A 55,081-nucleotide genomic window follows, 5' to 3' on the forward strand; every position below is an offset into this window, starting at 1 on the left:
CCGATGAGCGCGATCGGTGGCTGAACTTCCCCTGGACCTCCAGGACACCGACAGCATCGAGGTGACGATCCGCTACTTCGCCGCCGCACGGGCGGCCTCCGGAGCCGAATCGGAAACGGTGGTGCTGCGCGCGGGCGCCACGGTGGCCGAGTTGGTTGAAAAGCTCGCCGCTACGGGTACCCGCCTTGCAACCGTGTTGGATCGCTGCTCGTACCTCTGCGATGGCATCGCGGTCCGCGACGAAACCAAACCGTTGCGCTCGGGTAACACGATCGACGTGTTACCCCCCTTCGCCGGCGGCTAATTTTGTGAGATAGCTCACGTAACGGAATGATAACGGCCCGGACACGGCCCGATATCGGGTTGTGGTGAGCTGGGCAAATCCCAGGTGCTCCTGCGTCTTTCGAAGATGTCCGTGCGGGAAACGCCGAGTTTCGCAGAAAGTGACGGAGTCGACAGAACCCGCTACCGTCTCCGAAGGCTCGCCAAGATCAACCGAGCGGCGGTCCTCCCTCACCCGTAGCGCCGAGCTCCATCCAATGGGCGGGGGACACCGAAATCTGGATGGAGACGGGGGACCCACCGGTCCGCCGGACTGGGGTCGCGTGCGACTCCTTGGGGTGAAGCCGACGTCGGCTCTCGCGAGACGACGGAAGCCGGGTGACCTCTTGAACCCGAACCCGACAGCTGACCTCGCAGGCGCGTCACGAGAGGAAATATTCGGCGCGTATGAGTGGACGTCACCGCAAGCCCTCGACATCCAACATCAGCGTCGCCAAGATCGCCTTCACGGGGGCGGTACTTGGTGGCGGCAGCATTGCCATGGCTGGTCAAGCAGCCGCGGCAACGGATGGCGAATGGGATCAGGTAGCCCGTTGCGAATCGGGTGGCAACTGGGGAATCAACACCGGCAACGGCTACTACGGCGGCGTGCAGTTCAACGCCGGCACGTGGGCCTCGCACGGCGGGGGCGAATACGCCCCGTCGGCCCAGCTGGCCACCAAGGAGCAGCAGATCGCCGTCGCCGAGCGAGTTCTCGCGACGCAGGGCCGCGGTGCATGGCCCGTGTGCGGCACCGGGCTGTCGGCCCCGACCCCGCGCGAGGTCCTTCCGGCTCCGGCGGGCTTGGACCTGCCCGGGCTGAACGGCCCGCTGGCCCCGCCGCCGGCCGACGCGCCACCGCCGGACGCTCCCCCGCCGCCGCCCGCGCCGGTGCAGCTGGCGTCCTTCGATCAACCGGCACCGCCCCCCGCGGATCTGCCAGCGCCGCCTCCGGCGGATCTGCCGGCGCCTCCGGCTGACGCGCTGCCACCGGCACCGCCCGCCGACGCACCGCCTCCTGCCGACGCGCCGCCTCCCGCGGACGCGCTGCCACCGGCGCCGCCCGCCGACGCACCGCCTCCGGCTGACGCACCGCCGCCCGCCGACGCACCGCCGCCCGCCGACGCCGTGCAACAGGCCACGAAGGTCGGCTACACGCAGAAACTGTGGGAAGCGATCCGCGGCGAGGACGTCAACGGCAACGACGCCCTGGACTCGCTGGCGCAGCCTGCCCCCGTCAACTGACGCGGGCGGGCCGGCGCTGAACAGACGGCGCTAGGCCGAACCCACCCATTCGTCGGTTCCGTCGTCGAAAAACTGGTGCTTCCAGACCGGTAGCCGCGCCTTAATGGTGTCGACCAGCTGGGCGCAGGTGGCGAACGCTTCCTGTCGATGATCGGCGGCAACCGCGGCAACCAATGCCGCCTCGCCGATGTGCAGCACACCGATCCGATGGCTGGCCGCGACGGCGCGCACGCCGTGGGAAGCCTCGCTGATCTCGGCCACCACCTCCGCCATCACCTGCGCGGCCGACGGATGCTCGGAGTACTCGAGCCGCACCACCCGGCGCCCTTCGTCGTGGTCACGGATCATGCCGACGAACCCGACGATGGCCCCAGCGGAGCGATGGCCTACCAGTTCTTCATGCTCGGCCAGAGAGATCGGACGGTCGGTCATCGCCGCACGCAGGACGACCGTCATCGCTCGTGGTCTTTGCCCGCGATCTGGTCGAGGGCGTGGTCGAGCACGTCGGCAAGCACTCCCAGGCCGTCACGTACGCCGCCGGGCGAGCCGGGCAGGTTGACGATCAGCGTCCGATCGGCCACGCCGCACACGCCGCGCGACAGCACCGAAGTCGGCACGTTGGGCAACCCGGATTGGCGGATCGCCTCGGCCAGGCCGGGAATCATGTAGTCGACCACCGCGACGGTCTGGTCCGGGGTGCTGTCGGTCGGCGAGATCCCGGTACCACCCGTGGTGAGAATGACGTCGACGTCGTCATCGAGTGCGTTGCGCAGCGCCTCTCCGACCGGGTTCCCGTCGGCGACCACTTCAGGTTCTGTGGCCGAAAATCCGTGCTGCTCAAGCCATTCAGCGATGATCGGGCCGCATTTGTCGGTGTACACACCGTCCGAGGCCCGAGTCGACGCGACAATGATCCGTGCGGACCGCTCGCCCATCAGCGCACCCAACTTCCGGTCTTGCCACCCTCCTTGCGGAGCACGCGCACATCGTCGATACGGGCCGCCGGGTCAACCGCCTTGATCATGTCGTAAAGCGTAAGCGCGGCCACGCTGACAGAGGTCAGCGCCTCCATCTCCACGCCGGTGCGGTCGGTGCTGCGCACCGTTGCGACGATCTCGATGTCCGACTCCCCCACGGTGAAATCGACGTCCACTCCGGTGAGCGCGAGTTGGTGGCACAGCGGGATCAGGTCGCTGGTGCGCTTGGCTGCCAGAATGCCTGCCACCCGAGCGGTCGCCAGCGCATCGCCCTTGGGCAGACCACCGCTGGAGATCAGCGCGACGACGTGCGCGGTGGTGCGCAACGCGCCCGCGGCAACGGCGGTGCGCTTGGTGACTCCCTTTTCGCTGACATCGACCATGTGTGCCGCGCCGCGCTCATCGAGGTGCGACAGTGCGTCCGAGCGGGATTGCTGCGCTTGCCAGACCTGTTCAGGTCTGGAAGCAGCCCCGGAGGCCCCAGCCATCGGAGGGATGCCTACCGGTTGATGACCGTAACCGGGTGAACGTAGGGCAGGTGATCGGATTCCACCGGGAACACCAGGTCGCCGAATGGCGACAGCGCACCCGTGCGATCGGTCACCAGCTCGCTTACCGCATGGTCGTCGGGGTCCGTCGTCGGCCAGCCGTTGTCGACGTACCTGGTTTTGCCCGCCTTGCCCTCAGCAATGTCAGCCACGCCGTACATTCTGACAGGTCCTGCCCGCGCGCGTGGCGCTAGTCGGCCTCGGAGATTTCTTCCCCACAGCCGCCAGCAGGCCCTGGTGCACAGTCGTCGTCGCCGGACCACCCGCAAGCTGCTTTACGCTGGTCAGCAATGACCGACAACACCCCGGATATCCCGCTGGGGTCCTGGCTGGCCGACTTGCCCGACGAGCGGCTGATCCAACTGCTGGAACTACGGCCGGACCTTGCCCAGCCGCCACCCGGCAACATCGCGGCCCTGGCCGCGCGCGCCGGGGCGCGGCAGTCGGTCAAGGCTGCCACCGACGAGCTCGACTTCCTTCGGCTGGCGGTGCTCGACGCCCTGCTGGTGCTGCATGCGGACAGCACGCCGGTGCCGACCGCCAAGCTGCTGGCGCTCATCGACGACCGCGCTCCCGAGGCCGACGTGATCGACGCGCTGGACGACCTGCGGCGGCGGGCCCTGGTGTGGGGCGACGTCGCGACGCGGATGGCCGCCGACGCCGGCATGGCGTTGCCCTGGCATCCGGGGCAGGTGACGCTCGAGGACGCCTCACGCACCGGCGAGCAGATTGCGGAGCTGATCAACGGGCTCAACCAGGCGCAGCAGGAGGTGCTGGACAAGCTGCTCGAAGGCTCTCCGATGGGACGCACCCGTGACGCCGCGCCCGGCGCCCCGGCGGATCGGCCGGTGCCCCAGCTGCTGGCGATGGGGCTGCTGCGCCGGGTCGACGCTGAGACGGTCATCCTGCCCCGCCACGTCGCACAGGTGCTGCGCGGCGAACAGCCCGGCCCGATGCAGCTGACTCAACCCGACCCGGTGGTATCCACGACGACATCCGATGATGTCGATGCTTCGGCCGCCGGCGCCGTCATCGACCTGCTGCGTGAGTTCGACGTGCTGCTGGAAAGCCTTGGCACCACACCGGTTTCCGAGCTGCGCAGCGGTGGTTTGGGAATACGCGAGGTCAAGCGACTGGCCAAGGCAACCGGCATCGACGAGCCGCGGCTGGGCCTGGTGCTCGAGGTGGCGGCCGCGGCCGGGCTGATCGCCAATGGCACGCCCGATCCGGAGCCGGAGAACGCCGACGGCTTGTACTGGGCGCCGACGGTGGCCGCCGACCGCTTCGCCGCGATGTCCGCCGCCGAGCGGTGGCACTTGCTGGCCAGCGCCTGGCTCGATCTTCCGGGCCGACCGGCGCTGATCGGCGGCCGCGGCCCGGACGGCAAACCCTATGCGGCCCTGTCAGATTCGCTGTACTCCACGGCGGCTCCACTGGACCGGCGGCTGCTGCTGGGCATGCTCGCCGACCTGCCCGCGGGCGCCGGCGTCGATGCGTCCACGGCGTCGGCGTCGCTGATCTGGCGGCGCCCACGCTGGACCCGGCGGCTGCAGCCCGGGCCGCTGGCCGATCTGCTGGCCGAGAGCCACGCGCTGGGCCTGGTGGGCCGCGGGGCGATCAGCACACCCGGCCGCGCGCTGCTGGCCGAAACCATCGACTTCTCCGCCACGGTCGACGCGATGGCGCGTGCCCTGCCCAAACCGATCGACCACTTCCTGATGCAGGCCGACCTGACCGTCGTGGTGCCCGGGCCGCTGCAACGCGACCTCGCCGAGGAACTGGCGACCGTGGCCAACGTCGAATCGGCCGGGGCGGCGATGGTGTACCGCATCAGCGAGCAGTCGATCCGCCATGCGCTCGACGTCGGCAAGACCCGCGACTGGATGCACGCATTTTTCGCCGAACACTCTAAAACACCGGTACCGCAAGGACTTACGTATCTCATCGATGACGTTGCGCGGCGCCACGGCCAGCTTCGCATCGGCATGGCCGCCTCGTTCGTGCGTTGCGAAGACCCGGCGCTGCTGGCCCAGGCGGTCGCGGCGGGCGAGGACCTGCAACTGCGGGCACTGGCCCCGACGGTGGCCGTCTCTCCCGCGCCGATCGCCGAGATGCTGGCCACCTTGCGGGCCGCCGGCTTCGCGCCGGCCGCCGAAGATTCCACCGGTGCCATCGTCGACGTCCGTCCGCTGCGGGCACGGGTGCCCACGCCGCAGCAGCGCCGGCCCTACCGCCCGGCACCGCGGCCGAACACCGAGACGCTGAACGCGGTGGTCTCGGTGCTGCGTAAGGTGACCACCGCGCCGTTCGGCAGCAGCCGCGTCGACCCGGCAGCCGCGATTTCGCTGCTGGCGGATGCGGCGAAGAATCAGGACACGCTGGTGATCGGCTACCTCGATGCCGCGGGCGTGGCCAGCCAGCGGATGGTGTCGCCGATCGCCGTCCGGGGCGGGCAGCTGGTGGCGTTCGATTCGGCGTTGGGAAGGTTGCGCGACTTCGCGATCCACCGCATCACGTCGGTGGTGTCGGCGGACAACGGATAATGGACAGATGACCCGCACCGACAACGGGCGCGGAGCACCCCCTGCCGCGCGGCGGCCAGGGACCCGGAGCGCGACGAGGAGGAGCGGCGCCATTGACTGACGGACCATTGATCGTGCAGTCCGACAAGACGGTGCTGCTGGAAGTGGACCACGAGCTGGCCGACGCGGCGCGTGCCGCCATCGCGCCGTTCGCCGAGCTCGAGCGCGCCCCCGAACACGTGCACACCTATCGCATCACGCCCCTGGCGCTGTGGAACGCCCGCGCCGCTGGGCATGACGCCGAGCAGGTCGTCGACGCGCTGGTCAGTTTCTCGCGCTACGCGGTGCCGCAGCCGCTGCTGGTCGACATCGTCGACACGATGGCCCGCTACGGCCGGCTGCAACTGGTCAAGAACCCGGCGCATGGGCTGACCCTGGTGAGCCTGGACCGCGCGGTGCTCGAAGAGGTGCTGCGCAACAAGAAGATCGCGCCGATGCTGGGTGCCCGCATCGACGACGACACCGTCATCGTCCACGGCAGCGAACGCGGCCGGGTCAAGCAGATGCTGCTCAAGATCGGTTGGCCCGCAGAGGACCTGGCCGGGTATGTCGACGGCGAGGCACATCCGATCACCCTGGACCAGGAGGGCTGGGAGCTACGCGATTACCAGCGGCTGGCCACGGACTCGTTCTGGGCCGGCGGCTCCGGGGTGGTGGTGCTTCCGTGCGGCGCCGGCAAGACGCTGGTCGGCGCGGCCGCGATGGCCAAGGCCAGTGCGACGACGCTGATCCTGGTCACCAACATCGTCGCGGCCCGGCAATGGAAACGCGAACTCATCGCGCGCACCTCGCTCACCGAGGACGAGATCGGCGAATACTCGGGCGAGCGCAAGGAAATCCGGCCGGTCACCATCTCGACCTACCAGATGATCACCCGCCGCAGTAAAGGCGAATACACGCATCTGGAACTCTTCGACAGCCGCGACTGGGGACTGATCGTCTACGACGAGGTCCACCTGTTGCCCGCGCCCGTGTTCCGGATGACCGCCGACCTGCAGTCCAAACGACGCCTCGGCCTGACGGCCACGCTGATCCGCGAAGACGGCCGCGAGGGTGACGTGTTCTCGCTGATCGGCCCGAAGCGCTACGACGCCCCGTGGAAGGACATCGAGGCGCAGGGCTGGATCGCGCCGGCGGAGTGCGTCGAAGTCCGGGTCACGATGACCGACAGCGAGCGCATGAACTATGCCACCGCCGAACCCGAAGAGCGTTACAAGTTGTGCTCGACGGTGCACACCAAAATCGCTGTGGTCAATTCGATTCTGGCGAAACACCCCAACGAGCAGACACTGGTGATCGGCGCCTACCTCGACCAACTCGACGAGCTCGGCGCCGAGCTGAACGCCCCGGTGATCCAGGGCTCCACCAAGACCAAGGAGCGCGAGGCGTTGTTCGACGCCTTTCGCACCGGCGAAATTTCGACGCTAGTGGTGTCCAAGGTGGCCAACTTCTCTATTGACCTACCGGAAGCCTCAGTGGCGGTACAGGTTTCGGGAACGTTCGGCTCGCGACAGGAGGAGGCCCAACGGCTGGGCCGGCTACTGCGCCCCAAGGCCGACGGCGGCGGCGCCATCTTCTACTCCGTGGTCGCCCGCGACAGCCTGGACGCCGAATACGCCGCGCACCGGCAGCGTTTCCTGGCCGAGCAGGGCTACGGTTACATCATCCGCGACGCGGATGACCTTCTGGGACCGGCGATCTGACGGCGACTTCAGCGCCCTTGGCGCCGAACGTGTTCTGACTGTGCGATTTTCGGCGATTTTTCGCAGTGGCTGCACGCTCGGCGGAAAAACGTGTTCGCGCTCCAATTTGTATCTGTATGCAACTATTGCATAGTGCTATAGTAGACACTACTACTCATCCGCTACCGAGGTGGGCGCATGAAGATCGCCGTTGTCGGTGCCGGCATCGCCGGCCCAACGCTCGCGTACTGGCTGTCGCGTTACGGCCACGAACCAACCCTTATCGAGAAGGCTCCGCGACTGCGCACCGGTGGCTATGCCGTCGACTTCTGGGGCGGCGGATACGCCGTTGCCGAGCGCATGGGGCTCACCGCCGAATTGCATGCCGCCGGTTATGCGGTGCGCGAAATGCGGCTCGTGGACCAAAATTCGCGACGCGTGGGGGGATTTTCGGCCGAGCTGTTCCGGCAAAACCTCGACGGCAGGTTCGTCACCATTCCCCGTGGTGATCTGGCGACCATGATCTACCGCTCTATCGACCACCGCACCGAAACCCTTTTCGGTGAAAGCATCTCGGCCATCGTGCAACATGACTCGGGCGTACGGGTCACACTCGAGCGGGGCGGATCCCGGCAGTTCGAACTGCTCATCGGCGCGGGTGGCGTCCATTCACCGGTGCGGCACTTGGTGTTTGGGCCGGAGGCGAGATTTGCGACCGATCTCGGCTACCGAGTCGCGGCATTCGAAGTCGAGGGCTATCAGCCGCGTGACGAACTCGTCTACCTCGCCTACACCATGCCCGGGCGCATGGTCGCTCGATTCGCGATGCGCGGCGAGAAGACGATGTTTTTATTCGTCTTCACGACCGATCGCATGAGCGGCCCGGACCCGCAGGATGTGTCACAGGCGAAGACAACCCTGCACCAGGTTTTCGGCGACGCGGGCTGGGAGTGCCCGGAGATCCTGCGCAAGCTCGACGAAGCCTCCGAGGTGTACTTCGACCGGGTCAGCCAAATCATCATGGATCGCTGGTCGCACGGACGGGTCGCGCTTATCGGCGACGCCGCGGCCGCCGTCTCCCTGTTAGCGGGTGAGGGAGCCGGTCTGGCGATGGTGCAGGCCTACATCTTGGCGGGCGAACTGAATCGCGCGGGGGTCGATCACCAGGATGCGTTTCGCAGCTATGAAAGGCAGCTGCGCCCGATCGTCGAGGCCAGACAGCGGTCGGCGCGCGGATTCGCCACGACCTTCGCACCAAAGACGGCGCTGGGTGTGTGGACCCGCAATCTGGCGTCCAGACTGCTCAACATTCCGCGGCTGGCCGAGTGGGTGGTTCGAAGCGAATTCCGCGACAGCATCGCTACCTGAATATGTTGGCTAGCCGGAGCTGCGATTTGGTCGTCGTCCCTGGCGCCGAACGTGCTCTGACTGCGCGATTTTCGGCGATTTCTCGCAGTGGCTGCACGCTCGGCGAAGGATATTAGAGCGACAGGATCGTCGCTGACGCGGTTCCGGGAGCGCCGTACACCTGCGCCAGGCCGACCCGGGGGTTGCCCGGCACCTGACGGTCGCCGGCCTCGCCGCGCAGCTGACGCACCAGCTCATGCACCTGCCGCAGCCCCGACGCACCGATCGGCTCGCCGTTGGCGATCAGCCCGCCATCGGTGTTCACCGGCATCGAGCCGTGAATTTCGGTGGCACCGTCGGCCAGCAGCTTCTCCTGCTCACCGTCGGCGCACAAGCCCGTCTCGGCCATGTGGATGACCTCGTTGCCGGCATCGGTGTCCTGAAGCTGGGCGACGTCGACGTCCTCGGGCCCGACGCCCGCGGCTTCGTAGGCCGCCTTGGACGCGTACACCGTCGGCGAGACGTCCTCATCCAAGGGCGCGAACGTGGCGTGCACCTCGTAAGCACCGAACGTGCGGGTGCGGATTTCGCAGGCGCGTACGTATACCGGCTTGTCGGTGTACTTGTGCGCGATGTCGGCGCGACACATGATGACCGCCGCCGCCCCCTCGTCGGGCGCGCAGAACATGTACTGGGTCAACGGGTAGTTGAGCACGTTCGAGTTGAGGATCTCGTCGACCGAGATCTCCTTGCGCCGAAAGGCATTCGGATTCAATGCGCCATTGCGGAAGTTCTTGTTGGCCACCCGCGCCAGGGTTTCCTGCGAGATGTTGTGGTCGTGCAGGTACTTGTTGGCCTTCATGCCGAAGAACTTGGTGGTGACGAACTGTCCGTTCTGCGCGTACCACTGCGGCAGCGCCAGCTTCGCCGGGTCGTCGGTGAACGCCCCGCGCGGGTGCTTGTCCAAGCCGATGGCGATGCCGATGTCGTACTTGCCCAGCCGAATGGTGTCGGCGGTCTGCTGGATGGCGCTGGCCGCGGTGGCACACGCGTTGAAGACATTGGTGAAGGTGATGCCGGTCAGCCCGACCAGGCGGGTCACCGCGTCGGGGTTGGACACCTCGTGGCTGCCGCCGAATCCGAACTGGATGTCCTTCCACGCCACACCCGCGTCGGTGAGCGCGGCTTGGATGGCCTCGGCGCCCATCTGCATTGCGGTCTTCTCGAACCGGCCGAAGGGGTGCAAGCCCACGCCGATGATGGCGACGTCGTTAGTCATCTCGGATTCTCCTGATCTAGACCGGCTGGAAGGCGAACGTGATGATCTCGTTGCCGTCGGCGTCGGTGGTGAACGGCACCATCGTGAGTTCGACCTCCTGGCCGAACTGCAGTTTGGCCGGGTCGTTCTCGGTCAGCCGCCCCTCGACCCGGATCACGTCGCCGAGCTGCACCAGACCGACGCCGAACGGCACGAAGTCCTTGCCGGTCGGACCGGCGTAGGGGGCCCCGGGCGGGAAACCCTGGGTCGTCCAGGCGACCACGGTTCCGGTCCGCGGCAACAGCACGTCGCTCATCGAGCCGCCGCTGCAGCGCGGGCACCGCTGCTGCACCGGGAAGGTGGTGGCACTGCAATCACCGCATCGACTGCCGATCAGCTGCGGGTTCTCGTCGGGCCAGGTCGAGATCTCGGGAGCGAGTGCCTTCTGCATTGAGGGGTCCTCCAGGAACGTGCGCGGGTGCACCAAAAGAACAATTCTGACTGAACCGTATAACAGCCTTCCGAAAAGTGGAAACCTCATTCTCATATGATGCGGCGGCGAGGGTGGGGCGACTGCCCGTCCCCCTCGACGACAAGGTGGTGGCCGCCGAACAACGCCTGGCCGATCTTTTCGCGGCCTCCGACCAGATTCCGGAGGCGCCCGACTTCGGCAAGTGGGTCGACCGTAGGTTCAACGGTGTGCTCGCGGCGAGCGGCACACAGTGACGATGCGAGGAGACGACGATGACGGTCATAGTGCTGCTGGAACTGAAGTTCAAGCCCGACGAGGTCGGTGCCGGGCGTGAACTGATGGGGCGCACGCTGGAAACCACTCGGGCATTCGAGGGAAATCTCCGTACTGACGTCTGGGTCGATGAGGCCGACGAAGCCCACTGGATCATCTACGAAGAGTGGGAGTCGGTCGACGCCGACGAGGCCTACCGCGCGTTTCGCGCCGGCGAAGGCAAGGTGACCCAGCTGCCGCCGCTGCTGGCCGCACCTCCGGTCAAGACGAGGTACACCACCAGCGACGTCTGAGCGGGCTAGCCCAGGGCGGGGATGACTTCCCGCTCGAACAACTCGATGCCGGATCGGTCGTAGGCGGCCTCGGGGAAATAGACGATCGCGTATTCGCAGCCGAGATCGCGGATCTTGGCCAGCCGCTCGATCACCTGTTCCGTGGTGCCCATCGCCGAGTCGGGCAGGCTACTGGTCATCGAATCCGCCAGGGACTCAGGCACATAGTCGACCAACCGGTCGCGCACCCGCTGCTGGCGGTCTTTGACCTCGGCCTCGGAGGTGCCGACGATGGCGGTGAAGTTGGCCGAACGCACGATCGCGTCGAAGTCGGTGCCCACGTCGCGGCAATGCCCGGCGAGCACCTCCGACTTCTGGGCAAACGCCTCGGGCTCCGCCGTGAAGTTGGTGTACTGCGCGTACTGCGCCGCGATGCGCAGCGTCACCTTCTCGCCCCCACCGGCGATCCACAGCGGAATACCATTGTCCTGCAACGGCTTCGGCTCGACGATCGCACCGTCGACCTGGTAGTGCTTGCCGTCGAAGCTGACTTTGCCATCACGCCAGGCGTCGCGCATGATCTGCACGCCTTCGTCGAGGCGGCCCAATCGCACGCCGGCCGATGGGAACCCGTAACCGTAAGCGCGCCACTCGTGTTCGTACCAGCCGCCGCCGATGCCCATCTGGATGCGACCGCCGGAGATGATGTCGGCGGTGGCCGCCACCTTGGCGAGGTAGACCGGATTGCGGTAGCTCATGGCCGTGCACATTTGGCCGAGCTTGACCCGTGACGTGGTCGCGGCGTAGGCCGACATCAACGACCAAGCCTCGTGCGTCGCTTCGGCGCTCGGCATCGGGACGGTGTGGAAGTGGTCGTAGACCCACACCGAGTCCCAGGCGCTGCCGTCGGCGTAGGAGGCCAAGTCCCGCATCACCGCCCAGTGTTTCGCCGGGTCGATGCCTACCAGATCCATCCGCCAGCCCTGCGGAATGAAGAAACCAAAGCGCATGGTTAGCGACTCTAGCTCTCGTCGGGGCGAGCCGGAATGGGTTGGGATGCCACGTTCGCTCACAGCAGATCCCTACCAGCGCCCCAGCCGGTGTCGGCAGGACAGCGCTCAATGAATGCGTTGCAAACAAGGGCGATACGAGTGATGGACGACTGATGGAGCACAGGGAATACGCGGACGTTCGACACAATGAGCCACCGCGAAAAGCCCCCGAAACCACGCTGTTTCGAGGGCTTTCGCGAAATGCTCGAACGGAACTCAGGCCAGCGAATCCGGCGGCAGGAAGCGGTCGCCATACTTGGCGGCCAGCTCACGGGCCCGCGCCACGAAGGCTTCCTTGCCCGTACCGCCCGCACCGGAGTAGCCGACGATGAACTGCGCGCTACCACCGGTGTACGGCGGGAACCCGATACCCATGATCGATCCGATGTTGGCGTCGGCAGTCGACGTCAACACGTTCTCGTCAAGGCACTTCTGGGTTTCCAGCGCCTCGGCGAACAGCATCCGATCGATCATGTCCTGCAACGGAATCTCCGCGCTGCCCGACTTGAACGTCTCCCGCAGGCCCGGCCACAGGCGGGTCCGCTTGCCGTCGACGTACTCGTAGAAGCCCGCGCCCTTCAACCGAGACGGACGGCCGAGCTCGATCATCTTCTCGACGACGGCCTCGGCCGGGTGCGGCTCGTAGGTGCCGCCCGCGTCCTCGACACCCTTGCGGGTGGCGGTGGCGATCTTGTGCATCAGCTCCAGGTTGAGCTCGTCGGACAGCTGCAGCGGCGGCGCCGGGTAGCCGGCCTGCGAACCAGCATGCTCGACACTGGCGGGCTCCACACCCTCGCCCAGCATCGCCAGCGCCTCGTTCACGAACGTGCCGATCACCCGGCTGGTGAAGAAGCCGCGACTGTCGTTGACGACGATCGGGGTCTTGCCGATCGCCAGCGTGTAGTCGAACACCCGAGCCAGCGCTTCGTCAGAAGTCTTCTCGCCCTTGATGATTTCGACCAGTGGCATCTTGTCGACCGGTGAGAAGAAGTGGATCCCGATGAAGTCCTCTTGGCGCTTCACGCCGGTCGCCAGACCGGTGATCGGCAGCGTCGAGGTGTTCGATCCCAGCAGTGCGTTGGGCTCGACGATGTCCTCGATCTCCTGGAACACTTTGTGCTTGAGGTCCTGGTTCTCGAACACGGCCTCGATCACGAAGTCGACACCCTTGAAGTCGGCGGGGTCGGCCGACGGCGTGATGCGGCCCAGCAGCGCCTTGCTCTTCTCCTCGGTGGTCTTGCCACGCTCAAGTGCTTTGGCCTCAAGCTTTTCCGAGTAGTTCTTGCCCTTCTCGGCGGCCTCGATGCTGACGTCCTTGAGCACCACGTCGTAACCAGCCTTGGCCGAAACGTAGGCGATACCGGCGCCCATCATGCCCGCGCCCAGCACACCGATCTTGTTGATCTTCACCGGCTCGATCCCGTCGGGACGCGATCCACCGGAGTTGATGTACTGCAGATCGAAGAAGAACGCCTGGATCATGTTCTTCGCGACCTGACCCGTGACCAGCTGGGTGAAGTAGCGGCTCTCGATGCGGCTGGCGGTGTCGAAGTCCACCTGCGCGCCCTCGACGGCCGCGTCCAGAATTGCTCGCGGCGCCGGCATCGGCGCACCCTTGAGCTGCTTCTTGAGCAGCGCCGGGAAGGACGGCAGGATGCCGGCCAGCGCGGGGCTGGACGGGGTGCCGCCGGGCATCTTGTAACCCTTTTTGTCCCAAGGCTGTTCGTGCGAGTCGGGGTTGGCCTTGATCCACGCCTTGGCGGCGGGGACGAGTTCGTCGACCGAGCCGACCAGCTCGTCGACCAGTCCGATCTCCTTGGCCTTCGCCGGCTTGAAGCGGGTGCCCTGCGACAGGATGTTCATGAACGCATTCTGGATGCCGAACATCCGCACGGTGCGGGTCACCCCGCCGCCGCCGGGCAGCAGGCCCAGCGTTACCTCGGGCAGCCCGAGTTGACTCCCCTTGACATCGGCCGCGATTCGGTGATGACACGCCAGCGCGATCTCCAGGCCACCGCCGAGCGCGGCACCGTTGATGGCAGCCACCACCGGCTTGCCCAGGGTCTCCAGGGCGCGCAGGTCCCGCTTGACCGACTCGACGGTGTCGAACGCCTCACCGGCATTCTCCGGACCGAGGTTGATCATGGCCTTGAGGTCGCCACCGGCGAAGAAGGTCTTCTTCGCACTGGTGATAACCACACCGGTGATCGAATCCTTCTCTGCCGCAAGACGTTCGACCGTATTGTGCATGGACGCGCTGTAGTGCTCGTTCATCACATTGGCCGACCCGGTGGGGTCGTCAAGCGTCAGCGTGACGATGCCGTCGGCGTCCTTGTCCCACTGGATGGTGTTCTCTAGCTTGGTCTCTGGCATTGCCTTAAACCCTCTCAATGATGGTCGCGACACCCATGCCGCCACCGATGCACAGCGTGATCAGCGCGCGACGCGCGTTGCGGCGCTCGAGCTCGTCGACCATGGTTCCGGTGATCATGGCGCCGGTGGCGCCCAGCGGGTGGCCCATCGCGATGGCACCACCGTTGACGTTGAGCTTCTCGTCCGGGATGTTGAGGTCTTTCTGGAACTTCAGCACCACCGACGCGAATGCCTCGTTGAGCTCGAACAGGTCGATGTCGTCGATCGTCAGGCCGGCACGGTCGAGCACCTTGCGGGTGGCCGGCGTCGGGCCGGTGAGCATGATGACCGGGTCCGCACCGCTGGTGGCCGTGGCCACGATGCGCGCCCGCGGGGTCAGGCCCTGGGACTTGCCCGCGGCTTCCGAGCCGACCAGCACCAGCGCGGCGCCGTCGACGATGCCGGAGCTGTTGCCGCCGGTGTGCACGTGGTTGATCTTCTCGACGTAGTGGTACTTCGTCAGCGCCACGTCGTCGAAGCCGCCCATCTCGCCGATGCCGTCGAACGCGGTCTTCAGCTTGGCCAGGCCCTCCATCGTGGTGTCGGGGCGCATGTGCTCGTCGTGGTCGAGGATGACCAGACCGTTCTGGTCACGCACCGGCACGACCGACTTGGCGAAATAGCCTCCCGACCAGGCTTCGGCGGCCTTCTCCTGCGAGCGCAACGCATAAGCGTCGACGTCCTCACGGCTAAAGCCCTCGATGGTCGCGATCAGGTCGGCGCCGATACCCTGCGGCACGAAGCCGATCTGGTAGTTGGTCTCGGGGTCGGTCGCCCAGGCGCCGCCGTCCGAGCCCATCGGGACACGGCTCATCGACTCGACACCACCGGCCAGGACCAGGTCGTCCCAGCCGGAACGCACCTTCTGCGCGGCGGTGTTGACGGCCTCGAGACCCGAGGCACAGAACCGGTTCAGCTGCACACCGCCGGTGGTCTCGGGCAGCCCGGCGGCCAGCACCGCGGTGCGGGCGATGTCGCCACCCTGGTCACCGACCGGGGACACCACGCCCAGGATCATGTCACTGATCAGGTTCTCGTCCAGGTCGGGATTACGCCGGCGCAGCTCGTCGACCAGGCCGACGACCAGGTTCAGCGGCTTTACCTCGTTGAGCGATCCGTTGCGTTGCTTCCCGCGGGGTGTGCGGATGGCCTCATAGATGAAGGCTTCTTCGGACATGTCGACTTCCTGTTCGCAAAATGGGGTTTCGGGTCCGTCTAGGTGCACCCTAACAGGGGCGCCCGGCCAACCTGTTGGTTGGGCAAGTCGGCCCCGGTCTGGTAACCGCCGGGACGAGTGTGCGTCCGGCCGCACACTCGATGTCGAAGGTGCGGCTAGCCGCACACCCGGCCGACGTCCGCCTAAGCTCGACGACCATGACGGTGTCGCGATTGCGGCCCTACGCGACCACGGTGTTCGCCGAAATGTCGGCGTTGGCCGCGCGCATCGGCGCGGTGAACCTGGGTCAGGGCTTTCCCGACGAGGATGGACCCCCGGCGATGTTGAAGGCGGCGCAAGACGCGATCGCCGACGGTGCCAACCAGTACCCGCCCGGGATCGGCATTGCGCCGCTGCGCCAGGCCGTCGCGGCGCAGCGCAAGCGGCATTTCGGCATCGACTACGACCCCGACACCGAGGTGCTGGTGACGGTCGGGGCCACCGAGGCCATCGCGTCGGCGGTCATCGGCCTGGTCGAGCCGGGCTCGGAGGTACTGCTGATCGAGCCTTTCTACGACTCCTACTCGCCGGTGGTCGCGATGGCCGGCGCACACCGCGCCGCCGTACCGCTGGTTTCCGACGGCCGCGGCTTCGCGCTGGACACCGACGCGCTGCGGCGGGCGGTGACACCAAAGACCCGGGCCCTCATCGTCAACTCGCCGCACAACCCGACCGGCGCCGTGCTGAGCGCGGCCGAACTGGAGGCGATCGCCGAAATCGCGGTGGCCGCAGACCTTTTGGTGATCACCGACGAGGTGTATGAGCACCTGGTGTATTCTTCGCCCCACGGCCATCGTCATCTGCCGCTGGCCGGTTTCGACGGCATGGCGCAGCGCACCATCACCATCTCCAGCGCGGCCAAGATGTTCAACTGCACCGGCTGGAAGATCGGATGGGCTTGCGGTCCAGCACAACTCATCGCCGGTGTGCGCGCGGCCAAACAGTACCTTAGCTATGTCGGCGGGGCGCCGTTCCAGCCCGCGGTCGCGCTGGCGCTCGACACCGAGGACGCCTGGGTGGACGACCTGCGGCGCTCGCTGCAAGCCCGGCGCGACCGGCTGGCCGCCGGCCTGGCCGACATCGGTTTCGCGGTGCACGAGAGTAACGGCAGTTACTTCCTGTGCGCCGACCCTCGGCCACTCGGATACGACGACAGCACGACGTTCTGCGCGGCACTACCGGAAAAGGTTGGTGTGGCGGCTATTCCGATGTCGGCGTTCTGCGACCCGACCGCGCCGCATGCCGATCTGTGGAATCACTTGGTGCGCTTCACCTTCTGCAAGAGCGACGACACCCTCGACGAGGCGATCAGGCGACTGTCCGCACTCAAGACTGCTTAGCATCCTCGTCGCCCATCACGCGCTTACGCAGGCCTTCCAGAGCGGCGTAGAGGATTTTGTTGCCCGCCGAGCGCACCCAGAACCCGGGCAGTGGTGCCCTCAGCTCGATCGTGAGACTGAATCGGACCCGGGTCTTGTCGTCGCCCTCGCGCTCCAAGTTGTATTCGCCATGTTGAGCGTGTTGCTGCGAGGTCTTCTGCGCATCCCACACCATCCAGTCGGGACCCCAGTGATATTCCACCATTTCGGTGTCGGCGATGCCGCTCACCCTGATCGTCATGCGCACGTGGTGCGGCATGCCGTCGGGATATCGGTCGACGACTTCGACCCGCTTGTGCAACGGAGACCACGAGGGCACGGCGTCCATGTCGGCCAGCGCCTCCATGATCACGTCCGGGGGCGCCCCGATGACAATTTCCGACGATGCGCGTATGGCCACTGCCTAACAAATTAGCAATGGAGATCGAATTACGTTGCCTTATCCGGACCACCCCGCGCGACCAGATCGCGCAGCCCCTTGATCGACGCGTCGAGAACGTGTTCCATCGCGCGCCGAACGACGAATCCGGGAATGGGCCCTGCCGGTTCGACGGTGATGTCGAACCGCACCCGCGTCTTGTCGACGCCCTCGGGCTTGAGGTTGTATTCGACGTGCTGGCCGTGTTGTTGGGCCGTCCCCTTGACGTCGTACACCACCCAGTCCGGGCCCCAGTGGTATTCCAGCACCTCTTTGTCACGCAGGCCCATAATTCTGATGGTGGTTTTCACGTGGTGCGCACGGCCGTCCGGATAACGGTCGACGACTTCAATTTTCTTATGCAGCGGCGACCAGGATTCCAGCACGCTGACATCCTCGAGCGCCCCCATGACCACGTCGAGCGGCGCATCAACTATGAATTCACGTGATGCCTTTACAGCCACTGAGCTCAACCTAGCAATCCGGTTCGAGGCACGGAACGTATTCGGGTAAGTAATTTGCTACCAGTTGATTTCGTCGATCGGCGTGGTGGCGGCCGGCGGTGGTCCGACGGGCCCGGCCGGCGTTCGCGAGAAACGCGGAGCGGGCGCGGCCTGCTCGACACCGTGGGCGGTGATCAGCGTCGACCGCGCGTTCAAATGTTCGTTGCAGGCGGCCTCGTTCCACGTCAGCACCGGCGTGACACACGCGTCGGTGCCGGCGAAAACCTGAGTCCACTCCTCTCGCGTCCGGCTGGCGAAGCGCTGCGCGAACACGTCGTACATCTGCTGATACGAACCGCTTTCAAGCTGCCCCGGCACCTCGCCGGGTGACAGACCGAGCCCGTTGAGCAACGCCGCGAAGAACTGCGGCTCGATCGCGCCGACGGCCATGTACTTGCCGTCGGAGGTTTCATAGCAACGGTAGAACGGCGAGCCGCCGTCGAGCAGAAACGATTCGCGCTTATCGCGCAGGCTGCCAATTGCCTTCATGGTCCACATCATTTGGGCAAGCACGCTGACGCCGTCGACCATCGCGGCGTCGACGATCTGCCCGCGGCCCGACCGCTCGCGTTCGTACAGCGCGACGGCGATACCGATGAGCACCAGCATCGACCCGCCGCCGAAATCGGCGACCAGGTTCAGCGGCGGCATCGGCGGCCGGTCGGCGTAGCCCAGCGCCGAGAGCGCTCCGGTCTGCGACAGGTAGTTGATGTCGTGCCCCGCCGTCGACGCCAACGGCCCCTCCTGGCCCCAGCCGGTGATCCGCGCGTAGATCAGTCGCGGATTGACCGCCGCGCAGTCGCCGGGTCCAATCCCGAGTCGCTCGCAGGTGCCAGGCCGAAAGCAGTCCAACAACACGTCGGCCTTGGCGGCGAGCTCGAGCAATGCGCCCGGGTCAGTCTTGACGTCGAGGTCGACGATCCGCTTGCCCCGGTGCAACAGGTCGCGGTCCTCGGCCGGCATCGTCGGGACTGCCTGCCGGCGACCCGCCTCGCCCGGCTTCGCCGCGCTTGCGATCGCCGCGCCGCCGGGGCGGCGCACCCGCACCACGTCGGCACCCAGGTCGGCGAGCATCATGCCCGCGTGGGGCCCGGGTCCGATGCCGCCGAGTTCGATGACTTTGATCCCGGCCAGGGGTCCCGCGCCGGTCACGGCGGCTACTTACCCTTCTTCACCTGCAGCACCCGCTTGCGCAAGCCCTCGGTCCCGGTATCGACGGTGCCTTTGATGGCGCGCTTCAACACGAAGCCCGGCAACGGCACCACGGGATCGACGCTGAGCTCGAACTTGACCAGGGTGGCGTCGCCCTTCGGCGTCAGTTTGTAAGAGGCATCCTGGGAGCGCTGCTGACCGGAGCTGATCAGCGTCCAGCTCACCTCGTTGTCGCCCCACGAGTACTCGACCACCTGCTCGTCGGTGATGCCCGCGGCTTTGACTTTCATCTTGACCTTGGTGGGGCGCCCGTCGGCGTCACGCTCCAGGATTTCGACGCTCTGGTGGGGCGGCGACCATTCGGTCACCGAGTCGAGATCGGCGATGACGTCGAGGATCTCTTCGGGGCTGGCTTCGATGACAACTTCGCGGGTTTCGTTGATCGCCATGGCCCGCACGATAGCGAAACCACGCCCGGCGGGGAGCGCTTTCGACCAGCGTAACGTCGACTTCGTGACTGCTACCACGCCAGACGCGGCGGCCGGGCCCGCGGATCCTGTCTACACCATCGGCGACTACCTGTTGGACCGTCTCGCCGAGCTTGGCGTCTCGGAGATCTTCGGCGTCCCCGGCGACTACAACCTGGAATTCCTCGATCACATCGTCGCGCATCCACGGATTCGGTGGGTGGGCAACGCCAACGAGCTGAACGCCGGCTACGCCGCCGACGGTTATGGCCGGCTGCGCGGAATGGCCGCTGTGGTAACGACATTCGGCGTGGGGGAGCTTTCGGCGACCAATGCGATCGCCGGCAGCTACGCCGAGCATGTCCCGGTGGTGCACATCGTCGGTGGCCCCTCCAAGGACGCCCAGGGCACCAGGCGGGCGTTGCACCATTCGCTCGGTGACGGCGACTTCGAGCACTTCTTCCGCATCAGCCGTGAAATCACCTGTGCTCAAGCCAATCTCATGCCGGCGACGGCATGCCGGGAGATTGACCGGGTGCTGTGCGAGGTGCGCGAGCAGAAGCGGCCGGGCTACATCCTGCTGTCCACCGATGTGGCACGCTTCCCCACCGAACCGCCTGCGGCGCCGCTGCCCCGCTACACCGGCGGGACCAGTCCGCGCGCGCTGTCGATGTTCATCGACGCGGCCCGCGAACTCATCGGCGACAACCGGCTGACCGTGCTGGCCGACCTGCTGGTGCATCGGCTACAGGCGGTCAAGGAACTCGAGGCGCTACTGAACGCCGACGTGGTGCCCTACGCCACGCTGATGTGGGGCAAGAGCCTTCTCGACGAGAGCGCACCCAACTACCTCGGCATCTACGCCGGCGCGGCCAGCGCGCCCGCCGTGCGTGCCGCGATCGAGGACGCACCAGCGTTGGTCACCGCCGGGGTGGTGTTCACCGACATGGTGAGCGGCTTCTTCAGCCAACACATCGACTCCACCCGGACCATCGACGTCGGGCAGTATCAGAGCAGTGTGGCCGGTGAGGTGTTCGCGCCGCTGGAAATGGGCGCCGCGCTCGGGGCGCTGGCCGAGATCCTGACGGGGCGCGCAACCAGTTCACCACCCGTCACGCCGGCAGCGGGCCACCAGCCCGCGGCCTCGGCCCCCGCGCCTGGGCGCGATCAGGCACTGACCCAGGAGATGGTGTGGGACCGGCTGTGCAACGCGCTCACACCGGGCAACGTGGTGCTCGCCGATCAGGGCACCTCCTTCTATGGGATGGCCGACCACAGGCTACCCAAGGGGGTCACATTCATCGGCCAACCCCTTTGGGGCTCAATTGGTTACACGTTGCCCGCGGCGCTCGGCGCGGCCGTAGCGCACCCGGACCGAAGGTCGGTGTTGTTGATCGGTGACGGCGCCGCGCAACTGACCGTGCAGGAACTCGGCACGTTCTTTCGCGAAGGGCTGTCGCCCGTCATCGTCGTGGTCAACAACGACGGCTATACGGTCGAACGGGCGATCCACGGAGAGACGGCGCCCTACAACGACATCGCCAGCTGGAGTTGGACCGACATCCCCAACGCGCTCGGCGTGGCCAACCACCTCGCGTTCCGCGCGCAAACCTACGGCGAACTCGACGACGCGCTGACCGCGGCGGCAGGGCATCAGGACCGCATGGTGCTTGTCGAAGTGGTGTTGCCCCGCATGGAAATTCCCCCGCTGCTGGTCGAACTCGTGCAGCCGATGTCGCCGGACGGCAGTAGGCGCCGCTGAAAGGTGGCGACATCGAGCGGACTGCTCGCTAGCCCTCGATGCGCATGATGTTGGCAAACTGGCCGACGAACAGCGGCGGGTACGGACCGACTCCCGCGCCCGACATCCACTGGGCGGCGGCGTCCGGATGCTCGATCCACTGCCGCGCGCTGGATTCGTCGGGAAATTCCTGCAGGATCAACACCTCGTGATTGTCGTCGAAAGCCTGGAATATCCAAGTCTTTCGGATACCGGCCGCGGCGAACCGGTCTAGCGCCGAGTTGACGCCGGCCGTCAGCGCCGGCACATCGTCGACCGATGCGATGGCGGCCACCACGACCCCGGGCACCGCCGAGCTCGACGATGGTGCCGGGATGAACCTGTCGATGATCTCTCCGGCGAAGACCGCGGGGATGTCTTCAACACCGGCCTCGTCGAACCAGTTGAAGAACACCCGCGATCGGAGCAGTTCCACGATCGGCTCACGGCTGTGCACCCCGATCATCACGAGCACGCGACCGTAGTCGTGCGTTGATGTGTAGACGAGCACGTGGTGTGCGCCGATCTCGGAGAGGGCCGACTTGTTTCGCTCGAGTAGCGGCCACACCCGGCTGGGATCCGGAACGCGATAATCCGACGCAATCACCATCGAGTGGATATCGCCGTCGGTCAACGAAGTTGGTCCTTCATCACTTTGCCGGTTGCATTGAGTGGGAGTGAATCAAGGAACTGTACCGCGCGTGGGACTTTGAAGCCCGCCATGCGGTCGCGACACCAACTGATCAATTCGTCGGCGCCCACGGCACCGTCGAGCACCACGAACGCCTTACCCACCTGTCCGAGTCGCTCGTCGGGCACGCCGATGACCGCGGCCTGCGCGACGGCGGGGTGACTCAGCAGGAAGCCTTCGATCTCGGCCGGGTAGGCGTTGAACCCGCCGACGATGAACATGTCCTTCTTGCGGCCGACGATGCGCAGCCGACCGGCCGGGTCGAGGTTGCCGAGATCGCCGGTGTGCAGCCAGCCGTCTTCGTCGATCGCCTGCGCGGTGGCCGCGGGATCGTCGAGGTAGCCCTGCATGACGCCGTAGCCGCGAACCAGCACCTCGCCGTCGTCGGCGATGCGCACCTCGACGTCGGCGCAGGGCACACCGGCGGTGGTGGCGACGTCCTCGAAGGAATCGCCCGGCAGCGACAGGGTGACGTTGCCGGCCTCGGTCAGTCCGTAGCCGGTCATCAGCGTTTCGAACGGCAGTTCGTCGTGGATGCGACGGACCAGCTCGACCGGGATGTCCGCGGCGCCGGTCACGCCTGCCCGCAACGTCGACAACTTGGACTTGTCCTGCACCGTCAGCAGCGAGTGATACAACGTCGGCGGGCCGGGCAGCATCGTGATGTGTTCGCGCGCAATGAGATCCACCACGGTATCGACGTCGAATACGGCGACCGGAAGCATCGTCGCGCCGCGCAGGAAGGACGTGACAAGCCCCGCCTTGAGGCCGAACGTGTGGAAGTACGGATTGATCTGTAGGTAACGGTCGCCCTCGCGCAGATCCGCCAGTGTCGCCCACTCCTCGTACATGCGCAGCGTCTGGCGATGGTTCATCATCGCGCCCTTCGGACGGCCGGTCGTGCCCGACGTGAAGATGATGTCCGAGATGTCGCTGCCGCTCACCGCCCGCTCGAACGGCGAACCGCTGGAAAGGAAGTCGGACTTCACATCGATGACCGGCGTCCCCGCGGGGGCGGTGTAGTCCTGGCCCAGGAACCCCTTCTGCACCAGGACGGCCTTGACTTCACTGCGGGCGATGATGTCACCCGCCTCTTCGGCCTTGAATCGCGTGTTGACCGGCACCAGCACCCCGCCCGCGGTGAGCAACCCGAACGCGGCGATGATCCACTCGGCCGAGTTGGGCGCCCAGACGGCGACGCGGTCACCCTTGTCAACACCGAGTTCTGCGAATGCGCCGGCGGCGCAACGGATTCGGTCGACAATTTCGGTGAAGGCGAAGCGCAGCGGACCGTCGACAACTGCTTCCGCATCGCCGAAGCGGTCCGCCGCGCTCAAGACCATCTCGGGGATGGTCTGCCACTCAGGCCCGATTGGCCGGCGGCGGGACGTCACACCGTGACGAGCCGACCGAGGTTGCCGCCCATGATCTTCGCCTGATCCTCCGGCTTCAGGTGCGACAGCGCCTCGATGTAATAGGTCGGCTCCGCCAGGCCTTCCGGGTGCGGCCAGTCCGAACCGTAGAGCACCTGGTCCACACCGACCAGTTTGACCAGATCGTCGATGCCATCCTCGAAGAACGGGCTGACGTGGATCCGGCTCTTGACCATCTCGACCGGGTCACTCGGGAAAGCCTCCGGGGCCTTGCGGAAGACCTCCGCCAGGCCGTCCAGCAGCGGGGTCATCCACTTCGAGCCGGCCTCGACGATCGCGACCTTCAGCTTGGGGTGGCGGTAGAGCGCGCCGTGAATCACCCACGAGCCCACCGAATCCTGGATCGGCCGCCACTCGTTGAGGATGCCCATCGCGTTGGTCTGGAATGGCAGCATCTCCTGGTCGGCGCCGTCCCACTCCGAGGTGTACCGGGAGTAGCCGCTGTCGGAAGAGTGCATGCCCACCAGCACGTCGTGCTCGACGACCCGCTCCCAGAACGGGTCGAACTCGGGCACCGCGAATGACCGCGGACCACGGAAGCCGGGGACCGGCGCCGGGCGAACCAGGATGGCGCGGGCGCCGCGCTTGACCGCCCACTCCAGTTCCTCGATCGCCTTCTCGACGATCGGCAGGGTGATGACCGGTGTGGTGAAGATGCGATTCTGGTAGTTGAAGCCCCAGACCTCGTCCAGCCACTCGTTCAGCGCATGGACCAGCACGTGGATAGCGAGCGGATCGTCGCGCAGCCGCTCCTCCAGCAGGCTGGCCAAGGTCGGGAACATCAGCGTCTTGTCCAGGCCCAGCTCGTTCATCGTCTCGAGCCGTGGGCCGGGTTCGAAGAACGCCGGGATCGCGCGCATCGGCTCGCCGAACAGCTCGCGCTTGCTCTTGCCCTCCGGGTTGCCGTACTTGAAGTACTCCTCCCAGGCGCCCGGCCGGGCGACGACCTCGAAGGTCGGGTTGGGAATGTAATTGCTGATCTGGCCGCGGATGGCGATCTTGGTGCGACCGTTGATCTGCACGTACTGGACGTAGTCCTTGTACTCCTTGGGCAGGAACTTGGTCAGCGCCTCCGGCGGCTCGTAGAGATGGTTATCCGCGTCAAAGATCGGAAACGGAACGTCCACCTTGTGCGACAACTGGCCCATGAGATCCTCCTTCGCGATTTGTGAGAATACTATTCTCTACTGGGCCCGCATCGCAAACGTGCACCCCAGTGGTGATCGCCACGCGCGGTGTCAGCAGGACACGATGATCTTGAAAGTCGCCGACGTTGCTTCGTTCGGTTTGTCGGTCTTGAAGCCGTTGGCGGTGCCGGTAATCGTGAACTTGTCTCCCGACATGCTCATGTCGGCGCGGGGGCCGTCGCCCCGGGCGTACATCCCGGTGAACCCGCCCAGATTTTGGATGCGTACCGACTCGGCAGACGGCGGTTGCGCCCCCTCGTCGATGATGATCTTGGCTCCGGCGAACTTGCCGCCGATGTCGATCGTCCGGGTCCATTGCACTTGACCGCATTGCACGACGTGAAAATTCGCGTCATCACCGTTGACGGTCACCGACGCCGAGCTAGAGATTTGGGTGGCCGGTCGCGACGTGCACGCCCCGAGGCCGGCCACAGCGAGCACCGCGACGGCCGTCACGACGATTCTGTCCTGCACGGGCCACCTCTATCCTCGATGTACAAACCCCTTCGGCCTGCAGCGATGATGTTATTCTCGCCGAACGAGAATGCCAATATCGACCCTCTTCCGAGGAGCAACTAACGCATGCTGGACTTGGAGCTCGACAACGGGCTTGCGGTGCTCACCATCGACCGCCCTCACGCACGCAACGCGATCGCGCTCGACACCATGGACCAGCTGGAGAAGGCGCTCGATGCCGCGGCCGGTGCTCGGGCGCTGGTGATCAGGGGCGCCGGCGACAAGGCTTTCGTGTCCGGCGGTGACCTCAAGGAGCTCAGCGCGCTGCGCACCATTGCGGAAGCCACCGCGATGGCAAAGCGGATGCGGTCCATCTGCGACCAGCTGGCGAGCTTCCCGGCACCGGTGATCGCCGCACTCAACGGGCACGCCTTCGGTGGCGGCGCCGAAGTAGCCGTCGCCGCCGACATCCGGGTTGCCGCAAGCGATGTCAAGATCGCGTTCAATCAGGTGACGCTGGAAATCATGCCGGCCTGGGGCGGCGCCGAGCGGCTGGCCGCCCTCGTCGGAAAGAGCAGGGCCCTGCTTCTGGCGGGCAGCGGAAAGACGGTCGACGCCGCCGAGGCCGAGCGCATCGGGTTGGTGGACGCGGTGTTGCCGCGCGCCTCGTTCGAGGAAGGCTGGCGTGCGATTGCTGCCTCCCTGGCCAATCAGCCGGCCACCGAGATAAAACGGGTAATCAGCGGTGTTTCGCCCGATGAGGCGATAGCATCTTTTGCACATTTGTGGGTTGCCGACGCGCACTGGCAGGCCGCAGAGCGGGTAGTGAACCGAAACGCCAAGCCACGACCGGCCGCCGGAGGAACGATATGAGTACCAGCGTCAACAGACCGCTGAGCATCGGTTCGGCGATGACCATGGCAGTGTTGTCGGTGGTCGGTCTGGCCGCGAACGCTCCGCGCGCCCACGCCGATCCGACCGCCGGCCCGGTCATGCATCACGTCAAGTACGCCGTCACCGCTGAGAATCCGATCTACACGGACATCTATTACCTGGACCACCAGCCGGACAGATTCTCCGATTACAGCCACAACCCTTACTCGTTCACGCCGCACGTCGATGTCGATCTCGGCCCGGGCAAGCCGCCGTGGACCTACGATCTGGACATGACCAACCCCGACGCGTACGCGATGGTGGTGGCCAGCACGGGCACGGAGCCCGGCACGCCGGGGCTTCACTGTGTTCTGGCGGTGGATGGCGTTGTCGTCGTATCCAAGGACGGCCTCAAGGGCGTGCTCTGCTCGCTGCGCAATTGGTGAACCACCCAGGCCTCGGGTATTCCCGGAATCGGCTGCGGCTCGCCTTCGAGCCGACGCAGATGGCTTTCGACTAATTCCACGGTTTCGGCGTGACCGGCGGAAATGCCCACCGCGTTTTCGAGCACCAGGAATCTGGACAAGCTGGACATGAGCACGGCAACCACCACCGGCGGCATCTCATCCACGCCGTACTTCTGCAGCGCAGCGGTCACCGCTTGCCGTTGCTCTTCGCGGAAACGTTCGGCGTAGTAAGCGATTTCGGCCCGCATCTCCTTGCGATGATTGGCCAGCGCCATGAATTCCATTGAAATGCGGGTGAATGCGGGGTCGGTGCCGAACCGCCACACCGCCCACAGCGGCTGCGGTGACTGCATCAGCTTTGCGTGCGCCTCGAGCGCTTCCTCACCACGGCGCCGGAAGACCTGGAGGAACAGCTCCTCCATGGTGCGGAAGTAATAGTGCACCAGCTGCGGTTTCAGCCCGGCTTTGTTCGCGAGGCGCCGCGAGGTGACGGCGGCGTAACCCTCTTCGATCATCAATTGTTCGGCCGCGTCGAGCAGCAGGCCGCGGTTCTTGGCGTCCGGCGCCCCGATCCTGCGGGCCTGACTGGGGGCCGTGCTCATGCCGCTGCTCCGTCCTGTCCACGCTCACCTGCCGAACAGGGGAATCGTAGCGCGACGCGGCGTTGTGTCCTTGACCACGACATTACTGCCGTGCTAAGCAGGTGCTCAGCAGAATTCCGAAAGCGGGGGCGGTGCTGCATGCCGCCGAACCACCGGTAGACCCCAGCCCAGAAAGACGCCATCTATGAGCAACTACGAGTCGATCGACTTCTTCACCGATCAGTCTCTGGTCCCGGATCCGCACCCCTACTTCGACTACCTGCGCAGCGAAAACCCCGTGCTGCGGTTGCCACACCATGGAGTCGTCGCGGTCACCGGTTACGCGGAAGCCACCGAGATTTACAAAGACCCGGAAACGTTCTCCAACATCGTCGCGCTCGGCGGACCGTTCCCCCCGCTGCCCTTCACCCCCGAGGGCGGCGACATCAGGCCCCTGATCGACGAGCACCGCAGCTACTTTCCGATGCACGAGCACATGGTCACGATGGACCCACCGGACCACACCAAGGCTCGCTCGGTGCTGGCCAAGCTGCTGACGCCGAGCCGGCTGAAGCAGAACGAGGAGTTCATGTGGCGCCTGGCCGATCGGCAGCTCGACGAGTTCCTGCACAACGGCGAATGCGAATTCATCGCCGAATACTCAAAGCCGTTCGCCACGTTGGTGATCGCCGATCTGCTCGGCGTGCCCGAGGACGACCACAAGGAGTTCCGCGCCGTGCTCGGCGCCGACCGTCCCGAGGCGCGCGTCGGCGCCCTCGACCACGAGTCGGTGGGCATTAACCCGCTGGAGTGGCTCGACGACAAGTTCTGCAGCTACATCGAGGACCGGCGGCGCGAACCGCGCGGCGACGTGCTGACCTTCCTGGCGGAGGCGAAGTACCCGGACGGCTCGACCCCGCCGGTGATCGAGGTGGTCCGTTCGGCCACCTTCCTTTTCGCCGCCGGCCAGGAGACCACGGCCAAGCTACTCAGTGCCGCCCTGCAAGCCCTGGGCGACCGGCCCGACATCCAGCAACAGATTCGAGAAGACCGCAGTCTGATCCCCGCGTTCATCGAGGAATCGTTGCGCATGGAAAGCCCCGTCAAGAGCGACTCTCGACTTGCCGTCCGCGACACCAACATCGGTGGTGTCGACATTCCGGCCGGCACCGTGGTGATGATCCTGCCGGGCGCGGCCAATCGCGATCCGCGGCGGTTCGAGAACCCGCACCAGTTCGACTTGCGCCGCAAGAACGTTCGCGAGCACATGGCGTTTGCCCGCGGCGTGCACTCCTGCCCGGGCGGACCACTCGCCCGCGTGGAGGGCAGGGTCTCGATCGAACGCATCCTGGACCGGATGCCGCACATCGAGATCGATGAAGCCCATCACGGGCCGGCCGCCGAGCGTCGTTACAGCTACGAGCCGACGTACATCCTGCGGGGCTTGAGCGAACTGCACCTGTCGTTCACGACCGCGGACGCGGTCGCACCCGTGGCCTGACGCACTTTTTCGCGGGTACTACGCGAGCCGCATTCCGACGAAATAGCAGCTGAGCATCGCGACGGCCATCAGCATGATCCAGGCGTCGGTCAGTCGGCACAGCAGGACCGGTGCGCTTCGCACCTCCATGAACTCACGAAAGATGATGCGCACCTTGATGAGTGCTATCACGATGACGCTCACTGTCACCACCGCGCTGGACTTCAGCGACCCGGCCTGCCCCGCTGCCGAGCGGTCTATCCACAGGTAGCCGAGCGTGAGCAACGCCAGGATCACCCACACGATCAGTAACCGCTTGTTGAATTTCACGCTCACCTCACCACGTACAGCAGCGCGAAGATGAGTACCCACAGGAAATCGACCGTGTGCCAGTAGGTCGCGCACGTCTCGACGATTTCCTGGGATTCCCGCGGTCTTGTTGCCGCACTTCGGAGTTGGTAAACGATGACGCCCAAGACGACGAAGCCGATCAGCAGATGGACGAAGTGAATTCCGGTGAGGAAGAAATAGTAGGTGAAGAAGTCGTTGCTGTCCAACCCGTTTCCGCTATTGACCAGCCTCGCCCATTCACACACCTTGACGAAGAGGAACACCGCGGCCAATGCAGCGGTGATGAAGACATCTCGCCGCGCCGCCCGGTACTCGCCGGCGCGTGACGACTGAACACACCGCGCAACCGACCACGAACTCAGCAGCAAGACGAGGGTGTTGAAAACTCCGATGCGCAGGTCCAGGTGTGCCTGTGCGGGTATGAAAAGCTCGGCGCTACGGGCGCGAGAGAACAAGTAGAAGCCGAAATAGCCTGTGAAAACCAGGGTCTCGAACAATACGAATGCCCACATGTCGGGCTGACCGGGCACGAATTGGGCCTGTTGGTCCTTGTCGGTGAGGTCGGTCGTGAGATCGGTCATCGCACAACGGCCTTCTTACGCGGGAAGTCCGGCATCTGCCTGGTGCCGAAGTCTTCGCGCCGGATCATCCGGTACAGCATGACGACGAAGGTGACTTGGTAGATGCCGAACACGACCATGTCGAGCCACCAAGCGATCTCGCCGTCCCAGGCCAACACACCCCGGCGGAAGATCCAGCAGGGGGCGACGACGACCTCGGTCAGCGCGTTGCACAGGTTGAGATAACCGAACCACTTGGGGAACACCCGATTCCGGTCGAGCAGGATCGCGACCATCCAGATCAGCGAGCCGATCAGGAAGACTCCCATCGTTCCGTCGAACGACAGGAAGGCGAAGTCGTAGAGCCAGCCGATCAATTCCGGGTTGCGCTCCGGTCGCAACGTCCCGACGAGCAGCGCGATGTTGAGCAGGATCATGCCGGGAACCACGCTGAGCGAGTAGATGATCAGATACGAGTAACCGAACGCGCGACTGACCGACATGCGCCGCATTGAATATGCGATCAGGGCATTGTTTGTCGCGATCGCGCCGCTGATCGCGAAGATGATGCCGAAACCAAGGGGTATGCCGAGATGGCGCTCGGAGAACCAGTGGACCTGCGTCGCGAGGTCCCAGGTGGGTTCCGGTGGCGGCTGAACCTGCGCGATGATGAAGAACACCGGGAAGAACAGGTTGTAAAAGACGACGAGCACCCACCACGCCAACCAGAGTTCCCGCTTGGGGTTGTGGCGCAGGTGCCAGGCGAGCCGGTGATGCAGCGGGCCGGAAGGGGGTGTGGCCGGCGAGGTCGGCGGTGTGATCACCGCACTCATGCGTTGACCATTTCGTCTGGGCGTCCGCGGTTCTCGGCACGCTCGCGATAAATGTTCTGCCCCAACGCAACTCCCATCACGACGATCCAAACCCCGATGGCAACGTTTTTCACCCAGAACGACAGGAAGCCGTCCCACGCCAGCGGACCGGTCAGTGACACTCCGACAAAGGCCGCGGGCACCAGCGCGGCGGCCACGAGAAGGTTGAAGTGGGCTACCCAGCGGGGAAACACAGGTTGCGGCTGATCGTCGAAATAGATTGCCACGGCCAGTATCACGCTCTGGCCGATCAGGAACGGGACCAAGATGGTGAAGGTCATCCAGCCGAAATCGTTGAGCAGCTGGGTTAGCTCCGGGCTGCGCTCGGGACGGAATGCGGCCAGCAGCCAGCAGACGTTCGCGACGAGAAACAACGTCGGACCACCGGCCACGCAGCCCAGCATCGCGTAGGAGAAGATCGGCGTCCGATGTGCCATGCGGCGGATCTGCAGCACGATCAAGGCCAGGATCGGGACGAGGCACACGCCGAACCAGTTGAACACGATCATGCTGTACCGGATCTGTGGGATGTGCGCCGGATCCCGGTAGAACGCGGCAACCTGTTCCGCCGGCATCGAGGGTGACATCGGCGGATTGAAGCCCGGAAACAGCAGGAAGCCGGCGATCCACAACAGCACCGTGACGGGCAATGTCCACAGCAGAATGACCTCACCGTCAGTCGGCCGCGGCGCCGCTCGCCGACCTGCCGCATCTCCCCCGCCGATGTCTGTCATCGCCTGACTCCCTTCGGCACGAAATCCCCGTGCCACGCTCGGCCCGTACCGAAGCTAGCCGGTCGGCTAGCCTCGGGTCAATAGCCGGTCGTCTAGGCTCGTCCCGTGGGAACAGCAGGGCAGCCGGTCAGCGACGAAGCGCTGAGAGTTGTTCACTACAGCCCTGCCCGAACGCGGGTACTCGATGCGGCGCTCGACCTGTTCGCGCAGCACGGCGTCAGCGGTACGTCGCTGCAGATGATCGCCGACGCCGTCGGGATCACCAAAGCTGCTGTGTATCACCAATTTCGGACCAAGGATCAGATCGTGATCGCGGTGACCGAGCGCGAGCTCGGACGGCTGCTTCCCGCGCTGGAGGCCGCCGAGGCGCACGGCAACGGACCGCAAGCGCGGGATGCGCTGCTGGAGAGCGTCGTTGAAATGGCGGTCCGCGACCGCCGACTGGTGCGCACGCTGCAGTTCGATCCCGTCGTGGTCCGGCTGCTGGCCGAACACAAGCCGTTTCAACGCTTTATGGAACGGTTGTATGACGGACTGCTGAGCGATGCCGGACTGGACGGCCGGATCGAGGCGGCCATGTTCTCCGGCGCGATCAGCACCGCGGTAATGCATCCGCTGCTGGCTGACATCGACGATGACACATTGCTCGAGCGGCTTACCGACATGATCAGGCGGCTACTCGGACTGCATCGAGAAACCGCCGAGTAAGGCTATGTGTCGGCGCGGACCCAGCTCATAATGCCGTCGTGGGCAAAGCAGATCAGGAATAGGCCATCAGGCGCCTGTGCCACGTAGTTCTGGTAGTTCTGGCAATTGGCGCCTTCCTCCTTGACTCCCGCCATCGGAGGTGACCGGAACCATCGCGGCTGATATCTCCTTGGCGAACCGCAGAACATCAGCCGGCCGGGCTGCGAGGCGAACGAGACGTAACCATCCGCTACACCAAAGGCGTAATAGGTGGTGTTGTCACAAGGCGCCCCGAGGACCTGGTGCGGCATGATGCCCGGCGTGCAGTCGGGGTAGTCGCAAACGGTGGGCCCGGCGAAGGACGGCGGCGCCGCCAGCACACCAGCGCCGAGCAACGCGGCAAATACGGCCACGATTAATCGCACCCAATTACTTTGCCACACCTGAAAAGAAAATTCTCCTGGTTGGAGAAGATCGCCGGCACGAGAAACGGCCAACCCCGCGCTGACCCCGAACGCTACTGCGCGCCATTCCTTCACGGGCGCGCATTTCCGCATGTAAGAGCTATGACTGAAGCTGACCGATGACGGCCAAGGGCGCCGGCCGAAGTGATAAGCTGCCTCTCCGTGCACGATCCGGACGGCCCCGACGCCGACGATTGTGGTGACCCGGCGGATATGACCAATCCCGATGAACCACAGTCGCGCTCAGACGTCGACTCTCCGGCCCCGGCGCCCGCAGCGGAAACGGACACCGAAGACGAAGTTGCCGAGGCTGAAGCGCGGGCCGAGGCGGCCAAGGCACGCCTCGCACGGCTGCGGCAGGCAGCAGGAACCGATGGCGTATCCCCAGATGCCAAGCGGCGCCGCGCAAAGTCGCCCCGCCGTCCAACACGCAAAGCAATAGCGGTTGGCGTCGGCATCCTGATCGCCTGCGCATCTGCCGGTGCCAGCGGTTACATGCTGTGGCAGCACCGCACCGTAGCGCACAATCGCCAGCTCGCCGCGGAGTTTGCCGGTGCTGCCCGACAAGGGATCACGGCGCTGATGTCGATTGACCCCGATCATGCCAAGGCGGACGTCCAGCGGATGATCGATGCCACGACGGGCGACCTCAACGGTCAGCTGTCGGCGATCTCGGTTCTCATGGTCAAAAAGGCGCAGGACTCGAAGATCGGCAGCAAGGTCACCGTCGAAGCTGTCGCCGTCGAATCGTTGAGCGACAATTCAGGAGTCGTGCTCGTGGCGGCGAAAACCGATGCGACCGGGCCGGATAACGAAAAGCCACCACCGGCATTGTTCCGGCTCAGCGTCACCCTGAACCGCGACCACGGCCAGCTCAAGATGTCGAAAATTGACTACCTCTCATGACTGTCGAGCATGGTTCGTCGCCGGGCAGCACCGAAACAGCGACTGACGAAACAGAAATTCCGCCCGACGGCGAAGCGGCAGCCAGGCGCCGGCTGGCAACGATCGGCCGTCGGTTGATGGCGAGGTGGCGTTCGATAATCGCCACAACGTTGGTCGTTGCCACCGTGGGGGTGGCTGCCGGTGTGTACATCGTTGTGTACCGGCCGGATCAGCGGGTCGACGATGCGGCGGCACACCGCGCAATCCAGGCGGCGTCAGAGGGCGCGGTGGCGGTCTTGACGTATTCCTACGATCATTTGGATCGCGATTTCTCCACGGCGAAATCACGTCTCACCGGCGAGTTCTTGGCCTACTACAGCAAATTCACCGCCGATATCGTCGGGCCGACGGCCAAGGAGGGGCACCTGACGGCATCGGCCAAGGTGGTTCGGGCCGCGATTTCGGATCTGCATCCCGATTCGGCGGTCGTGCTGATTTTCGTCGACCAGACCACGGCCAGCATGCAAAAGAAAGATCCCGCGCAGAACAAAAGCGCTGTCGTGGTGACGCTGACAAAGGTCAACGGTTCCTGGCTGATCGCGAAATTCGAGCCGGTCGGGTGAGTGCGATCCTAACCGTTACCTGGTCGGCTAAAACGGTGTAACGTCAACGCTCGAGAATTATGCGCTCTAGGAGCACCTGATGCGTTCAGCTAAAGCACTCACCACCGCAACACTGGTGGCCACCACTGTATTTGGCGGATTGGGCACCGCGGCCACGGCCCAGGCAACGACCAAGGAAGAAGTGGCCCTCAATGGGACGTATCACGTTACGTCCATCGGCGATTGGGCCCAGCGAAACGATCAATACTTCGGCGAGCCGACGGTCTACCAAACATGGACGATCAGCTCGACTTGCGACACATTCCAGGAATGCCATGGAACGGTGCGCAGCGACCAGGGATGGACCGCGCCCCTCTATCTCAATGACGGGGAAATGTGGAAGGTGAGACGCGAAGTGCCGAATTGGGAGCGGTGCGAAGACGGTACCGCGTTCCCCGGACAGCAGACCTTCTCTTTCTTCCCGGTGAACGAAAACGGGGGATTTCAAATCGGATCGCGGACCTTGTCCGGCAAGGACAAGACGGTCGGGCCAAGCGGTGCCTGTGGGCAGAACCAGTGGCTCGATATCGCGATGCCGTTGCGCCTGGATCAAGTCTCCTGACCGGGCGCTCGTAGCTCCACTGCCACTTCGCCTCCCAGCCCGGGCCACCTCGGGTGGCGTCAGGTGGGAAGCATGTCCTTCCAGGTCTTGGGCGCTTTCGCGGGCGCGAGATCCGACTGCTCGTACAACTTTCCGTCCGGACCGACATAACGACCAGTGCGCGGATCGTACTTTGCCACCACGATCGACGGCGCGGGCTTAGATCCGTTGGCTCCGAACGCACTTGGCGCGGCCTGCGGCTGTGGACCGTCGCCCTGATCCGGTGGCGCGGGGGCCGCGGGTGGTGCCGGTGCCGGCGGCGGTGCTGCCGGAAGCTCGCCCGGTGAGGGAACATCGAGTGGCGCGAAAGTCGGAAGGTCCGCCGACATCGGCGATATGGGTCTCAGCGTTGGCCCCGACGACGGCACCGGAGGTACTGCCGCTCCTACCGTTCCCGACGGTGGATTTTCTCCCCGCGGGCCTGCGGGTGTGCCGCGCGGCACCGCTCCCGGCGGCAGCGGCGTCCCCTGCACCGGGGCGAAAATTCTGCTGTCGCCGGTGATCCGGTCGTCGGGCGGCACACCCTGGGACAGCAGATTCGGATCCAGCGGGTAGGGGCCGAGCGTGTGCTGGCGCATCGCCAGCGGCATGAAAGGCTTGTCGCTGTTGCAGATTTCGACGGTGGGCGCGCGCTTACCCGGGTGACCCATGCAGGGATAGTTGCGCGCGCCGCGGACCGCCATCGGCGAATCCTGCGGAAGCTTGCAATACAAACCGTCCGGGGTGTCGATGTCGCTGAGGTCGTCCGGGGATCGCCAGGTGTTGGGTGGCATGAAGCCGACCGTGCAGATAGGCGGATCGTCGATCGTTAGGGCGAAGTCACCCATGGCTTTACCGTCGGGATGGTTTTCGCCCTGAGCGGCCTGTTCGATAGCAACCGCCGACGGCAGCAATACCAGCAGCTGCTCGATCGAAGGATGGTAGGTGACGCCGATCTGCCCGATGGTGGTCAGGTTGGCAAGCAACACCGGCAGAGTCGGTTTGATTTGGTCGAGGAGCGCGGACGCTTCGTTCGCGGCATCTGGACCGTTTCGCAGGATGGTGCGGAAGTGGGAATCGTTGTTCGCCAACACATCCGAGATTCCTGCGAAGCTACGTGCCCACGTCCTGATCGAATCGGTGGTCTGCTCCTGCGTATCCAAGAGCGGCCCAGTGTCTTCGGTGAGTGCCTTGGTGCGATCGACGACGCTGTTGGAGTCGCGGGACAGTGTCTCCGACGAATCGATCAGTGAGCCCAGGTCGTAACCCGAACCGTTGAAACCCTGAAAGGTCTCGTCGAGCAACTGGCCGAGTTTGGTCTTCGGGATGCTGCCGACCAAGGCATTGAGCTGCTCGAGCATCGGGCCGACCGCTTGCGGAATCGTCGTGTCGCGCGCGGCGATCACCGAGCCGTCATGCAGGTACGGCGGCGAATCGGTTTTCGGCCGTAGGTCCACGTACTGCTCACCCACCGCGGAGACGCTGAGCACCTCCGCCGTCAGGTCCGCGGGGACCTTGGGTGAAGTGTTAAGGGACAGCGTCGCTTTCGCACCGGTCGGCGTCAAACCCACCGAAGTGACCTTGCCGAGCTGAACCCCGCGGTAGGTCACATTCGAAAACTGATACAGGCCGCCGGTGGCCGGCAGCTCCAGCGTCACCGTCATCCGGCCGATGCCCAGCAGGGTCGGCGCTTGGATGTAGAACAGCACCATCGCGATCACGCCGAGCGTCCCGACGATCGTGAAGATCCACAGCTGGAGCCGAACGAAGCGCGTCAGCATCTATCCGCCACCTCCCGTCGGCGCCGGGCCGGGCAGCGGCGGCGTTTGACCAAGACTCGCATCGGGCGTCTGTGCCGGCGCCGGCCCGGGCAGGGGACCGAACCCCGGCGGCGGCGCGGGCAGCGGCAGCGCATTGGGATCGATCCACGGCGGCCGCACGGGGTCGTGCAACGGATCGAGGGTGTAGTTCATCCGATACGGATCCCCGGGCTCCGGTGGGACCGGCATGTCCAGCTGGCCCCAGTGCGTCCCCAACAGCAAGCCCTTCTTGAGCCGCGGAATCGACAGGTCGAGGTCGACGTGCAGGTTGAAGTAGTCGCCGCGGACGGCGCGGTCGACGAAGTTCTGGGTGAACGGGAACACGAAACCGGCCGCGATCGCCATGCCGAACTCGGGTCCGACGTCGGCGAGCGCTTTGATCGCCGGCTCCAGGTTTTTGAGGTTCTTCACCAGATCGTCCTGCGCGTCGTTGACCAACCGGGACGCCGTGTTGCTGAACGCCCGCAGGTGATCCAACGCCTCCGTCAGCCGCGGGCGCTCCTTGATCAACACATCAAGGGCGGGCGGAATCTTATGCAGCGCCTCGGTCAACACGTCGCGCTGCGCGGCGAAGGTGCCCGACAGCCGGTTCAGTGCCTGAATCGACTCAACGATGTTGTCGCGCTGCTGATCCAGCGTCCCGACAAACGTGTCCAGACGCGTCAGCAGATCACGCGCCGCACCTTCGTGCCCGGATAGCGCGGCCGAGAAGTTGTGAATGACCTCCCCGATCTGCCCCAGGCCGCCGCCGTTGACCACCGCGCCCAGCGACGACAACGTCTGCTCGGTCGACGGATACGCCGTCGAGCGGCTCAATGGAATCGTGGCGCCGGGCTGCAGCCGTCCGCTTCCCTGCTGGCCCAGCGGCGTATTGAGCTCCACATGCATCGAACCCAGCAGGCTGGTCTGCCCCACGGTGGCCACCACATTGGCCGGGACCACCACATCGCGTTTGACCGATATCTCGACGTCGGCATGCCAACCCTGCACCCGCATCTCACCGACACTGCCGACGACCACGTCGTCGACCATCACCGGCGAATTCGATTCCATCGTGCCAACATTCGGCAGTTCGACGTGGTAGATGTTGGCGCCCGGCCCACGCCCGACCGCACCGGGCAGCGGCAACGAATTCAGGCCATGGAAGGCACATCCCGACACCGACAACGCCACACAACTGCCGACGACGAGCGCCCGTCGCACCGCAATCCGCGCGATCATGGTTGTGGCCCTTCGGGTGGCAGCAGCATGTCCGACAGATTCGACGCCGGTGGTGGCGGCGGGGGCATCGGCGTCGACGGCGGGGGCGGCAGCGGCATCGCCGCACCCGGTATCCGCTCCGGTGGCACCGCTCCCGGCGGTCCCACCGGATCACCCGGCAGGCCGGTGTAGGCCGACACCGCGGGCGGGATCTCGGGCGGTCCGGGTTTCGGGCCCTCGCCGCCGGGCGCCAGGCGCGGTTCGGTGTAGAGAATCTTGGACGGGTCCATGGACTTCTGCAGAATGAAGTTGATCGGCAGTGGCGAGTTGTTGAAGTTCAGCAGTCGCAATCCCGGACCGAGGAACAGGGCGCACAGCTTGCCCGATTCGACAGCGGTGACGTTCTCGATAGCGCCGATCTGGTCGCAGCCCGGAGCCGACAGCAGCAGCTGTCCTCCCCAGGTGGGATTCGCGAAGTTCATCAATCCGAACCCGCCGACGATGGTTCCGGTGTCGGCGTTGTAATCGTTGAAGAAGTTGCCGAGCGAATTCGGCGCGCCATGCAAAATGTTCTCCAGGGCCATGTGGTGATCAACCAGGTTCTGTGTGACGTCGGCCAGCCTGGCAATCTGCTCGCTGGTCTGGTTGCGGGTCCCGGCGATGAATCGCTGCACCTCACCGACCGCGGTCGACAGATCTGTCAGCGCCGCATCCAGGTCGGATTTGCTGTCGTTGACCACGCTGGTGAGCGTGGCCAGGCGATTGTTGAACTGCACGATCTGGATGTTGCTGTCCCGCAACGCACCGACAAAGGTCTGCAGGTTCTTGATGATGTCGACGATGTTGCCGCTGCCGTTGGCGAGGATCCGGGCGACCCCGGACAACTGACCGAGCGTCTGCCGCAGCTTGTCGCCGTTACCGTCGAGCGCGTTGGCGGCGCTGTCGATGAAACGGCCCACCGAGGTGCCCGAGACGCCGCTCTTGGGTCCCAAATCCGTTGCCAGCCTCATCAACTGGGTCTTGACCTCGTCCCACTCGACCGGTACCGCTGTCCGGTCGACCGGTATCACCGCGCCATCGGACATGACCGGCCCGCGATCGCGATAGGCCGGGGTGAGCTGGACGTAGCGGGAGGCCACCAGGTTCGGGGCGACGATGACCGCCTTCGCGTCCGCCGGAATGGACACGCCGCGATCGACCTTCAGCGTCATCTTCGCCTGGGTGCCCTGCGGCGTAATCGATTCGATGTTACCGACTTTCACACCCGATACCCGAACCTCGTCGTGGGGGTAGATCGCGGTGGCGGTGGTGAAATAGGCGGTGATCGTCTTCTGCCCGAAGAACACACTACGGACGAGCACAGCGGCGCCGGCAACGATCAGCACGACCAGGGCGACCGCCGCGATGGTCACCAGTCTTTTGCGCGGGATGGTCATTGCGATCCACCGACCCGTCCGCCCAAGGTGCAGCCGGGGCACATCGGAATTGCGTTGTACGGGAACGGAACCAGCGACCGAGGTACCGGCGAGGGGAAGCCGGGACCGCGAGAGGTGTCGAAGGTGCGGAAGCCCCAGAGGTAGTCGAAGAACGGTTGGAAGATCTGCGGCGCAAGGAAGTTCGGGACGAACGCCGAGTAGGCGTACATGCTGGCGATGCCTTCACCGACCGTGATCTGGAATTTCGCTAAGCCCGGCAGCGCTTTGCCGATGTTGTCGCGGTTCTTCTCCAGCATCGCGAGCACCCTGTTCAGCCTCTCGAGGGTCGGCGCCAGGGTCGCTTCATTGTCGTGCACCAACGCCGTCAGCTGCTTGGCCACCACCGACGTGTTGGCCAGCAGGTCCACGATCTCCTGTCGGCGCGCCACCAAGACTTGCAGCAACGAGTCGGAGTTGAGGATGAGCTTGTTGACCTGCTGGCTGCGTTCGGAAAGAACGTTGGTGACTTCGGCGGCACTCTTGAACAGGTCGCTCAGGTTCTTGTTGCGACTGTTCAGGGTGCGCGATAGCCGCGTGAGTGCGTCGAAGGCCGGCCCCATCTGGGGTGCGAGCTGGTCGAGTGTCGCCGACAACGTGTCCAGCGACTGATTGAGCGCGGTGGTGTTAGTTCCCGCGGTGTCCGAAGTCAGGTCGCTGACCGCTTCAGTCAACGAATAAGGAGAGGACGTGCGCGAGACGGGAATGACTGTCAGCGGGTGCATCGTGCCGCTGCCGGCGGACTCCAATGTCAGCATTCGCTCGCCCAGCAGCGAGCCGGTGCGGATATGCGCGGTGGTCTCCGACCCGAGCAGGACGTCGCCCTTCGTCGTGAAGGTCACCAGAGCGTCGCCGTGCTGCAGCGAAACATCGGACACCGTGCCGACTTTCATCCCCGACACGATGACCGGGTTGCCCACCGCAATGCCGCCGGCTTCGGAAAACAGCGCCTGGTAGCGGACCATCGTGGCCCATGAAATGAACCGGTCGGGCGACAGGCCCACCAGGATCACCAGCACCGCTAACACGACGCCGATGAATCCGGCCTTTACCCGGCCACCTCCGCGATACTTCAGCATTAGGGTTCCGTGCACCTTCCTGCTTCAGACCTAAAGACGTTGGCGTGCACCGTTTTGCCCTGAAGATCCGTCCCGCGCAGTTCTAACTGGCACAGGTAGTACGGGATGGTAGCGCCGGCTACGCCGAGTCGGACCAGCTTGCGGTAGTTGTTCGGCGCCTTCTGGATCGCGGCGTCGAGGCGGTCCTTGTCGCCATCGAGTATCGGAGCCAGCCGATTCAACTCCGCGATGGTGCCCGAAAGCGGCGGCCGCGCGCTGGACAGCAGACTGGCCAGTGAGGCGGTTCCCCTGTCCAGGGCGTCAATGGCGGATCCGATGGTGTTGCGGTCATCCGACAGCCCACTGATCAGCTGCTCGAGGCGATCGACCGCGCCAGAGAACTGTTTGCCGTCCTTGGAGACCGTGCTGACCACGACGTTGAGGTTGTCGATCAGCTGCTGCACGGTTTGATCGTTGTCCGCCAAGGCGTTTGAGAACGATGTCGTCTTGGCGAACAGCGACTCGAGGGTAGCGCCTTGGCCCTGGAAAACCTGCAACAGCGCTGAGGTCAGCGCGTTCACGTCGCGCGCATTCAGGCCTTGGGTCACGGGTTTCAGTCCGCCCAGCAGCAGATCGAGGTCAAGCGCCGGCTGGGTGCGGTTGACGGGAATCTGACCACCGGCGGCCAGCAGCTTGGGCGAGCCGGGACCGTCGATGAGCTCGAGGTAGCGATCGCCCACCAGGTTGAGGTAACGGACCGCCGCCCGGGTGCCCTCGGTGAGGGCGATGTTGCGGTCGGCGTCGAACTTCACCACAACTTTCTTGTCCGGTTGCAGCGAAACGCTATTGACCGTGCCCACCCGGATCCCGGCAACCCGCACCGACTGCCCCGGCTTGAGCCGCGAGACGTCGGTGAACACCGCGGAATACTCGCTCGTCGAACCGGTCCGGTACTGACCGAAGATGAAGAACAGGAAAGCGGTCAGGATCGACATCACGACCGCGAAGATCCCGAACCTGATCAGCGTGGGGCGCATTCTCATCCGGGTTGTCCGATCTGAGCCGGGTTGCGGGGTGGACCGGCGATCGGCCCGTACAACAGCTGTTTGAGCAGGTCGGAGTTGAGCAGCGTCTGCTGGTTTCCGTACCCGACGGGGTTGGCGCCGGTATCGGCGATCAGCTGCGGCGGGTTCGTGTTGAACGGCAGCTTCGGCAGACCCACGCACTGCGGGCCGCCCGTCGCCGCAACCTTCGGCAGGTTCGTCGGATACCGATAACGCTCGGCGCCCAACGTCAGACTTGCCGAGATGTTGATGCTCGGCTCCGACAACGGCGCACCGTGCCCAATCTGGATGAGCCCAGCGAAACTACAGGTGAGCGCTTCGTGATACTCGTTGAGCAGATCGGTGGTCGGTACCAGCAGATGCATCACATCCGTCAGCGGCTGGCGGTTCTGACTCAACACGTCGTTGCCGATGTCGGCCAGGCCAATCGCGCTGATCAGCAGCGCATCCAGGTTGCGCTGCTCCTCGACAATCGTCTTGCTGATCCGGTTGGTGTTGGACACGGTCCGCACCAGGTCCGGTGCGGCGTCGGCATAGGCGTTGGACACCGCCGGCAAGACCGCGAAGTCATGGCGGAACGCGGGAAGGCTCGGCTCCAGCCTCGCCAGAAATGAATCCAAATCGCTCAGGGCCTGGCCGAGCTTTGCGCCCCGGCCACTGAATGCTTGGGCCAGCGCACCCAGTGATTCGTTGAGCTTCGGCGGGTCGATCTGGGACAGCACCGACACCAATTGCTGGAACACCGTGTTGATTTCGACCATGACGTGCTGGCCCTGCAACGTCTGGCCACTGTGTAGCCGCTGCGTCGAAGGTTGAGCAGGTTCCACCAGCAGGACGGACTTGGCGCCGAACACCGTTGACGACGCGATGTCGACCAGCACATTGCTCGGAATGAAGTGCAACTGCGACGGATCCATCGCCAAGTGAATAGCTGCTTGGCCGTTGGGCAGCGATTCGATCGAGGCGACCTTGCCCACCTGCACACCGCGCATCTTGATCTTGGCGTCCGGATTCATGACCAGGCCGGCGCGTTGCGAAATCACGGTCACCGGTACGGATTCGGTAAAGGAGCCCCGGAACAGACCCACCGCGAAGGCGAAGATGACGGCGACGACGACCACGGTGGCCAGGCCCGCCAGCGGACGCGCGTAGGACTGGGCACCGAAGTGACGCCCAGGCGACGCGGCGACGGGAGACGCGCTACTGGCCGCTTCAGACCGGTCTATGGGACCGGGTCCGAATGTGTCTGTCACGTCTGCCTCCTAACCGGACAGGTTGAAGTTGCCGTTCGTACCGTAAATAGACAGTGAGACCAGCAGCGTTACCGAGACCACGACGATGAGCGAGGTGCGTACAGCGTTACCGGTCGCGTTGCCGACACCGGCCGGTCCCCCCGAAGCGAAATAGCCGTAGTAGGTGTGGATCAGCAGGATGGTGAGCGCCATCAGGATGGCCTGCAGGAACGACCACAACAGGTCGATCGGGTTCAGGAACGTGTTGAAGTAGTGCTGGTACAAACCCTGCGACTGTCCGAGCAAGAACGTCGTGGTGAACTGACTGGCCACGAACGACAGGATCACGGCGACGCTGTACAGCGGCGTGATCGCCATCATGCCCGCCATGATCCGGGTGCTCACCAGATAGGCGATCGGCCGAATGGCCATGGCCTCCAACGCATCGATTTCTTCGTTGATCCGCATGGCACCCAGCTGCGCGGTCACCCCGGCACCGAAGGTGGCCGCGAGACCGATGCCGGCGACCACCGGTGCGGCGATGCGCACATTGATGAATGCGGACAGAAAGCCGGTCAGTGCCTCGATGCCGATATTGCCGAGCGACGTATACCCCTGAATGGCCAGCGTGCCGCCCGCCGCCAGCGTCAGGAAGCCGACGATCACGACGGTCCCGCCGATCATCGCCAAAGTGCCCGCGCCCATGCTGATCTCGGCAATCAGTCGGATGACTTCGCGCCGGTAGTGGGTGGCCGCGAACGGCACCCCGGCGAGCGCCTTCCCGTAAAACAGGGTGTGATCGCCGACCCGGCTCAGCGAGGCGACCGGCTTCTCGAATTGGCGGGCCAATCGCGGATATGCAGCCCTCAGTGCCATCGGCGGGCCCCTACTTCGCCGTCATCTTGATGCCGATCGCGGTGACAACCACGTTGACGACGAACAGGGACATGAAGGCATAGACCACCGTTTCGTTCACCGCGTTGCCAACGGCCTTCGCGCCACCGCCGGTGATCGACAGACCCCGGTAGCAGGCGACCAGGCCGGCGATGAGGCCGAAAAGGGCTGCCTTGACGCATGAGATGACCACCTCGGGTACGCCGGTGAGCAACGTGATACCCGCGGCGAAGGCGCCGGGATTGACGTCCTGCACGAATACCGAAAACACGTAGCCGCCAAGGACGCCGATGATGACCACGAGGCTGTTGAGCAGAAACGCCACCAACCCCGACGCCAGCATGCGCGGGGTGACCAAACGCTGAATCGGGTTGATGCCCAGCACTTCCATCGCGTCGATTTCTTCGCGAATTGTTCGCGACCCCAGGTCCGCACACATTGCCGTGGCACCCGCGCCCGCCACGATCAACACCGTGACCAACGGACCGAGCTGAGTGACAGCGCCGAACGCCGCACCCGCACCGGAGAGATCCGCCGCCCCGAGTTCACGCAACAGGATGTTCAGCGTGAAGCTGACGAGGACGGTAAACGGGATCGCGACCAGCAAGGTCGGAGCCAGCGACACCCGCGCGACAAACCACGACTGCTCCAAGAACTCCCGCCACTGGAAGGGCCGGCGGAACGCGAACTTCACGGCGTCGGCCGACATCGCGAACAACGCGCCGACCGCCTGCATGGGACCCGATAAGTCCCACTTGAGTTTCAGCGCAGGCAATCCCGTTGACCAGTGGTCAGCGCCCTTGGTCGCCATCCGCGTCAGTCCCTTCCCGCGCTACGAGACCGACAGTCTTGTTGTTGCGCAACGACTGAGGTAAGTTCGGTTGAACGGCAACGTCGAAATGCCCACCGGGGGGCGACATCCCGACCTCGAGCGCCGGCGAGACAGGCGTAACCTGCACTCACGCCAGTCCTCCGATCCGTCGCATGAGAAAGCGTCCGGTCATTGTGACTCATGCCACGCCCGCGCGGAGCAAAAAACGCATAACCGTTATCGAACGTGCAAACATTTCAGTCAGCTCCACTCTCAGGTAACCGCGCCGGCGGTTTTGAGTTCGATGATGCGGTCCCAGTCGAGTCCCAATTCCTGCAGTATTTCGTCGGTTTGCTCGGCGAATCCGGGGGCGGGCCCGGTATGCGGTGCGGTGAGATCGAACTGGACCGGGTTGGCGACCAATTCGAGTTCGCCTGCCCGGACAACATATTCGTTGGCCCGGATCTGGGTGTCATCGACTGCCTGCAGCGTGTCTTGCACCGGCGCCCATGGCCCGGCCAACGTGGCAAAGCGTTCGCTCCACTCGGCAAGCGTGCGGGTCGCGATCACCTTGGTCAAGATCTCCACTGCTTCTGCCGTATTCGCGGTGATCTGCTCGATGGTGGCAAACCTTGGATCATCGGCCAGCTCAGGCAGGTCAACATGCCGGCACACATCGGCCCAGAATTTCGTCGGCTGCATCATCACGAAAGAGATGTAGCGGCCATCCGATGTCGTGTACAGGCCCACCAACGGGTTGTTGGGTGCGCCGTGCACACCGGGCGGCGGCGCTTCCAGTCGTTGGTTCAAGTGCTTGGTCAACGCGACGGTGTGACCCATCGACCACAGCCCGCTGCCCAGCAGCGACACGTCGACGACGGACGGTTCGCCGGTGCGCTCGCGCTTGAGCAATGCGGCCGCAATGCCTCCGGCGAGGTTCGTCCCAGAGATTGTGTCGCCGTAGGCGGGTCCCGGCGGCGCGATCATGCCGGGCATCCCCGTCGGGGTGATGGTGGCTGCCGTTCCGGCCCGGCACCAGAAGGCGGTCATGTCGTAGCCGCCCTTGGTCGCCTCTTCACCGCGTGGTCCGAGCGCGCTGCCGCGCGCGTAGATGATCGACGGGTTCACGGCGCGGATGTCGTCGACGTCGATGCCGAACTTCTGCCGGGCACCGGGCAGGAAGCTCGTCAAGAACACGTCCGAGCGGCGGGCCAATTCGTAGAGGACTTCCTTGCCCTCGGGCACCGACATGTCGAGTCCGATGCTGCGCTTGCCGCGGTTCGCGTGCTCGATGTTGGGATTCGGATCGCCTTCGACCCGCAGCATGCCGGTCTGCCGAAGTCCGCGCTGCGGATCGCCCGTCACCGCGTGCTCGACCTTGACTACGTCCGCGCCCCATTCGGCCAGCACCGCACCCGCCGACGGGACGAACCCGTACATCGCGACTTCGAGAACCCGAATGCCTTCTAACGGCCTCATCGATCGCCTCCCAGCACAGCACCGGCGAAGGTCTTGCGTTCCAAGAACTCTTCGGGCCCGGCCGCAGTGATCGAGGCGAATGCCTGGTCGCCCGCGACGGGCCGGCCATCGATCAACAGTCGGCGGGATACCTCTGAGCTTGTCGTATCCACGACGTCCGACACTGTGACCTGCACTGGCATTCGGCTCCTCTGTGGTGGCCATCACGAAAATTTCATTCTCGTCTCGGGCGAATCTTACATTCGAGTCTCGAGAATTCAAGAAAGTCATAGGAATGGGACAAGGTCACTGACCAGCGCTGCAAGGCAGCGAGGGGAAGCGCATAACCAGCCTCAGCCCAGGCTGTGGCAGGTTTCCCCGGCGTGTTGCACGCCACTTCTCTACGAGAGTAGGGTTCTCATAATTGCGAAGGAGATTCTTTGTGACTGAGATGGCCGCATTGAGCCCAGGGGCCGGCGCGTGAAGACCGCAGTGGTCACCGGTGGCGGATCCGGGATCGGGCTGGCGGTGGCTCATCGGCTGCGTGCCGACGGTCTAGACGTCGCAACCATCGATCTGAAGCCGTCGGACGCCGAGCTGTCGTTCACCGCCGACGTGACCGATCGATCCCAGGTGGATGCCGCACTGGCGGCGATCCGCGCGCAATTGGGCCCGGTCGCCGTTCTGGTCAACGCCGCGGGGCTGGATGGTTTCAAGCGCTTCAGCAACATCACGTTCGAGGACTGGCAACGCGTGGTCGACGTGAATCTGCACGGGGTCTTCCACATGACTCAGGCGGTGCTGCCCGACATGGTCGAGGCGGGTTGGGGACGGATCGTCAACATCTCGTCGTCGAGTACACATTCCGGCGCTCCTTACATGTCGCACTATGTCGCGGCCAAGTCGGCGGTCAACGGGCTCACCAAGTCGCTGGCTCTCGAGTACGGCCCCAGCGGAATCACGGTCAACGCGGTGCCGCCCGGCTTCATCGACACCCCGATGCTGCGCAGCGCCGAGCAACGCGGCTACCTCGGGGACATCGACGAAACCATCGCCCGGACCCCGGTGCGCCGGATCGGCAAGCCCGAAGACATCGCGGCCGCCTGCGCGTTCCTGATATCCGAGGAAGCCGGCTACATCACCGGTCAGATACTGGGCGTCAACGGTGGTCGAAACACCTGAGTCACGTCGTCATCCGGACTACCGTAACGCCAGCCCCATCGCAGCCCCAGGAGGAGACATCGTGAAGGTCTGGGTTGATTCACAACGCTGCCAGGGTCACACCCTGTGCGCGATGATTGCGCCGGATTCATTCGTGCTCAGCGACATTGACGGCAGTTCATCGGCGGTCAACGACGTGGTGCCCCCCGACCAGGAGGACCTGGTGCGCGAGGCGGCGCACTCGTGCCCGGAGCAGGCGATCATGATCACGGACGAAACCTAAAGGGAGACAGCATCTTGAGCGTCGACGATGTCGAGAGCGACGGCGAACAGAACAAGCCGACGTACCACTTTGACCGAAACGCCCCGGAGTACCGGTCACAGTTCAAACAGATCACCGAGGAGATGCACGCCAAGTGCCCGATGGCGTGGACGGAGACCTACGGAGGGCACTGGGTCGCGGCCGGCAGCCACGAAGTCTTCGAACTCGCCCGTTGCCCAGCGGTCTCCAACGACCACGACATCCATAACGAACGCCGGGGCTACAAGGGCATCTCCATCCCGACGGCGAGCCGTGTTGCCGCGGTGCGCGGGGGCATTCTCGAGATGGACGAGCCCGACCACCGTACGTACCGCAACGTATTAAACCCCTACCTGTCGCCGGCCGCGGTCAAGCGCTGGGAACCCTTCATCCACGACATCACTCGCGCGTGCCTCGACGAGAAAATCGAAACGGGCAGCATCGATTTCGTCGACGACCTGGCGAACGTCGTGCCTGCCGTGCTGACGTTGGCGATGCTGGGCATTCCGCTGAAGAAGTGGAACCTGTACAGCGAGCCGGTGCACGCGGCGGTCTACACCCCGGAACACTCCCCCGACATCGAGAAGGTCACCGCGATGCACCGGGAAATGGGACTCGACATGGTCAACAGCATGCTCGAGATCCGCGAGAATCCGCGGCCCGGCATCGTCAACGGGCTGCTGCAGTTGCGGATCGACGGTGAGCCCGCCCCGGATCTCGAGATCCTCGGCAATCTCGGCCTGGTCATCGGTGGGGGCTTCGACACCACGACGGCGCTGACCGCCCACACGCTGGAATGGCTTTCGGAGAACCCCGCCGAGCGCGAGCGGCTGTCCAAGAACCGTGACGCCCTCCTGGACTCCGCAACCGAGGAATTTCTGCGCTACTTCACCCCGGCCGCCGGTGACGGCAGGACCTTCGCCGACGACGTCGAACTTGACGGCAATCATTTCAAAGAGGGTGAACGGCTATGGATTTCGTGGGCCATGGCCAATCGCGACCCCGCACTGTTCGCCGACCCCGACGAGATCGTCCTTGACCGTAAAGGCAATCGACACTTCAGTTTTGGCCTCGGTTTGCACCGATGCAAAGGGTCCAACGTGGCGCGTACGGTATTCAAGTCCATGCTGACGGCGGTTCTCGACCGGATGCCCGACTATCGATGCGATCCCGAAGGCACCGTGCACTACGAGACCATCGGCGTGATCCAGGGCATGCGGAAGCTTCCGGCGACCTTTACCCCAGGCTCCAAGATCGGCGCAGGCCTGGACGACACGCTGGAAAAGCTGCAGCGCATCTGCGACGAGCAACAACTGGCGCTGCCGGTCACCGAGCGTACGGACGTCGCCGTCATCGACTAGCAGACCTGGGCGCACCCGCCGTTGACTGCCGCGGTTTTTCCGAGTAGGCCTTTTCAGCATGACCGCGCCTTATATTTGAGGCCAGTGCGTGTGCACAGATGGGAGACCCTCCGGTGAAGACTTTCGCAGCGAGCCTTGCGCTCGCCACGGCCGCACTGACCGTCACGCCGGCCGCCCACGCGGACATGATCATTGGCAACTACCGAGTGGACACACCCCGGGAAACCGGTCACCTCTGGGTCTGGGCCCTCGCGACATGCACTCCTAAAGCGCCGGGATGTCTGACCATTCAGGCGGTTCCGCAACCCAACGGGCAAGCGGCACCGTGGAAGTCAGACGCTCACCTGTCCAACGGCCGCTACACCATGACCGTTGACGTGCCCGACGGTGTTCGCTGCGTGGTGCAGTTCTTCCCGTCGCATGACGTTTACTCATGGGACGCGGTGACGCTTACGGGTGAGGTCGTCTCCACATTCAACACGGGCTGTAACGGCGCGCCCGGGGGCAGCAACACCTATCCGTTCACGCTCGTGCGATGGTAGCCGCGTGAGACGTTCATCAACCGGGAGCAAGCACTTTGGCTGAGGCGAAGAAACCGCCGCAAGACGCCACATCGAAAGCCGACACCATGGCGTTGATCGCGGAAGCGGAGGCCGAAGCCGCCGAAGCCGAAGCGCTGGCCGCCGCGGCGCGTGCCCGCGCCCGGGCCGCCCGGCTCCGCCGCGAATTGCGGGACGTCGAGGCCGGGACCGCCGAAACCGCCGAAGAAGCCGCGGACGCCGACGAGGACGCGGCCGACTCTGACGAGGCGAAGGTCGAGGACGCCGACACCGTCACCGTCACCGTCACCGAGACCGACGAATCTGACACCGCCGTAACCGGCGCCGACGAAGCGCAGACCGACAAGGAGGAAGCCGACTCCGACGACATCGAATCCGGCGACTCGGACGTAACCGACGCGACGGAGACCGAGCAAGAAGCCTCCGACGAAACGCCCGGAGACGCGGAGTCCGAGTTCGAGTCGGCCGACTCCCGGCGGCGCCTGCGGTGGCTATCGCTGTCGGTGGCGTGGAAAGCGGCCGTCATTCTGCTCATCTGCGTTTTCGTCGGGGCGAGCGGATACATGGTGTGGCAGCATCATGAAAGCACCGAGCGCAACCAGCGCATCGCGAACTTCGTTGCCGGGGCCAGACAAGGTGTCGTCAACATGACTTCCCTGGACTTCAATCGGGCCAAGGAAGACGTCCAGCGGGTGATCGACAGCTCGACCGGTCAGTTCAGGGACGATTTCCAGCAGCGCTCAAAAGATTTCACGACCGTCGTTGAGCAGTCCAAAGTGGTCACTCAAGGAACCGTGAATGCGGCGGCCGTCCAATCCATCGACGGGAATTCCGCGTTGGTACTCGTCGCCGCGACATCGCGGATCACCAACGCCGCGGGCGCCAAAGACGAACCACGAAGGTGGCGCCTGCGGGTGACCGTCACAGAAGACGGCGGGCAATACAAGATGTCCAAACTGGAGTTCATCCCATGAGCAAGGACGAGGACAGCGTCGACGCTGCCGACGACTCTTCGGACCAACCCAAACAGGGCGGACGTAGCGAGCCGCGCACGCGTCACAGGGTGAAAGTCGTTCCCGCCGTTCTGATCTTGCTCCTGCTGCTATCCGGCGGCGGGGCGACATGGCTGTACTTCAAGCAGTACCGGCCCGACAAACAAACCGACGCCGGCGTCGCGAGCGCGGTCGTGAGTTCGGCATCCGACGGAACGGTCGCGTTGCTGTCCTACTCACCGGACACACTCGACAAAGACTTCGCCGCGGCCAAGTCTCACCTGTCCGGGGACTTCCTGTCGTACTACAACCAGTTCACCGAACAGATCGTTGCTCCGGCGGCCAAACAGAAATCACTGAAAACCAACGCCCGGGTGTTGGGGGCCGCGGTTCAGGAGTTGCATCCCGATTCGGCCGTCGTGCTGGTGCTGGTTGATCAGAGCACCACGAGTAAGGACAATCCCGACCCGGCGATGTCTTCCAGCAGTGTGCTGGTGAGTTTGACCCGGGTCAACGGCAACTGGCTGATCACCAAGTTCGACCCGGTCTAGAACACCCTTGAATGCCGTTGCGATTAACGACAACTCGCGCGCGGCTCAGCGCGGTAGGCCGAGCACGCGCTGGGCGATGATGTTGCGCTGGATCTCGGAGGTACCGCCGGCGATGGTGCCGGAAAAGCTTCGCGCATAGCGCTCGAACCAGCTGGCGAAATAGTGGTCGAGGTTCATGTGTGCATACGGCCCGGTCAACGCCGGGTGCACGAGCCCGTCGGATCCCGCGGACGTCAACGCTAGCTCCATGCCACGCAACTCAGCCTCGGACCCGAGCAGCTTGAGCACCGAGATCGCGGCCACGTCGTCTTCCCCGCGCGCCGCGCGGGCCAACGCCACCGAGCCCAATAGGCGCAGTGCCTGTTTGTCCATGATCGTGGACGCGTACTGGTCGCGCTCGACCTCGGTGCTCGGGTGGAAGTCGTCGATCATGTTGTCGAGCCGATCCGCGAAACCCAGCCACATCATCGTGCGCTCGTGCCCGAGCGACCCGTTGGCCACCTTCCATCCCTGGTCGATCTCGCCGACCAGATTCTCCGCGGGCACCCGCACGTCGGTGAAGAACACCTCGTTGAAATCCAGATCGTCGATGCCGCAGATCGACGGGAACGGCCGCCGCACCAGACCCGGGGTGTCGGTCGGGATGATCAGCACGCTGATTCCCTTGTGCTTCGGCACATCTGGATTGGTACGAACAAATGTCAACAGGACGTCGGCATCGTGAGCACCCGAGGTCCACACCTTCTGCCCGTTGACCACGAAGTGGTCGCCGTCGAGCACCGCGCGAGTACGCAACGACGCGAGATCGGAGCCCGCGCTGGGCTCGCTCATGCCGAGCGATGCGGTGATCTCGCCCCGCAGGATCGGCACCGCCCAGCGCCGCTTCTGTTCGTCACTGCCGAACGACAACAGCGACGCCCCAACGATATTCACACCCTGCGGGTTGAAGCTGTGGTAGATCCGGCGGCGGCTGAGTTCCTCCAGGTAGACGAACTGCTGAATGACGCTCGCATTGCGCCCACCGAATTCAGGGGGCTGGCTGGGCAGCAACCAGCCGTTGTCGAACAGCAGCCGCTGCCAGTCGCGTGCCCACTGCGGCATGTGCGAGACCGACCGTGGCCGCTCGAGCGTTTCGCTTGCGGGAGGCAGATTTTCGTCGAGGAACGCCGAGAACTGCGCGCGGAACTCCTCAACCTCGGAATCAAAAGTCAGCTGCACGGTATTCCTCCGCGATCCGAGCCCGGTGCTCGGCGGCGCCGCCGAGCATCAGTTCGCCCGCTTTGGCCCGTTTCAGCGCGAATTGCAGGTCGTTCTCCCAGGTGAAACCCATGGCGCCGTGCAGCTGCAACCCGTGCCGGAATACCAACGACTGGCACTCCCCCGCCGAGGCCTTGGCCATCGCGGCCGCCAGCCGGCGGCGCGGATCGTCGGTCGCGATCGTCAGCGCGGCGAAATAGGCAAGTGCGCGAGCACGTTCCACCGCGACGTGCATGTCGGCAGCCTTGTGCTGCACGGCCTGGAAGGAGCCGATCGGCGCGCCGAATTGCTGACGGCTTTTGACGTGCTCGAGCACCAGGTCGAGGATGCGTTGACAGGCGCCGACCATCGTGATGGCCATGCCGGTCAGCGCCAGATGATGAGCGCGTTCCGCGTCGACGGTCAGCCGCTCGATGTCGGGCACCCGGACCTCGGCGAACGACAGGTCGGCGACGTGCAGCACCGGGTCGAACACCGAGACGCGCCGGGCCGAGACCTGACTGGCGGCGACGAGAAAGACCCCCGCGTCGGTCACGACCGCCAGCCGGTCCGCGCGATCGCCGTCCAGGACATGGCGTGCGGTGCCGTCCAGCACCCACCCTTGCGCGTCGCGGTGCGCCACCACCCCGCCACACACCGCGGTGCCTGACTGGTGGGGATCGAAGCGGTCCGCGACGAGCGGCGCGAACTGACTCATCGTCGCCAGAAACGGCGTGGGATCGGTTGCGCGGCCTAGTTCTTCGAGCACGATGGCCAGCTCCACGGCGCTGTCCGATTCGTTCAGCTCGGTCCAGCCTTGGTCGACATACGCCTTCCACAGGGGGCTGGGGTCTACGCCGTCCTCGGCCACGCTGCGCACCAGCGAGGGCGGGCACTGCTTTGCGACGGCGTCGCGCACCGTGTCCTGCCACAGTCGCTGATCAGCATCGAACTCCAACAGCATCGGGGCCGCCTCCTGTCGTCACGCCGTTGCGAGAATAACATTCTCCCTTGTGGAAGTAATAATCTCGATTTCGGCGTATGACGTCACGTTGCAGCCGCGGCCGCCTGCCAGACGCTGACGACGCCGAATGTGCACTGACTGCGGAAAATGCGGGCCGAGATCTCGCAGTGAGTGCACGTTCGGCAACGAGGCGTAGGTAGCGGCAGGCTCACCGATGGGCCCGGCATCGATCCGCCAGCGTGGCGGCCAGCCAGCGCGGACGAGAGAACATCACGTCGTGGCAGGCGTCGACGCAGAGCATCGTGTCGACACCGCCGAGGGATTCGATCGCACCCAGTTGCTGGCGCTCTGACAACGCTCGATCGGCCAGCGTCATGATCCATGTCCGCGACACCTCGCCGGGCAGGTCGCTGCGGTCGGCCGGTTCGAAGATGACGTTGGGCGATTCCAGGCACAGGCGCGACAAGGTCAGCGCGCGCTGCTCGCGAGTCATCCCGTTACAGAACGCGAAAAGCGCTAGCGCCCTTGGCATTGGGACTGATCGGCGAATCCGCCCGGCCGATCGCGCCAACGGGGCCAGCGGCCCGCGCAGCGCGTCCACCACCGACGATCCCTGCGGTGGCACGAACGCGGCCAACAGGATCATCTCCCGTACGCGCGCAGCCCCGAGCCTGGCCACGATGCCAGGCACCGTCAGCCCGCCCATCGAATGCCCCACGATCACAACTTCGTTGAAGCCGGCGTCGTCGATATCGGCGACCGCGGAGTTCACCCAGTCGGTGATCGTGACACTCGTCAGATCTGCCGGCCTGCCACCGCGGCCGGGTAGATCGACGGCCAGCACCGGCAATTCCGGTGTCCTCCTGGCCAATTCGGCAACGGTGAGTTGCCAGCAATCAGCGGCATGGGCGCCCCCATGCACCAGTACCAGCCCGGGCCAGGCCATCGCGAGTTCAGTCGCGACGCAGGATGCCGAGCAGGAACAGGTCTACGGCGTGCTGCAAATGGCGCTCCTCTAGCCGCGTGGGTAGGTGTTCGACCACCGCGATGAAGTGGGCGGCAGCAGGCTCGAGAGAGTACGCGCTGACCGCGAACTCCGGGAATCGCGCCGACTCGTTCATGGCGATCGCGTGCACGCTGGTGCCGTCATATCCGTACTGGACGAAAGTCGCGACGGCCGCGGTGCGCAGCTTTTGTTGCAGCTTCTCGGCTTCGGCTTGCGTCGGGCGTCCGCCGGGTCGTGGTGACCACGGAAATATACATTAGCGTGTAGATAACCGTCGGGACGACGAACCGAGAAAGTCTCTAAGGGAGAGAAGATCATTGGATCGCGAAACATACCAACGGGGACTTGAGGTTCGGTCCGCGGTGCTGGGCGAGGAATACGTCAACCGGGCACTCGCCGACGCCGACGAATTCTCGAAGCCGCTGCAAGATCTCGTCACCGAATACTGCTGGGGTGAAATCTGGGGCCGAGACGGGTTGCCCCGCAAGACACGCAGCATGCTCAACCTGGCGATGATCCCAATCCTCAACCGGCCGAACGAATTACGAACTCACATCAAGGGTGCGCTGACCAATGGCGTGACCCGCGAAGAGATTTGCGAGATCTTCCTGCAAGTGGCCATCTATGCGGGCGTTCCGGCCGCGGTCGACAGCTTTCGCATCGCGCGCGAAGTGTTCGCCAAGCTAGACGAGGACCGGTCGTGACCGAAATCGGCTTTATCGGGTTGGGCAACATGGGTTTTCCGATGGCGCACCGCCTCATCGGCGACGGTCAAGACGTGATCGCCTTCGACACGAGCAGCGCGACACTCGACCGCATCGTCTCACTCGGTGCCCGTGCCGCCTCGTCGCCCAAGGATGTCGCCGACCGTGTGGAAACGGTGCTGGCCAGCCTCCCGTCGCCGGCGGTGTCGCTGCAAGTCGCCACTGGGGCCGCGGGCGTGATCGCGGGCTCCCGGGTCAAGCGCTACGTCGACCTGTCGACGGTGGGCAGCCGCACCTCGGTGCAGATCCATGACCTGCTGGCCGGGCGGGGCATCGCCGCTCTGGACAGCCCGGTCAGTGGTGGTGTCGGCGGCGCCGAAAAAGGAACACTCGCCCTGATGGCTTCCGGCCCGCGCAGCGAATTCGAGGTCGTCCGGCCCATCCTCGAGGCGCTCGGCCGCCCGTTCTACATCGGGGAGAAGCCGGGGTCGGCGCAGACGATGAAGCTCGCCAACAACATCCTGGCGGCCAACGTATTGGTCGCCACATCAGAGGTCGTCGTGATGGGCGTCAAGGCCGGTCTCGACCCGGCCGTGATGATCGAGGTCCTCAATGCGGGCTCGGGCGCGACGAGCGCCAGCCGGGACAAGTTTCCGCGTGCGATATTGCCGCGCACCTTCGACTACGGCTTTGCCACCGGCCTGATGGTCAAGGACGTGCGGCTCTATCTCGACGAGGCGAAGGCATTGGGCGTGCCTGTCGACGTCGCCGAGACCATCTGCCGGCTCTGGGAAGGGGCCGCACTCGACCAGGGCGCAGACTCGGATTTCACGGCGGTCATCAAGCCGTTCGAGAACGCCGCCGGTGTCACCGTCGGTCGCGCCGACGATGGCCGGACGGCGTGACACTGTTTACCG

62 protein-coding genes and 1 riboswitch (1 of these 63 running past the window's edge) are annotated in these 55,081 nt (G+C 64.9%); of the genes, 25 read left to right on the top strand and 37 right to left on the bottom strand.

Going from position 1 to position 55,081, the window contains the following annotated elements:
* From moaA to AC5Y5O_RS12705, 3 genes are all read left to right on the top strand, one after another.
* Positions 1-24: the 3' portion of a GTP 3',8-cyclase MoaA gene (gene moaA, locus AC5Y5O_RS12695; RefSeq protein ID WP_500025517.1), read on the top strand. 1,056 nt of this gene lie to the left of the window's left edge; 24 of the gene's 1,080 nt are visible here — the last part of the coding sequence; its start codon lies beyond the left edge, outside the window; its stop codon occupies positions 22-24.
* The gene (locus AC5Y5O_RS12700; protein WP_279304552.1) at positions 17-304 is read left to right on the top strand and encodes a MoaD/ThiS family protein; all 288 of its coding nucleotides are present in this window, start codon (positions 17-19) and stop codon (positions 302-304) included. Before moaA ends, AC5Y5O_RS12700 begins: the two co-directional genes overlap by 8 nt.
* Before the next feature lie 237 nt (positions 305-541).
* Positions 542-718: riboswitch (cyclic di-AMP (ydaO/yuaA leader) on the top strand.
* A gap of 11 nt (positions 719-729) precedes the next feature.
* Positions 730-1,566, top strand: coding sequence for a transglycosylase family protein (locus AC5Y5O_RS12705; RefSeq protein WP_500025520.1), 837 nt, complete (start codon positions 730-732; stop codon positions 1,564-1,566).
* A gap of 30 nt (positions 1,567-1,596) precedes the next feature.
* On the opposite strand, the gene AC5Y5O_RS12710 is transcribed toward AC5Y5O_RS12705, so the two are convergent.
* Genes AC5Y5O_RS12710 through AC5Y5O_RS12725 form a run of 4 tightly spaced genes read right to left on the bottom strand, consistent with a single transcriptional unit; the run spans position 1,597 to position 3,243 of the window.
* Entirely contained in the window at positions 1,597-2,022 is a 426-nt protein-coding gene (locus AC5Y5O_RS12710) for a molybdenum cofactor biosynthesis protein MoaE (RefSeq protein ID WP_096290012.1), read from the bottom strand.
* The gene (locus tag AC5Y5O_RS12715; protein WP_096290013.1) at positions 2,019-2,501 is read right to left on the bottom strand and encodes a MogA/MoaB family molybdenum cofactor biosynthesis protein; all 483 of its coding nucleotides are present in this window, start codon (positions 2,499-2,501) and stop codon (positions 2,019-2,021) included. Before AC5Y5O_RS12715 ends, AC5Y5O_RS12710 begins: the two co-directional genes overlap by 4 nt.
* Complete coding sequence (gene moaC / locus AC5Y5O_RS12720; RefSeq protein WP_500025523.1) at positions 2,501-3,031, bottom strand: cyclic pyranopterin monophosphate synthase MoaC; 531 nt, start codon at positions 3,029-3,031, stop codon at positions 2,501-2,503. Before moaC ends, AC5Y5O_RS12715 begins: the two co-directional genes overlap by 1 nt.
* A gap of 11 nt (positions 3,032-3,042) precedes the next feature.
* Positions 3,043-3,243, bottom strand: a complete 201-nt coding sequence (locus AC5Y5O_RS12725) for a hypothetical protein (RefSeq protein WP_096291359.1) — start codon at positions 3,241-3,243, stop codon at positions 3,043-3,045.
* Positions 3,244-3,381: 138 nt separating this feature from the next.
* Here AC5Y5O_RS12725 and AC5Y5O_RS12730 point away from each other — a divergent pair, with 138 nt between their 5' ends.
* From AC5Y5O_RS12730 to AC5Y5O_RS12740, 3 genes are all read left to right on the top strand, one after another.
* Positions 3,382-5,634, top strand: coding sequence for a helicase-associated domain-containing protein (locus tag AC5Y5O_RS12730; RefSeq protein ID WP_096290015.1), 2,253 nt, complete (start codon positions 3,382-3,384; stop codon positions 5,632-5,634).
* A 92-nt stretch (positions 5,635-5,726) separates the two neighbouring features.
* On the top strand, positions 5,727-7,376 hold the full coding sequence (locus AC5Y5O_RS12735; protein WP_500025526.1) for a DNA repair helicase XPB: 1,650 nt from the start codon (positions 5,727-5,729) through the stop codon (positions 7,374-7,376).
* Between the two features lie 177 nt (positions 7,377-7,553).
* The gene (locus tag AC5Y5O_RS12740) at positions 7,554-8,723 is read left to right on the top strand and encodes an FAD-binding domain (protein ID WP_500025528.1); all 1,170 of its coding nucleotides are present in this window, start codon (positions 7,554-7,556) and stop codon (positions 8,721-8,723) included.
* A gap of 112 nt (positions 8,724-8,835) precedes the next feature.
* Here AC5Y5O_RS12740 and AC5Y5O_RS12745 read toward each other — a convergent pair whose 3' ends face one another.
* Together AC5Y5O_RS12745 and AC5Y5O_RS12750 are read right to left on the bottom strand one after the other, a co-directional pair.
* Positions 8,836-9,981, bottom strand: a complete 1,146-nt coding sequence (locus AC5Y5O_RS12745) for a thiolase family protein (RefSeq protein ID WP_500025532.1) — start codon at positions 9,979-9,981, stop codon at positions 8,836-8,838.
* A gap of 16 nt (positions 9,982-9,997) precedes the next feature.
* Positions 9,998-10,411 carry a Zn-ribbon domain-containing OB-fold protein gene (locus tag AC5Y5O_RS12750; protein WP_096290019.1) on the bottom strand — a complete coding sequence of 138 codons (414 nt, stop codon included), beginning with the start codon at positions 10,409-10,411 and terminating at the stop codon, positions 9,998-10,000.
* A 113-nt stretch (positions 10,412-10,524) separates the two neighbouring features.
* Between AC5Y5O_RS12750 and AC5Y5O_RS12755 the strand changes: the two genes are divergently transcribed.
* Positions 10,525-10,686: a hypothetical protein gene (locus tag AC5Y5O_RS12755; protein ID WP_165796479.1), complete on the top strand. Its 162-nt coding sequence runs from the start codon at positions 10,525-10,527 to the stop codon at positions 10,684-10,686.
* An 18-nt stretch (positions 10,687-10,704) separates the two neighbouring features.
* Positions 10,705-10,998, top strand: a complete 294-nt coding sequence (locus AC5Y5O_RS12760; RefSeq protein WP_096290020.1) for a putative quinol monooxygenase — start codon at positions 10,705-10,707, stop codon at positions 10,996-10,998.
* Between the two features lie 5 nt (positions 10,999-11,003).
* On the opposite strand, the gene AC5Y5O_RS12765 is transcribed toward AC5Y5O_RS12760, so the two are convergent.
* The 3 genes from AC5Y5O_RS12765 to AC5Y5O_RS12775 all read right to left on the bottom strand — a co-directional run bounded on the left by AC5Y5O_RS12765 (position 11,004) and on the right by AC5Y5O_RS12775 (position 15,618).
* A complete protein-coding gene (locus AC5Y5O_RS12765; RefSeq protein WP_500025541.1) occupies positions 11,004-11,987 on the bottom strand; it encodes an LLM class F420-dependent oxidoreductase in 984 nt (327 codons plus the stop codon).
* A gap of 258 nt (positions 11,988-12,245) precedes the next feature.
* Complete coding sequence (locus tag AC5Y5O_RS12770; protein WP_500025542.1) at positions 12,246-14,402, bottom strand: 3-hydroxyacyl-CoA dehydrogenase NAD-binding domain-containing protein; 2,157 nt, start codon at positions 14,400-14,402, stop codon at positions 12,246-12,248.
* Positions 14,403-14,406: 4 nt separating this feature from the next.
* Entirely contained in the window at positions 14,407-15,618 is a 1,212-nt protein-coding gene (locus AC5Y5O_RS12775) for an acetyl-CoA C-acetyltransferase (RefSeq protein ID WP_096290023.1), read from the bottom strand.
* A 197-nt stretch (positions 15,619-15,815) separates the two neighbouring features.
* Between AC5Y5O_RS12775 and AC5Y5O_RS12780 the strand changes: the two genes are divergently transcribed.
* On the top strand, positions 15,816-16,997 hold the full coding sequence (locus AC5Y5O_RS12780; protein WP_096291360.1) for a pyridoxal phosphate-dependent aminotransferase: 1,182 nt from the start codon (positions 15,816-15,818) through the stop codon (positions 16,995-16,997).
* Here the strand turns inward: AC5Y5O_RS12780 and AC5Y5O_RS12785 are convergent.
* The 4 genes from AC5Y5O_RS12785 to AC5Y5O_RS12800 are packed head-to-tail and all read right to left on the bottom strand — an operon-like array spanning position 16,984 to position 19,558.
* Entirely contained in the window at positions 16,984-17,436 is a 453-nt protein-coding gene (locus AC5Y5O_RS12785; RefSeq protein WP_096290024.1) for an SRPBCC family protein, read from the bottom strand. The two genes, AC5Y5O_RS12780 and AC5Y5O_RS12785, sit on opposite strands and share 14 nt — an antisense overlap.
* Before the next feature lie 29 nt (positions 17,437-17,465).
* Positions 17,466-17,918 carry an SRPBCC family protein gene (locus AC5Y5O_RS12790; RefSeq protein ID WP_096290025.1) on the bottom strand — a complete coding sequence of 151 codons (453 nt, stop codon included), beginning with the start codon at positions 17,916-17,918 and terminating at the stop codon, positions 17,466-17,468.
* A 57-nt stretch (positions 17,919-17,975) separates the two neighbouring features.
* Positions 17,976-19,109, bottom strand: coding sequence for a CaiB/BaiF CoA transferase family protein (locus AC5Y5O_RS12795; RefSeq protein WP_096290026.1), 1,134 nt, complete (start codon positions 19,107-19,109; stop codon positions 17,976-17,978).
* A 5-nt stretch (positions 19,110-19,114) separates the two neighbouring features.
* Positions 19,115-19,558, bottom strand: a complete 444-nt coding sequence (locus tag AC5Y5O_RS12800; protein ID WP_096290027.1) for an SRPBCC family protein — start codon at positions 19,556-19,558, stop codon at positions 19,115-19,117.
* A 64-nt stretch (positions 19,559-19,622) separates the two neighbouring features.
* Here AC5Y5O_RS12800 and AC5Y5O_RS12805 point away from each other — a divergent pair, with 64 nt between their 5' ends.
* Positions 19,623-21,338: an alpha-keto acid decarboxylase family protein gene (locus AC5Y5O_RS12805; RefSeq protein WP_243394180.1), complete on the top strand. Its 1,716-nt coding sequence runs from the start codon at positions 19,623-19,625 to the stop codon at positions 21,336-21,338.
* A gap of 28 nt (positions 21,339-21,366) precedes the next feature.
* Here AC5Y5O_RS12805 and AC5Y5O_RS12810 read toward each other — a convergent pair whose 3' ends face one another.
* From AC5Y5O_RS12810 to AC5Y5O_RS12825, 4 genes are all read right to left on the bottom strand, one after another.
* A complete protein-coding gene (locus AC5Y5O_RS12810; RefSeq protein WP_096290029.1) occupies positions 21,367-21,990 on the bottom strand; it encodes a fatty-acid--CoA ligase in 624 nt (207 codons plus the stop codon).
* On the bottom strand, positions 21,987-23,390 hold the full coding sequence (locus tag AC5Y5O_RS12815; protein WP_243394181.1) for a FadD3 family acyl-CoA ligase: 1,404 nt from the start codon (positions 23,388-23,390) through the stop codon (positions 21,987-21,989). The genes AC5Y5O_RS12810 and AC5Y5O_RS12815 overlap by 4 nt, the downstream gene beginning before the upstream one ends.
* A gap of 47 nt (positions 23,391-23,437) precedes the next feature.
* Positions 23,438-24,628, bottom strand: coding sequence for an amidohydrolase family protein (locus tag AC5Y5O_RS12820; RefSeq protein WP_096290031.1), 1,191 nt, complete (start codon positions 24,626-24,628; stop codon positions 23,438-23,440).
* Between the two features lie 90 nt (positions 24,629-24,718).
* Positions 24,719-25,141 (bottom strand): lipoprotein LpqH, encoded by a 423-nt coding sequence (locus tag AC5Y5O_RS12825; RefSeq protein WP_096290032.1) that lies wholly within the window; start codon positions 25,139-25,141, stop codon positions 24,719-24,721.
* A 108-nt stretch (positions 25,142-25,249) separates the two neighbouring features.
* On the opposite strand from AC5Y5O_RS12825, the gene AC5Y5O_RS12830 reads away from it, so the two are divergent.
* Together AC5Y5O_RS12830 and AC5Y5O_RS12835 are read left to right on the top strand one after the other, a co-directional pair.
* Entirely contained in the window at positions 25,250-25,996 is a 747-nt protein-coding gene (locus AC5Y5O_RS12830; protein ID WP_096290033.1) for an enoyl-CoA hydratase/isomerase family protein, read from the top strand.
* A gap of 38 nt (positions 25,997-26,034) precedes the next feature.
* Positions 26,035-26,442: an Rv2576c family protein gene (locus AC5Y5O_RS12835; protein ID WP_423790952.1), complete on the top strand. Its 408-nt coding sequence runs from the start codon at positions 26,035-26,037 to the stop codon at positions 26,440-26,442.
* Here AC5Y5O_RS12835 and AC5Y5O_RS12840 read toward each other — a convergent pair.
* Positions 26,358-27,065, bottom strand: coding sequence for a TetR/AcrR family transcriptional regulator (locus AC5Y5O_RS12840; protein ID WP_096290034.1), 708 nt, complete (start codon positions 27,063-27,065; stop codon positions 26,358-26,360). The two genes, AC5Y5O_RS12835 and AC5Y5O_RS12840, sit on opposite strands and share 85 nt — an antisense overlap.
* 184 nt (positions 27,066-27,249) lie before the next feature.
* Between AC5Y5O_RS12840 and AC5Y5O_RS12845 the strand changes: the two genes are divergently transcribed.
* Positions 27,250-28,545, top strand: a complete 1,296-nt coding sequence (locus AC5Y5O_RS12845) for a cytochrome P450 (protein WP_500025544.1) — start codon at positions 27,250-27,252, stop codon at positions 28,543-28,545.
* An 18-nt stretch (positions 28,546-28,563) separates the two neighbouring features.
* Here AC5Y5O_RS12845 and AC5Y5O_RS12850 read toward each other — a convergent pair whose 3' ends face one another.
* The 4 genes from AC5Y5O_RS12850 to AC5Y5O_RS12865 are packed head-to-tail and all read right to left on the bottom strand — an operon-like array spanning position 28,564 to position 31,041.
* Positions 28,564-28,860, bottom strand: coding sequence for a cytochrome C oxidase subunit IV family protein (locus AC5Y5O_RS12850; protein WP_096290036.1), 297 nt, complete (start codon positions 28,858-28,860; stop codon positions 28,564-28,566).
* The gene (locus AC5Y5O_RS12855) at positions 28,857-29,456 is read right to left on the bottom strand and encodes a cytochrome c oxidase subunit 3 (RefSeq protein WP_096290037.1); all 600 of its coding nucleotides are present in this window, start codon (positions 29,454-29,456) and stop codon (positions 28,857-28,859) included. Before AC5Y5O_RS12855 ends, AC5Y5O_RS12850 begins: the two co-directional genes overlap by 4 nt.
* Positions 29,453-30,268, bottom strand: a complete 816-nt coding sequence (locus AC5Y5O_RS12860) for a hypothetical protein (RefSeq protein WP_096290038.1) — start codon at positions 30,266-30,268, stop codon at positions 29,453-29,455. Before AC5Y5O_RS12860 ends, AC5Y5O_RS12855 begins: the two co-directional genes overlap by 4 nt.
* On the bottom strand, positions 30,265-31,041 hold the full coding sequence (locus tag AC5Y5O_RS12865) for a hypothetical protein (protein ID WP_096290039.1): 777 nt from the start codon (positions 31,039-31,041) through the stop codon (positions 30,265-30,267). The genes AC5Y5O_RS12860 and AC5Y5O_RS12865 overlap by 4 nt, the downstream gene beginning before the upstream one ends.
* A gap of 105 nt (positions 31,042-31,146) precedes the next feature.
* On the opposite strand from AC5Y5O_RS12865, the gene AC5Y5O_RS12870 reads away from it, so the two are divergent.
* Positions 31,147-31,749: a TetR/AcrR family transcriptional regulator gene (locus tag AC5Y5O_RS12870; protein ID WP_096290040.1), complete on the top strand. Its 603-nt coding sequence runs from the start codon at positions 31,147-31,149 to the stop codon at positions 31,747-31,749.
* A gap of 2 nt (positions 31,750-31,751) precedes the next feature.
* Here AC5Y5O_RS12870 and AC5Y5O_RS12875 read toward each other — a convergent pair whose 3' ends face one another.
* Positions 31,752-32,141: a hypothetical protein gene (locus AC5Y5O_RS12875; RefSeq protein WP_096290041.1), complete on the bottom strand. Its 390-nt coding sequence runs from the start codon at positions 32,139-32,141 to the stop codon at positions 31,752-31,754.
* 213 nt (positions 32,142-32,354) lie between these two features.
* On the opposite strand from AC5Y5O_RS12875, the gene AC5Y5O_RS12880 reads away from it, so the two are divergent.
* From AC5Y5O_RS12880 to AC5Y5O_RS12890, 3 genes are all read left to right on the top strand, one after another.
* Positions 32,355-33,098: an Rv1363c family protein gene (locus AC5Y5O_RS12880; RefSeq protein WP_096290042.1), complete on the top strand. Its 744-nt coding sequence runs from the start codon at positions 32,355-32,357 to the stop codon at positions 33,096-33,098.
* The gene (locus AC5Y5O_RS12885; protein ID WP_500025545.1) at positions 33,095-33,700 is read left to right on the top strand and encodes an Rv1363c family protein; all 606 of its coding nucleotides are present in this window, start codon (positions 33,095-33,097) and stop codon (positions 33,698-33,700) included. The genes AC5Y5O_RS12880 and AC5Y5O_RS12885 overlap by 4 nt, the downstream gene beginning before the upstream one ends.
* Before the next feature lie 79 nt (positions 33,701-33,779).
* Positions 33,780-34,301 carry an Rv2253/PknI dimerization domain-containing protein gene (locus AC5Y5O_RS12890; protein WP_096290044.1) on the top strand — a complete coding sequence of 174 codons (522 nt, stop codon included), beginning with the start codon at positions 33,780-33,782 and terminating at the stop codon, positions 34,299-34,301.
* 59 nt (positions 34,302-34,360) lie between these two features.
* Here AC5Y5O_RS12890 and AC5Y5O_RS12895 read toward each other — a convergent pair whose 3' ends face one another.
* The 10 genes from AC5Y5O_RS12895 to AC5Y5O_RS12940 form a co-directional block, all read right to left on the bottom strand.
* Positions 34,361-36,100 carry an MCE family protein gene (locus tag AC5Y5O_RS12895; protein WP_500025546.1) on the bottom strand — a complete coding sequence of 580 codons (1,740 nt, stop codon included), beginning with the start codon at positions 36,098-36,100 and terminating at the stop codon, positions 34,361-34,363.
* Positions 36,101-37,360 (bottom strand): MCE family protein, encoded by a 1,260-nt coding sequence (locus AC5Y5O_RS12900; protein ID WP_096290046.1) that lies wholly within the window; start codon positions 37,358-37,360, stop codon positions 36,101-36,103. It abuts the gene before it with no gap.
* The gene (locus tag AC5Y5O_RS12905) at positions 37,357-38,775 is read right to left on the bottom strand and encodes an MCE family protein (RefSeq protein WP_096290047.1); all 1,419 of its coding nucleotides are present in this window, start codon (positions 38,773-38,775) and stop codon (positions 37,357-37,359) included. The genes AC5Y5O_RS12900 and AC5Y5O_RS12905 overlap by 4 nt, the downstream gene beginning before the upstream one ends.
* A complete protein-coding gene (locus AC5Y5O_RS12910; RefSeq protein ID WP_096290048.1) occupies positions 38,772-39,890 on the bottom strand; it encodes an MCE family protein in 1,119 nt (372 codons plus the stop codon). Before AC5Y5O_RS12910 ends, AC5Y5O_RS12905 begins: the two co-directional genes overlap by 4 nt.
* Positions 39,890-40,912 carry an MCE family protein gene (locus tag AC5Y5O_RS12915; protein WP_096290049.1) on the bottom strand — a complete coding sequence of 341 codons (1,023 nt, stop codon included), beginning with the start codon at positions 40,910-40,912 and terminating at the stop codon, positions 39,890-39,892. The genes AC5Y5O_RS12910 and AC5Y5O_RS12915 overlap by 1 nt, the downstream gene beginning before the upstream one ends.
* Positions 40,909-42,072 (bottom strand): MCE family protein, encoded by a 1,164-nt coding sequence (locus tag AC5Y5O_RS12920; protein WP_500025598.1) that lies wholly within the window; start codon positions 42,070-42,072, stop codon positions 40,909-40,911. Before AC5Y5O_RS12920 ends, AC5Y5O_RS12915 begins: the two co-directional genes overlap by 4 nt.
* Before the next feature lie 123 nt (positions 42,073-42,195).
* Positions 42,196-43,041: an ABC transporter permease gene (locus AC5Y5O_RS12925; protein ID WP_096290050.1), complete on the bottom strand. Its 846-nt coding sequence runs from the start codon at positions 43,039-43,041 to the stop codon at positions 42,196-42,198.
* 10 nt (positions 43,042-43,051) lie between these two features.
* Entirely contained in the window at positions 43,052-43,870 is an 819-nt protein-coding gene (locus tag AC5Y5O_RS12930; protein WP_342927017.1) for an MlaE family ABC transporter permease, read from the bottom strand.
* Positions 43,871-44,143: 273 nt separating this feature from the next.
* Entirely contained in the window at positions 44,144-45,349 is a 1,206-nt protein-coding gene (locus tag AC5Y5O_RS12935) for a CaiB/BaiF CoA transferase family protein (RefSeq protein WP_096290052.1), read from the bottom strand.
* Positions 45,346-45,531 (bottom strand): hypothetical protein, encoded by a 186-nt coding sequence (locus tag AC5Y5O_RS12940; protein WP_133160886.1) that lies wholly within the window; start codon positions 45,529-45,531, stop codon positions 45,346-45,348. Before AC5Y5O_RS12940 ends, AC5Y5O_RS12935 begins: the two co-directional genes overlap by 4 nt.
* A gap of 277 nt (positions 45,532-45,808) precedes the next feature.
* On the opposite strand from AC5Y5O_RS12940, the gene AC5Y5O_RS12945 reads away from it, so the two are divergent.
* The 6 genes from AC5Y5O_RS12945 (at position 45,809) to AC5Y5O_RS12970 (ending at position 50,254) form a co-directional block, all read left to right on the top strand.
* Positions 45,809-46,510, top strand: a complete 702-nt coding sequence (locus AC5Y5O_RS12945) for an SDR family NAD(P)-dependent oxidoreductase (protein ID WP_500025547.1) — start codon at positions 45,809-45,811, stop codon at positions 46,508-46,510.
* 61 nt (positions 46,511-46,571) lie between these two features.
* Complete coding sequence (locus tag AC5Y5O_RS12950) at positions 46,572-46,772, top strand: ferredoxin (RefSeq protein ID WP_096290055.1); 201 nt, start codon at positions 46,572-46,574, stop codon at positions 46,770-46,772.
* Positions 46,773-46,786: 14 nt separating this feature from the next.
* Positions 46,787-48,151 (top strand): cytochrome P450, encoded by a 1,365-nt coding sequence (locus tag AC5Y5O_RS12955; RefSeq protein ID WP_500025548.1) that lies wholly within the window; start codon positions 46,787-46,789, stop codon positions 48,149-48,151.
* 98 nt (positions 48,152-48,249) lie between these two features.
* Positions 48,250-48,693: a hypothetical protein gene (locus AC5Y5O_RS12960; RefSeq protein WP_500025549.1), complete on the top strand. Its 444-nt coding sequence runs from the start codon at positions 48,250-48,252 to the stop codon at positions 48,691-48,693.
* A gap of 35 nt (positions 48,694-48,728) precedes the next feature.
* Entirely contained in the window at positions 48,729-49,685 is a 957-nt protein-coding gene (locus AC5Y5O_RS12965; RefSeq protein ID WP_500025550.1) for an Rv1363c family protein, read from the top strand.
* Positions 49,682-50,254: a hypothetical protein gene (locus AC5Y5O_RS12970; RefSeq protein WP_096290059.1), complete on the top strand. Its 573-nt coding sequence runs from the start codon at positions 49,682-49,684 to the stop codon at positions 50,252-50,254. The genes AC5Y5O_RS12965 and AC5Y5O_RS12970 overlap by 4 nt, the downstream gene beginning before the upstream one ends.
* 45 nt (positions 50,255-50,299) lie before the next feature.
* Here the strand turns inward: AC5Y5O_RS12970 and AC5Y5O_RS12975 are convergent, their stop codons facing one another.
* From AC5Y5O_RS12975 to AC5Y5O_RS12990, 4 genes are all read right to left on the bottom strand, one after another.
* Positions 50,300-51,472, bottom strand: coding sequence for an acyl-CoA dehydrogenase family protein (locus AC5Y5O_RS12975; protein ID WP_096290060.1), 1,173 nt, complete (start codon positions 51,470-51,472; stop codon positions 50,300-50,302).
* The gene (locus tag AC5Y5O_RS12980; protein WP_096290061.1) at positions 51,456-52,454 is read right to left on the bottom strand and encodes an acyl-CoA dehydrogenase family protein; all 999 of its coding nucleotides are present in this window, start codon (positions 52,452-52,454) and stop codon (positions 51,456-51,458) included. Before AC5Y5O_RS12980 ends, AC5Y5O_RS12975 begins: the two co-directional genes overlap by 17 nt.
* Positions 52,455-52,662: 208 nt before the next feature.
* Positions 52,663-53,400: an alpha/beta fold hydrolase gene (locus tag AC5Y5O_RS12985; RefSeq protein WP_500025551.1), complete on the bottom strand. Its 738-nt coding sequence runs from the start codon at positions 53,398-53,400 to the stop codon at positions 52,663-52,665.
* 7 nt (positions 53,401-53,407) lie between these two features.
* The gene (locus tag AC5Y5O_RS12990; protein ID WP_243394182.1) at positions 53,408-53,590 is read right to left on the bottom strand and encodes a hypothetical protein; all 183 of its coding nucleotides are present in this window, start codon (positions 53,588-53,590) and stop codon (positions 53,408-53,410) included.
* Between the two features lie 187 nt (positions 53,591-53,777).
* Between AC5Y5O_RS12990 and AC5Y5O_RS12995 the strand changes: the two genes are divergently transcribed.
* On the top strand, positions 53,778-54,164 hold the full coding sequence (locus tag AC5Y5O_RS12995; protein WP_096290063.1) for a carboxymuconolactone decarboxylase family protein: 387 nt from the start codon (positions 53,778-53,780) through the stop codon (positions 54,162-54,164).
* On the top strand, positions 54,161-55,069 hold the full coding sequence (locus tag AC5Y5O_RS13000) for an NAD(P)-dependent oxidoreductase (RefSeq protein WP_500025552.1): 909 nt from the start codon (positions 54,161-54,163) through the stop codon (positions 55,067-55,069). Before AC5Y5O_RS12995 ends, AC5Y5O_RS13000 begins: the two co-directional genes overlap by 4 nt.
* Positions 55,070-55,081: the final 12 nt, after the last annotated feature.

It is taken from the genome of Mycobacterium sp. NGS40 (assembly GCF_059812735.1).

What these genes read in the sequence shown, in the direction of transcription:
- AC5Y5O_RS12705 (WP_500025520.1), top strand. Translation starts at nt 730, where the DNA reads ATGAGTGGACGTCACCGCAAGCCCTCGACATCCAACATCAGCGTCGCC.
- AC5Y5O_RS12710 (WP_096290012.1), bottom strand. Translation starts at nt 2,022, where the DNA reads ATGACGGTCGTCCTGCGTGCGGCGATGACCGACCGTCCGATCTCTCTG.
- AC5Y5O_RS12715 (WP_096290013.1), bottom strand. Translation starts at nt 2,501, where the DNA reads ATGGGCGAGCGGTCCGCACGGATCATTGTCGCGTCGACTCGGGCCTCG.
- moaC (WP_500025523.1), bottom strand. Translation starts at nt 3,031, where the DNA reads ATGGCTGGGGCCTCCGGGGCTGCTTCCAGACCTGAACAGGTCTGGCAA.
- AC5Y5O_RS12730 (WP_096290015.1), top strand. Translation starts at nt 3,382, where the DNA reads ATGACCGACAACACCCCGGATATCCCGCTGGGGTCCTGGCTGGCCGAC.
- AC5Y5O_RS12740 (WP_500025528.1), top strand. Translation starts at nt 7,554, where the DNA reads ATGAAGATCGCCGTTGTCGGTGCCGGCATCGCCGGCCCAACGCTCGCG.
- AC5Y5O_RS12745 (WP_500025532.1), bottom strand. Translation starts at nt 9,981, where the DNA reads ATGACTAACGACGTCGCCATCATCGGCGTGGGCTTGCACCCCTTCGGC.
- AC5Y5O_RS12750 (WP_096290019.1), bottom strand. Translation starts at nt 10,411, where the DNA reads ATGCAGAAGGCACTCGCTCCCGAGATCTCGACCTGGCCCGACGAGAAC.
- AC5Y5O_RS12760 (WP_096290020.1), top strand. Translation starts at nt 10,705, where the DNA reads ATGACGGTCATAGTGCTGCTGGAACTGAAGTTCAAGCCCGACGAGGTC.
- AC5Y5O_RS12765 (WP_500025541.1), bottom strand. Translation starts at nt 11,987, where the DNA reads ATGCGCTTTGGTTTCTTCATTCCGCAGGGCTGGCGGATGGATCTGGTA.
- AC5Y5O_RS12770 (WP_500025542.1), bottom strand. Translation starts at nt 14,402, where the DNA reads ATGCCAGAGACCAAGCTAGAGAACACCATCCAGTGGGACAAGGACGCC.
- AC5Y5O_RS12775 (WP_096290023.1), bottom strand. Translation starts at nt 15,618, where the DNA reads ATGTCCGAAGAAGCCTTCATCTATGAGGCCATCCGCACACCCCGCGGG.
- AC5Y5O_RS12780 (WP_096291360.1), top strand. Translation starts at nt 15,816, where the DNA reads ATGACGGTGTCGCGATTGCGGCCCTACGCGACCACGGTGTTCGCCGAA.
- AC5Y5O_RS12800 (WP_096290027.1), bottom strand. Translation starts at nt 19,558, where the DNA reads ATGGCGATCAACGAAACCCGCGAAGTTGTCATCGAAGCCAGCCCCGAA.
- AC5Y5O_RS12815 (WP_243394181.1), bottom strand. Translation starts at nt 23,390, where the DNA reads ATGGTCTTGAGCGCGGCGGACCGCTTCGGCGATGCGGAAGCAGTTGTC.
- AC5Y5O_RS12820 (WP_096290031.1), bottom strand. Translation starts at nt 24,628, where the DNA reads ATGGGCCAGTTGTCGCACAAGGTGGACGTTCCGTTTCCGATCTTTGAC.
- AC5Y5O_RS12830 (WP_096290033.1), top strand. Translation starts at nt 25,250, where the DNA reads ATGCTGGACTTGGAGCTCGACAACGGGCTTGCGGTGCTCACCATCGAC.
- AC5Y5O_RS12835 (WP_423790952.1), top strand. Translation starts at nt 26,035, where the DNA reads ATGACCATGGCAGTGTTGTCGGTGGTCGGTCTGGCCGCGAACGCTCCG.
- AC5Y5O_RS12840 (WP_096290034.1), bottom strand. Translation starts at nt 27,065, where the DNA reads ATGAGCACGGCCCCCAGTCAGGCCCGCAGGATCGGGGCGCCGGACGCC.
- AC5Y5O_RS12845 (WP_500025544.1), top strand. Translation starts at nt 27,250, where the DNA reads ATGAGCAACTACGAGTCGATCGACTTCTTCACCGATCAGTCTCTGGTC.
- AC5Y5O_RS12855 (WP_096290037.1), bottom strand. Translation starts at nt 29,456, where the DNA reads ATGACCGATCTCACGACCGACCTCACCGACAAGGACCAACAGGCCCAA.
- AC5Y5O_RS12860 (WP_096290038.1), bottom strand. Translation starts at nt 30,268, where the DNA reads ATGAGTGCGGTGATCACACCGCCGACCTCGCCGGCCACACCCCCTTCC.
- AC5Y5O_RS12865 (WP_096290039.1), bottom strand. Translation starts at nt 31,041, where the DNA reads ATGACAGACATCGGCGGGGGAGATGCGGCAGGTCGGCGAGCGGCGCCG.
- AC5Y5O_RS12885 (WP_500025545.1), top strand. Translation starts at nt 33,095, where the DNA reads ATGACTGTCGAGCATGGTTCGTCGCCGGGCAGCACCGAAACAGCGACT.
- AC5Y5O_RS12890 (WP_096290044.1), top strand. Translation starts at nt 33,780, where the DNA reads ATGCGTTCAGCTAAAGCACTCACCACCGCAACACTGGTGGCCACCACT.
- AC5Y5O_RS12895 (WP_500025546.1), bottom strand. Translation starts at nt 36,100, where the DNA reads ATGCTGACGCGCTTCGTTCGGCTCCAGCTGTGGATCTTCACGATCGTC.
- AC5Y5O_RS12900 (WP_096290046.1), bottom strand. Translation starts at nt 37,360, where the DNA reads ATGATCGCGCGGATTGCGGTGCGACGGGCGCTCGTCGTCGGCAGTTGT.
- AC5Y5O_RS12905 (WP_096290047.1), bottom strand. Translation starts at nt 38,775, where the DNA reads ATGACCATCCCGCGCAAAAGACTGGTGACCATCGCGGCGGTCGCCCTG.
- AC5Y5O_RS12910 (WP_096290048.1), bottom strand. Translation starts at nt 39,890, where the DNA reads ATGCTGAAGTATCGCGGAGGTGGCCGGGTAAAGGCCGGATTCATCGGC.
- AC5Y5O_RS12915 (WP_096290049.1), bottom strand. Translation starts at nt 40,912, where the DNA reads ATGAGAATGCGCCCCACGCTGATCAGGTTCGGGATCTTCGCGGTCGTG.
- AC5Y5O_RS12925 (WP_096290050.1), bottom strand. Translation starts at nt 43,041, where the DNA reads ATGGCACTGAGGGCTGCATATCCGCGATTGGCCCGCCAATTCGAGAAG.
- AC5Y5O_RS12930 (WP_342927017.1), bottom strand. Translation starts at nt 43,870, where the DNA reads ATGGCGACCAAGGGCGCTGACCACTGGTCAACGGGATTGCCTGCGCTG.
- AC5Y5O_RS12935 (WP_096290052.1), bottom strand. Translation starts at nt 45,349, where the DNA reads ATGAGGCCGTTAGAAGGCATTCGGGTTCTCGAAGTCGCGATGTACGGG.
- AC5Y5O_RS12940 (WP_133160886.1), bottom strand. Translation starts at nt 45,531, where the DNA reads ATGCCAGTGCAGGTCACAGTGTCGGACGTCGTGGATACGACAAGCTCA.
- AC5Y5O_RS12960 (WP_500025549.1), top strand. Translation starts at nt 48,250, where the DNA reads ATGGGAGACCCTCCGGTGAAGACTTTCGCAGCGAGCCTTGCGCTCGCC.
- AC5Y5O_RS12970 (WP_096290059.1), top strand. Translation starts at nt 49,682, where the DNA reads ATGAGCAAGGACGAGGACAGCGTCGACGCTGCCGACGACTCTTCGGAC.
- AC5Y5O_RS12980 (WP_096290061.1), bottom strand. Translation starts at nt 52,454, where the DNA reads ATGCTGTTGGAGTTCGATGCTGATCAGCGACTGTGGCAGGACACGGTG.
- AC5Y5O_RS12985 (WP_500025551.1), bottom strand. Translation starts at nt 53,400, where the DNA reads ATGGCCTGGCCCGGGCTGGTACTGGTGCATGGGGGCGCCCATGCCGCT.